This is a genomic window from Oceanisphaera psychrotolerans, assembly GCF_001870485.1.
Lineage (GTDB): Bacteria > Pseudomonadota > Gammaproteobacteria > Enterobacterales > Aeromonadaceae > Oceanimonas > Oceanimonas psychrotolerans.
Window position 1 is genome coordinate 1 of the sequence record NZ_MDKE01000016.1, and the last position, 57,671, is coordinate 57,671.

49 protein-coding genes and 7 pseudogenes (1 of these 56 running past the window's edge) are annotated in these 57,671 nt (G+C 58.7%); 9 read left to right on the forward strand and 47 right to left on the reverse strand.

Annotated features, from left to right (window positions below; all coding sequences use genetic code 11):
- Positions 1-207: 207 nt before the first annotated feature.
- Entirely contained in the window at positions 208-1,407 is a 1,200-nt protein-coding gene (locus BFR47_RS07170; RefSeq protein WP_071472431.1) for an NnrS family protein, read from the forward strand.
- 81 nt (positions 1,408-1,488) lie between these two features.
- On the opposite strand, the gene clpB is transcribed toward BFR47_RS07170, so the two are convergent.
- The 3 genes from clpB to rluD all read right to left on the reverse strand — a co-directional run bounded on the left by clpB (position 1,489) and on the right by rluD (position 5,881).
- Positions 1,489-4,062, reverse strand: a complete 2,574-nt coding sequence (gene clpB / locus BFR47_RS07175) for an ATP-dependent chaperone ClpB (protein WP_071472432.1) — start codon at positions 4,060-4,062, stop codon at positions 1,489-1,491.
- A gap of 110 nt (positions 4,063-4,172) precedes the next feature.
- Positions 4,173-4,910 (reverse strand): peptidoglycan editing factor PgeF, encoded by a 738-nt coding sequence (pgeF, locus tag BFR47_RS07180; RefSeq protein WP_071472433.1) that lies wholly within the window; start codon positions 4,908-4,910, stop codon positions 4,173-4,175.
- Complete coding sequence (gene rluD / locus BFR47_RS07185) at positions 4,901-5,881, reverse strand: 23S rRNA pseudouridine(1911/1915/1917) synthase RluD (protein WP_071472434.1); 981 nt, start codon at positions 5,879-5,881, stop codon at positions 4,901-4,903. Before rluD ends, pgeF begins: the two co-directional genes overlap by 10 nt.
- 113 nt (positions 5,882-5,994) lie before the next feature.
- Between rluD and BFR47_RS07190 the strand changes: the two genes are divergently transcribed.
- Complete coding sequence (locus BFR47_RS07190) at positions 5,995-6,741, forward strand: outer membrane protein assembly factor BamD (RefSeq protein WP_071472435.1); 747 nt, start codon at positions 5,995-5,997, stop codon at positions 6,739-6,741.
- A 62-nt stretch (positions 6,742-6,803) separates the two neighbouring features.
- Here BFR47_RS07190 and BFR47_RS07195 read toward each other — a convergent pair whose 3' ends face one another.
- From BFR47_RS07195 to BFR47_RS07210, 4 genes and pseudogenes are all read right to left on the reverse strand, one after another.
- Positions 6,804-7,547 carry a helical backbone metal receptor gene (locus tag BFR47_RS07195; RefSeq protein ID WP_083399052.1) on the reverse strand — a complete coding sequence of 248 codons (744 nt, stop codon included), beginning with the start codon at positions 7,545-7,547 and terminating at the stop codon, positions 6,804-6,806.
- A 102-nt stretch (positions 7,548-7,649) separates the two neighbouring features.
- Positions 7,650-9,233 (reverse strand): glutamate--cysteine ligase, encoded by a 1,584-nt coding sequence (gshA, locus tag BFR47_RS07200; protein ID WP_071472437.1) that lies wholly within the window; start codon positions 9,231-9,233, stop codon positions 7,650-7,652.
- A 74-nt stretch (positions 9,234-9,307) separates the two neighbouring features.
- Positions 9,308-12,113, reverse strand: a pseudogene (locus BFR47_RS07205) (M16 family metallopeptidase).
- A 31-nt stretch (positions 12,114-12,144) separates the two neighbouring features.
- Positions 12,145-13,077: an NADP-dependent oxidoreductase gene (locus BFR47_RS07210; RefSeq protein WP_071472438.1), complete on the reverse strand. Its 933-nt coding sequence runs from the start codon at positions 13,075-13,077 to the stop codon at positions 12,145-12,147.
- Positions 13,078-13,245: 168 nt separating this feature from the next.
- Here BFR47_RS07210 and BFR47_RS17765 point away from each other — a divergent pair, with 168 nt between their 5' ends.
- Entirely contained in the window at positions 13,246-13,413 is a 168-nt protein-coding gene (locus BFR47_RS17765) for a hypothetical protein (RefSeq protein WP_139215126.1), read from the forward strand.
- Positions 13,414-13,462: 49 nt separating this feature from the next.
- On the opposite strand, the pseudogene BFR47_RS07215 reads toward BFR47_RS17765, so the two are convergent.
- The 17 genes and pseudogenes from BFR47_RS07215 to BFR47_RS07290 form a co-directional block, all read right to left on the reverse strand.
- Positions 13,463-14,199 (reverse strand): annotated as a pseudogene (locus tag BFR47_RS07215) (ferredoxin--NADP reductase).
- Positions 14,200-14,294: 95 nt separating this feature from the next.
- Positions 14,295-14,744: a 50S ribosomal protein L9 gene (gene rplI, locus BFR47_RS07220; protein ID WP_071472439.1), complete on the reverse strand. Its 450-nt coding sequence runs from the start codon at positions 14,742-14,744 to the stop codon at positions 14,295-14,297.
- Positions 14,745-14,783: 39 nt separating this feature from the next.
- Positions 14,784-15,011 carry a 30S ribosomal protein S18 gene (rpsR, locus tag BFR47_RS07225; protein ID WP_071472440.1) on the reverse strand — a complete coding sequence of 76 codons (228 nt, stop codon included), beginning with the start codon at positions 15,009-15,011 and terminating at the stop codon, positions 14,784-14,786.
- A 27-nt stretch (positions 15,012-15,038) separates the two neighbouring features.
- The gene (gene rpsF, locus BFR47_RS07230) at positions 15,039-15,407 is read right to left on the reverse strand and encodes a 30S ribosomal protein S6 (RefSeq protein ID WP_071472441.1); all 369 of its coding nucleotides are present in this window, start codon (positions 15,405-15,407) and stop codon (positions 15,039-15,041) included.
- 260 nt (positions 15,408-15,667) lie between these two features.
- Positions 15,668-16,468 (reverse strand): DMT family transporter, encoded by an 801-nt coding sequence (locus BFR47_RS07235; RefSeq protein WP_245748843.1) that lies wholly within the window; start codon positions 16,466-16,468, stop codon positions 15,668-15,670.
- Positions 16,456-16,914 carry a GNAT family N-acetyltransferase gene (locus BFR47_RS07240; protein ID WP_071472442.1) on the reverse strand — a complete coding sequence of 153 codons (459 nt, stop codon included), beginning with the start codon at positions 16,912-16,914 and terminating at the stop codon, positions 16,456-16,458. Before BFR47_RS07240 ends, BFR47_RS07235 begins: the two co-directional genes overlap by 13 nt.
- Before the next feature lie 77 nt (positions 16,915-16,991).
- Positions 16,992-17,729: a 23S rRNA (guanosine(2251)-2'-O)-methyltransferase RlmB gene (gene rlmB / locus BFR47_RS07245; RefSeq protein ID WP_071472443.1), complete on the reverse strand. Its 738-nt coding sequence runs from the start codon at positions 17,727-17,729 to the stop codon at positions 16,992-16,994.
- A gap of 86 nt (positions 17,730-17,815) precedes the next feature.
- The gene (gene rnr / locus BFR47_RS07250) at positions 17,816-20,164 is read right to left on the reverse strand and encodes a ribonuclease R (RefSeq protein WP_071472444.1); all 2,349 of its coding nucleotides are present in this window, start codon (positions 20,162-20,164) and stop codon (positions 17,816-17,818) included.
- 131 nt (positions 20,165-20,295) lie between these two features.
- Positions 20,296-20,805 (reverse strand): S-ribosylhomocysteine lyase, encoded by a 510-nt coding sequence (gene luxS, locus BFR47_RS07255; RefSeq protein WP_071472445.1) that lies wholly within the window; start codon positions 20,803-20,805, stop codon positions 20,296-20,298.
- 140 nt (positions 20,806-20,945) lie between these two features.
- Positions 20,946-21,284, reverse strand: coding sequence for a nitrogen regulatory protein P-II (glnB, locus tag BFR47_RS07260; RefSeq protein ID WP_071472446.1), 339 nt, complete (start codon positions 21,282-21,284; stop codon positions 20,946-20,948).
- 10 nt (positions 21,285-21,294) lie between these two features.
- The gene (locus tag BFR47_RS07265) at positions 21,295-22,914 is read right to left on the reverse strand and encodes an NAD+ synthase (protein ID WP_071472447.1); all 1,620 of its coding nucleotides are present in this window, start codon (positions 22,912-22,914) and stop codon (positions 21,295-21,297) included.
- A 78-nt stretch (positions 22,915-22,992) separates the two neighbouring features.
- Positions 22,993-25,065, reverse strand: coding sequence for a type IV pilus modification PilV family protein (locus BFR47_RS07270; protein ID WP_071472448.1), 2,073 nt, complete (start codon positions 25,063-25,065; stop codon positions 22,993-22,995).
- Between the two features lie 11 nt (positions 25,066-25,076).
- Positions 25,077-25,361 (reverse strand): hypothetical protein, encoded by a 285-nt coding sequence (locus BFR47_RS07275; RefSeq protein WP_071472449.1) that lies wholly within the window; start codon positions 25,359-25,361, stop codon positions 25,077-25,079.
- Positions 25,362-25,465: 104 nt separating this feature from the next.
- Positions 25,466-26,224, reverse strand: a complete 759-nt coding sequence (locus BFR47_RS07280; RefSeq protein ID WP_071472450.1) for a PilX N-terminal domain-containing pilus assembly protein — start codon at positions 26,222-26,224, stop codon at positions 25,466-25,468.
- A 3-nt stretch (positions 26,225-26,227) separates the two neighbouring features.
- Complete coding sequence (locus BFR47_RS07285; RefSeq protein WP_245748844.1) at positions 26,228-26,782, reverse strand: type IV pilin; 555 nt, start codon at positions 26,780-26,782, stop codon at positions 26,228-26,230.
- Positions 26,758-26,889, reverse strand: a complete 132-nt coding sequence (locus BFR47_RS18630) for a prepilin-type N-terminal cleavage/methylation domain-containing protein (protein WP_245748845.1) — start codon at positions 26,887-26,889, stop codon at positions 26,758-26,760. Before BFR47_RS18630 ends, BFR47_RS07285 begins: the two co-directional genes overlap by 25 nt.
- Positions 26,883-27,380, reverse strand: coding sequence for a GspH/FimT family pseudopilin (locus BFR47_RS07290; RefSeq protein WP_071472451.1), 498 nt, complete (start codon positions 27,378-27,380; stop codon positions 26,883-26,885). The genes BFR47_RS18630 and BFR47_RS07290 overlap by 7 nt, the downstream gene beginning before the upstream one ends.
- 92 nt (positions 27,381-27,472) lie before the next feature.
- Here BFR47_RS07290 and BFR47_RS07295 point away from each other — a divergent pair, with 92 nt between their 5' ends.
- Positions 27,473-27,859, forward strand: a complete 387-nt coding sequence (locus BFR47_RS07295; RefSeq protein WP_071472452.1) for a type IV pilin protein — start codon at positions 27,473-27,475, stop codon at positions 27,857-27,859.
- A gap of 124 nt (positions 27,860-27,983) precedes the next feature.
- Here BFR47_RS07295 and ispH read toward each other — a convergent pair whose 3' ends face one another.
- From ispH to murJ, 6 genes and pseudogenes are all read right to left on the reverse strand, one after another.
- Entirely contained in the window at positions 27,984-28,928 is a 945-nt protein-coding gene (ispH, locus tag BFR47_RS07300; RefSeq protein WP_071472453.1) for a 4-hydroxy-3-methylbut-2-enyl diphosphate reductase, read from the reverse strand.
- Positions 28,929-28,938: 10 nt separating this feature from the next.
- Entirely contained in the window at positions 28,939-29,391 is a 453-nt protein-coding gene (gene fkpB, locus BFR47_RS07305) for an FKBP-type peptidyl-prolyl cis-trans isomerase (protein ID WP_071472454.1), read from the reverse strand.
- A pseudogene (lspA, locus tag BFR47_RS07310) lies at positions 29,388-29,878 on the reverse strand (signal peptidase II). Before lspA ends, fkpB begins: the two are co-directional and overlap by 4 nt.
- Positions 29,875-32,699 (reverse strand): annotated as a pseudogene (gene ileS, locus BFR47_RS07315) (isoleucine--tRNA ligase). Before ileS ends, lspA begins: the two co-directional pseudogenes overlap by 4 nt.
- A 5-nt stretch (positions 32,700-32,704) precedes the next feature.
- Complete coding sequence (gene ribF, locus BFR47_RS07320; protein ID WP_071472455.1) at positions 32,705-33,655, reverse strand: bifunctional riboflavin kinase/FAD synthetase; 951 nt, start codon at positions 33,653-33,655, stop codon at positions 32,705-32,707.
- A 66-nt stretch (positions 33,656-33,721) separates the two neighbouring features.
- The gene (murJ, locus tag BFR47_RS07325) at positions 33,722-35,278 is read right to left on the reverse strand and encodes a murein biosynthesis integral membrane protein MurJ (RefSeq protein WP_083399053.1); all 1,557 of its coding nucleotides are present in this window, start codon (positions 35,276-35,278) and stop codon (positions 33,722-33,724) included.
- Positions 35,279-35,475: 197 nt separating this feature from the next.
- On the opposite strand from murJ, the gene rpsT reads away from it, so the two are divergent.
- Entirely contained in the window at positions 35,476-35,736 is a 261-nt protein-coding gene (gene rpsT / locus BFR47_RS07330) for a 30S ribosomal protein S20 (RefSeq protein WP_071472457.1), read from the forward strand.
- A gap of 143 nt (positions 35,737-35,879) precedes the next feature.
- Here rpsT and BFR47_RS07335 read toward each other — a convergent pair whose 3' ends face one another.
- The 7 genes and pseudogenes from BFR47_RS07335 to rppH all read right to left on the reverse strand — a co-directional run bounded on the left by BFR47_RS07335 (position 35,880) and on the right by rppH (position 43,107).
- Positions 35,880-36,179 (reverse strand): ArsR/SmtB family transcription factor, encoded by a 300-nt coding sequence (locus BFR47_RS07335; RefSeq protein ID WP_071472458.1) that lies wholly within the window; start codon positions 36,177-36,179, stop codon positions 35,880-35,882.
- A 28-nt stretch (positions 36,180-36,207) separates the two neighbouring features.
- On the reverse strand, positions 36,208-37,152 hold the full coding sequence (gene nhaR / locus BFR47_RS07340; RefSeq protein ID WP_071472459.1) for a transcriptional activator NhaR: 945 nt from the start codon (positions 37,150-37,152) through the stop codon (positions 36,208-36,210).
- 107 nt (positions 37,153-37,259) lie between these two features.
- A complete protein-coding gene (gene nhaA / locus BFR47_RS07345) occupies positions 37,260-38,441 on the reverse strand; it encodes a Na+/H+ antiporter NhaA (protein ID WP_071472460.1) in 1,182 nt (393 codons plus the stop codon).
- A gap of 185 nt (positions 38,442-38,626) precedes the next feature.
- Positions 38,627-39,421 (reverse strand): thymidylate synthase, encoded by a 795-nt coding sequence (gene thyA / locus BFR47_RS07350; RefSeq protein ID WP_071472461.1) that lies wholly within the window; start codon positions 39,419-39,421, stop codon positions 38,627-38,629.
- Positions 39,418-40,236 (reverse strand): prolipoprotein diacylglyceryl transferase, encoded by an 819-nt coding sequence (gene lgt, locus BFR47_RS07355; RefSeq protein ID WP_071472462.1) that lies wholly within the window; start codon positions 40,234-40,236, stop codon positions 39,418-39,420. Before lgt ends, thyA begins: the two co-directional genes overlap by 4 nt.
- 75 nt (positions 40,237-40,311) lie before the next feature.
- Positions 40,312-42,569, reverse strand: a pseudogene (ptsP, locus tag BFR47_RS07360) (phosphoenolpyruvate--protein phosphotransferase).
- Positions 42,570-42,594: 25 nt separating this feature from the next.
- A complete protein-coding gene (rppH, locus tag BFR47_RS07365) occupies positions 42,595-43,107 on the reverse strand; it encodes an RNA pyrophosphohydrolase (protein ID WP_083399054.1) in 513 nt (170 codons plus the stop codon).
- Between the two features lie 674 nt (positions 43,108-43,781).
- On the opposite strand from rppH, the gene mutH reads away from it, so the two are divergent.
- Positions 43,782-44,459, forward strand: a complete 678-nt coding sequence (mutH, locus tag BFR47_RS07370; protein WP_083399055.1) for a DNA mismatch repair endonuclease MutH — start codon at positions 43,782-43,784, stop codon at positions 44,457-44,459.
- Between the two features lie 92 nt (positions 44,460-44,551).
- Here the strand turns inward: mutH and rplS are convergent, their stop codons facing one another.
- The 5 genes and pseudogenes from rplS to ffh all read right to left on the reverse strand — a co-directional run bounded on the left by rplS (position 44,552) and on the right by ffh (position 48,100).
- Positions 44,552-44,914, reverse strand: a complete 363-nt coding sequence (gene rplS / locus BFR47_RS07375; protein ID WP_071472463.1) for a 50S ribosomal protein L19 — start codon at positions 44,912-44,914, stop codon at positions 44,552-44,554.
- A gap of 32 nt (positions 44,915-44,946) precedes the next feature.
- Positions 44,947-45,695 (reverse strand): annotated as a pseudogene (gene trmD, locus BFR47_RS07380) (tRNA (guanosine(37)-N1)-methyltransferase TrmD).
- Between the two features lie 27 nt (positions 45,696-45,722).
- Positions 45,723-46,244, reverse strand: coding sequence for a ribosome maturation factor RimM (rimM, locus tag BFR47_RS07385; RefSeq protein WP_071472464.1), 522 nt, complete (start codon positions 46,242-46,244; stop codon positions 45,723-45,725).
- Positions 46,245-46,266: 22 nt separating this feature from the next.
- On the reverse strand, positions 46,267-46,518 hold the full coding sequence (rpsP, locus tag BFR47_RS07390; protein WP_071472465.1) for a 30S ribosomal protein S16: 252 nt from the start codon (positions 46,516-46,518) through the stop codon (positions 46,267-46,269).
- Positions 46,519-46,714: 196 nt separating this feature from the next.
- Positions 46,715-48,100, reverse strand: a complete 1,386-nt coding sequence (ffh, locus tag BFR47_RS07395; RefSeq protein WP_071472466.1) for a signal recognition particle protein — start codon at positions 48,098-48,100, stop codon at positions 46,715-46,717.
- Between the two features lie 145 nt (positions 48,101-48,245).
- Here ffh and BFR47_RS07400 point away from each other — a divergent pair, with 145 nt between their 5' ends.
- Positions 48,246-49,034 (forward strand): cytochrome C assembly family protein, encoded by a 789-nt coding sequence (locus BFR47_RS07400; protein ID WP_175514076.1) that lies wholly within the window; start codon positions 48,246-48,248, stop codon positions 49,032-49,034.
- Positions 49,035-49,099: 65 nt separating this feature from the next.
- The gene (locus BFR47_RS07405; protein ID WP_071472468.1) at positions 49,100-50,368 is read left to right on the forward strand and encodes an HlyC/CorC family transporter; all 1,269 of its coding nucleotides are present in this window, start codon (positions 49,100-49,102) and stop codon (positions 50,366-50,368) included.
- A gap of 17 nt (positions 50,369-50,385) precedes the next feature.
- Here the strand turns inward: BFR47_RS07405 and BFR47_RS07410 are convergent, their stop codons facing one another.
- From BFR47_RS07410 to rlmD, 5 genes are all read right to left on the reverse strand, one after another.
- Entirely contained in the window at positions 50,386-50,841 is a 456-nt protein-coding gene (locus BFR47_RS07410) for an Rrf2 family transcriptional regulator (protein WP_071472469.1), read from the reverse strand.
- A gap of 152 nt (positions 50,842-50,993) precedes the next feature.
- Positions 50,994-51,644 carry a tetratricopeptide repeat protein gene (locus BFR47_RS07415; RefSeq protein WP_245748846.1) on the reverse strand — a complete coding sequence of 217 codons (651 nt, stop codon included), beginning with the start codon at positions 51,642-51,644 and terminating at the stop codon, positions 50,994-50,996.
- Positions 51,645-51,698: 54 nt separating this feature from the next.
- Positions 51,699-52,499, reverse strand: coding sequence for a nucleoside triphosphate pyrophosphohydrolase (mazG, locus tag BFR47_RS07420; protein WP_071472470.1), 801 nt, complete (start codon positions 52,497-52,499; stop codon positions 51,699-51,701).
- Positions 52,500-52,510: 11 nt separating this feature from the next.
- Positions 52,511-54,724 (reverse strand): GTP diphosphokinase, encoded by a 2,214-nt coding sequence (gene relA / locus BFR47_RS07425; protein WP_071472471.1) that lies wholly within the window; start codon positions 54,722-54,724, stop codon positions 52,511-52,513.
- Between the two features lie 9 nt (positions 54,725-54,733).
- Positions 54,734-56,050, reverse strand: a complete 1,317-nt coding sequence (rlmD, locus tag BFR47_RS07430; RefSeq protein WP_071472472.1) for a 23S rRNA (uracil(1939)-C(5))-methyltransferase RlmD — start codon at positions 56,048-56,050, stop codon at positions 54,734-54,736.
- A gap of 81 nt (positions 56,051-56,131) precedes the next feature.
- On the opposite strand from rlmD, the pseudogene barA reads away from it, so the two are divergent.
- Positions 56,132-57,671 (forward strand): annotated as a pseudogene (gene barA, locus BFR47_RS07435) (two-component sensor histidine kinase BarA) (it continues 1,155 nt past the right edge of the window).

Below are 57,671 nucleotides of genomic sequence, written 5' to 3' on the forward strand. Positions count from 1 at the left end.
GGATGCGCATTATAGGGACCGCCCGATTTTGCGCAAGGGCTTTTTTGATAAAAAACAGCACCACACGCCCAACCGTTCACAAATTAAACCATCAGCTTTTTATTTAAACAAAAACGACTTTAATCCGCCTGCTTTGATCCTGATCCGGGTTTTATTCGCGCGCTACAATATAATGTGCATATTAAATACTAATATGGATAACCACAAATGCAGATACTGGACTCAGAAAAAGAAAGCAGGATATGGCCGCTGTTCCGGCTGGGGTTCCGGGTGTTCTTTCTGGGGGGGGCACTTTTTGCCTGCCTGGCCATGTTGTTATGGCTACTCACTCTCTCGGGCATCACCGTCTTGCCGGGCGTGAGCAATCCCATCTGGTGGCATGCTCATGAAATGCTGTTCGGTTTTACACTGGCCATCGTCGCCGGTTTTGTTCTTACCGCCATGCAGAACTGGACCGGTATCGCCGGCGTACGCGGCTGGCCACTGGCACTGGTTTCGGGACTTTGGCTACTCCCCCGCCTGTTGATGCCGCTGCGGGGAGAGCTTAATCCGTTGGTGATCATTCTCGACTTATTATGGCTGCCGCTGGTGGCTGGTATGCTGGCTCGGCCCGTGCTGCAAGTGAAGCAATGGCGCAACCTGTTCTTTGTCCCCTTGTTTATCCTGTTCACCCTGCTCAACGGGCTCAGTTATTACGCCGCCTTCAGCGGTAACTGGCTGCTGGCCGAGCGTGTCTTTGTGACGACCGCGCTGGCTCTGAGCGGTTTGATTGCCGTGATGGGGGGCAGGGTCATCCCCTTTTTTACCGCCCGTGCTACCGGCACCGACAAACCCGAGCCGCTGATGTGGCTGGAAAAGATCAGTCTGGGAGCGCTCTGGCTGGGTGTACTCGGCTGGCTGCTGCTGCCACGTAACTCCGCTTTAAATGGGCTGCTGGCGTTTGTGCTGCTGGTGGCCGCCGTCGCTCATTTCACTCGGCTGGCTCGCTGGAACAGCAAGCTGACACTGAATATCCCTTTGCTATGGGTGCTGCATCTGGGGTATCTGTTTGTGCCACTGGGGCTGCTGGCTCTGGCGGCGGCACTGTTTAATTGGGGCATCAGTGTCTCTCTGGCCAGTCACTGGCTGACTGCCGGCGCCATGGGTATCGTGATTCTGGGGATGATTGCCCGGGTATCATTGGGCCATTCCGGTCGTCCACTGGACATCGACCGCCCCGTCGTTCTTGCTTTTGTACTGCTGATACTGGCGGCACTGTTGCGCAGTCTGCTGCCCTTGCTGGCTCCGGGCATGACCAATATGGCCTACCATGTCAGTGCCCTGGCCTGGACATCGGCATTTGGCGTGTTCAGCTGGGTATACTGGCCGATATTGACCCGTCCGAGGATCGATGGTCGCCCGGGTTAACCGGTAGAGAAGATAAGTGAGGTGGGAGTGTAGCGTGTAAAACCCTCACTCCCCCTTATACCTCACTCCTTAGCGCTTAAGTCACTGATTGAGAATCAGCCCGTCGCTGTCGGCATCCAGCTCCAGCGGCTTGCCAGGCACCACCTTCCCGGACAGCATGGCTTGCGCCAGCGGGTTTTCGACCTTGTGTTGCACCGCCCGCTTCAAGGGACGGGCACCAAACAGCGGATCGAAGCCCGCATGGGCCAGCTTTTCCAGCAGCCGCTCGGTAATGGTCACCTCGAAGCCCTTGTCTTCGAGCCGCGCCACCAGGCCCTGCAACTGAATACGCGCGATGGACTTGATCTGCTCTTCGGCCAACGGATGGAAAACAACGATATCGTCGATGCGGTTGATGAACTCGGGACGGAACTGGTGCCCCAGCACCTCCATCAGCATCGCCTTCATCTCGTCATAACCCTTCTCGGTGCTGTGCTCCTGGATCAAGTCCGATCCAATGTTGGAGGTCATGATCACCACGGTATTACGGAAGTCCACTGTGCGTCCCTGACCGTCGGTAAGACGACCGTCGTCCAGCACCTGCAACAGGATGTTGAACACATCCGGATGCGCCTTTTCCACCTCGTCCAGCAGGATCACCGAATAAGGCTTGCGCCGCACCGCTTCGGTCAGATAGCCGCCCTCTTCATAGCCGACATAGCCGGGAGGGGCGCCCACCAGACGGGACACCGAGTGCTTCTCCATGAATTCCGACATATCGATGCGCACCATGGCATCGCGACTGTCGAACAGAAAATCGGCCAACGCCTTGCACAACTCGGTCTTGCCCACCCCGGTCGGGCCCATGAACAGGAAAGAACCCACCGGCCGGTTGGGATCGGACAATCCCGCCCGACTGCGGCGAATGGCATTGGACACCGCCTCGACCGCCTCGTTCTGGCCAATCACCTGCTCATGCAGGCTGTCTTCCATCCGCAACAGCTTGTCTTTCTCTCCTTCCAGCATCTTGGCGACGGGAATACCAGTCCAGCGCGACAGCACATCAGCAATCTCTTCCTCATTGACCCGGTTTTTCAGTAGATGCTGCTCCTGCATTTCGGCCTGAGCGGCCAGATCCAGCTGCTTTTCAAGCTCGGGAATACGACCGTATTGCAGCTCGGACATCCGCGCCAGATCGCCGGCCCGACGCGCCACCTCCATTTCCTGACGCACCTGATCCAGCTCGGCCTTGATGTGCTGAGTGCCGGCCAGGGCCGCCTTTTCCGAGGTCCAGACTTCTTCCAGCTCGGCGTATTCCCGCTCTTTTTCATCCAGTTCATCACGGATCAACTGCAACCGCTTGCGGCTGCCCTCGTCGTCTTCCTTCAGCAGCGCCTGCTCTTCCAGCTTGAGCTGGATGATGCGCCGCTCCAGCTTGTCCAGCGGCTCCGGCTTGGAGTCGATCTGTAACCGGATGCTGGACGCGGCCTCATCGATCAGATCGATGGCCTTGTCGGGTAACTGACGGTCGGCAATGTAACGGTGTGACAGCAGCGCCGCCGCCACGATGGCCGGATCGGTGATCTGCACATGGTGATGCAGTTCGTAGCGCTCTTTCAAGCCTCGCAGAATGGCGATGGTATCTTCCACCGTCGGTTCGTTGATCAGCACCTTCTGGAAGCGCCGCTCGAGGGCCGCGTCTTTTTCCACATACTGGCGGTATTCATCGAGGGTGGTGGCACCCACGCAGTGCAGCTCGCCCCGAGCCAAGGCCGGCTTGAGCATGTTACCGGCGTCCATGGCGCCCTCGCCCTTGCCGGCACCCACCATGGTGTGCAGCTCGTCGATAAAGAGGATAACCTGCCCCTCTTCCTTGGCCAGCTCGTTGAGCAATGCCTTGAGCCGCTCTTCAAACTCACCGCGATATTTGGCCCCGGCGATGAGCGCCCCCATATCGAGCGACAACACCCGCTTGTTCTTGAGCCCTTCCGGCACTTCGCCGTTGATGATCCGCTGAGCCAGTCCCTCGGCGATGGCGGTTTTACCGACGCCGGGTTCGCCGATCAGCACCGGGTTGTTCTTGGTACGGCGCTGCAACACCTGAATGGTGCGGCGAATTTCATCGTCCCGGCCGATCACCGGATCCAGCTTGCCCTGCTCGGCCCGCTCGGTCAGATCGATGGTGTACTTTTCCAGCGCCTGGCGGTTTTCTTCCGCGTTGGGGTCGTCCACCTTCTGGCCACCACGGACCTGATCTATGGCCTGGCTCATCTTGTCTTTGGTCAAACCAACCCGTTTGAGTGCCTCGCCCAGCTCACCCTTGTCGTCCAGCGCCGCCAGCAAGAACAGTTCCGACGAGATATAGGCATCCTTGCGCTGCTGTGCCAGCTTGTCGCACTGATTGAGCAGCCGCGCCAGCACCGGTGACACCTGAACATCCATGTCGCCGCCACTCACTTTCGGCAGTCGATCCAGAGACTTGTCCAGCTCCACCCGCAGGGTATTGCTGTCGACGCCGGCGGTGGTCAGCAAGGGGCGCAGAGTCCCCCCCTGCTGATTGAGCATGGAAACCAGCAGATGGACCGGTTCGATATAGGCATGATCACGTCCCAACGCCATCGACTGGGCATCTTGCAGGGCGAGTTGGAATTTACTGGTAAGACGATCAAGACGCATCAGGACTCTCCTCGAACATCCCGCCACCGGGCGGGAATACAAGATTGATTACTGATACTAAAGATGGGGGTTTATGGCGGGATTTCAACCAATCGATAAATAAGTTTTCGCTAATCCAACCAGACCAGCGTCGCCATGCGACCGGTTTCCCTGTCACGCCGATAAGAAAAAAATCGTTGTTCATCACTATAGGTGCAGAGTCCGCCGCCATAGAGGTGCTGTACCCCCGCCGCCGCCAGCCGGATCCGGGCCAGGTGATAGATGTTGGCCAGCCACTTTTCGCCATTCGCCTCGCCATGCACCACGAAAGCATCTGCCGCCAGCGGAGAATGCTCGATAAAGGTGTCCCGCACCTCGCGGCCCACTTCAAAAGCCGCGGGGCCGATGGCCGGTCCCATCCAGGCCAGCACCCTGGCCGGATCTACTGCCATCGCCCGCAGGGTCGCTTCCAGCACGCCGGACGCCAGCCCGCGCCAGCCGGCGTGAGCCGCCGCCACCACGGTACCGGCCTCATCACAGAACAACACCGGCAGGCAGTCGGCGGTCATCACGACACAGACCTGGCCCGGCGTACGCGTCACCACCGCATCGGCGGTCAGGTTACCGGTGTCATCCGGCAAAGTCAGTATCCGGGTGCCGTGCACCTGCTCCAGCCATACCGGCTCGTTCGGCAGGTTCAAACAGGCACCCAGCCGCTCACGATTGGCCTGCACCCACTGGGGCTTATCGCCCACGTGAGTGCCCAGGTTCAGGCTGTGGAACGGCGCCGGACTGACGCCGCCCGAGCGTGTGCTCTGGGCGGCACAAACATGGGCCGGCGCCGGCCAGTCGGGCAGGATCAGATCCATACCAGATCGTCCGGGTGCGCCGCCGTGTCGGCGCGCAGCAACTCGACCAATGCCACAAAATCATCGGGTATCGGGGCGTGCCATTCCATCATTTCACCGCTGATCGGATGTTCCAGTCGCAACATCACCGCGTGCAACGCCTGACGCTTGAAATTGCGCAAAAACGCCAGCAGTTCGGGCTCGGCACTGCGCGGGGGCTTGAGCCGGCCACCATAGACCGGATCCCCGACCAGAGGATGCTTGAGATGAGCCATGTGTACCCGGATCTGGTGAGTCCGGCCGCTCTCCAGCCGCAGCCGCAACCGGGTATGGGCACGGAATTTTTCCATGATCCGATAATGGGTCACCGCCGGTTTACCGGTAGGGACCACCGCCATCTGGATACGCTGAGTGGGATGACGGCCGATATTGGCATCCACGGTGCCACCGCCGGTCATATGCCCAATGGCAACCGCTTCATATTCCCGGGTGATTTCCCGCCCCTGCAGGGCGGTAACCAGGTGAGTCTGTGCCGGTACCGTCTTGGCCACCACCATCAAACCGGTGGTGTCTTTATCGAGCCGGTGCACTATGCCGGCACGGGGCACTTCGGCAATGCTCGGGCAATGATGCAGCAGGGCATTGAGCAGGGTACCGTCCGGGGTACCGGCTCCGGGATGCACCACCAGGCCGGCAGGCTTGTTGATCACCATGATGTCATCGTCTTCATAAACGATGTTCAGTTCAATGGCCTCGGGTTCGAACCGCACCTCGTCTTCCAGCTCGGCGTAGATCACTACCTGTTGCCCGGCCAGTACCTTTTCTCGCGGCTTGTTCACCACCTCACCGTCCAGCCGCACCTGATCCTGCTGGATCCAGCTTTTGATGCGCGTACGGGAATAATCGGGGAACATTTCCGCCAACGTCTGATCCAAACGCTGACCGTATTGATGATCGGCAATCACGCCGTTCAGTTCGATTTGCTGGCTCATAGAGACCACTGGTTACCAAATGATGTTTAATTGGGTATTCTAGCGGTTCTTGACGCTGAGCTTAATCAGTTTCCGCTGACTTGGTTCCCGAATCGCAAAAATGGACTCTCTACATGGCTAAACAACGAAGCCTATGGCTCACACTGACTCTCGCCCTGGCACTGGCCGCCACCGGCTGCTCCAGTACAAAAAAAGACGACGTACCGGACGAGCCACCCGAAGTTCTCTATCAGGATGCACAGGAACGCTTGCAGGCCGGTAATTTCATTCGCGCCGCCGAGTTGCTGGAGGCCATGGACTCTAGGTATCCGTTTGGAGCTTACTCCAACCAGGTACAGCTTGACCTTATCTATGCCTATTACAAGCAGGATGACGCCGCCCGGGCCCTGGCCAACATCGATCGCTTCATTCGCCTGAATCCCAATCACCCCAGCGTCGATTACGCCCAATACATGCGGGGCCTGACCAACATGGCCACCGATCATAACTTCTTTCAGGAACTGCTCAACGTCGACCGGGCCGACCGGGATCCGGCCTACGCCCGCCAGGCCTTTGCCGATTTTCGCCAGTTACTGCGCCAGTATCCGGACAGCGTTTACGCCGCCGATGCCCGTGCTCGCATGACGGCACTGAAAAACCGCCTAGCCAAATACGATCTGGCGGTAGCCCGGTTCTACATGAAACGTGGCGCCTGGCTGGCCGCCGCCAACCGTGCCAAATTCGTGGTGCAGTCCTACCCGGACACCGACACCCTGCAACCGGCACTGCAAATCATGGCCGAGGCATATAGCACCCTGGGGCTGACCGAAATGGCCAACAACGCCAAGGCCGTGCTGCGCGCCAACTTCCCCGCCGGTTAACCACCGGAAAAAGACAAAAGGCCCCGTCGGTGACAGGGCCTTTTTTTATGCTCTCGATCCTGTCACATCGATTCCAGGTAGCGCAGGGAGCGCACGCCGTACCAGCACATGGGCTCGCCGTCGATCAGGACCGCATCCAGTTCCAGCTCTGCGCTGGTCTGGGCCAGCTTGCCGGCGAAAGGGTAGGGCTCGCTGGAGCACAGCAGCACCGGGTTCTGCTCGCGAATCCATTCTTCCTCCAGGGCGGGGTAGCGTTCGTCGAAGGTAAGCACCTTGTCGGCAAAACCAAGATGCTCGAACACGGAATAAATAAAGGTGTCCCGGCCCACGCTCATGAACGGCTTGCGCCAGATAAGATAAAGCCACTTGCGTTGGTCATTCAGCACCGATGCAGAGGACGCAGTGTCACCGGGTAACAACGGCAACACCGCGGGAGCACAGGCTTTCTTTTCGGCCAGCACCGCCCGGTAGCGAGCACTCAACTCCAGCAAGGCGTCAGAGCCCAGCTGTTGCGACAACAACTCAAGCGCCTGCGGCATGTCGTGCACCGACTTCACCTCGGTGGCGAAATAGGGAGACGGGCAGGTTTGCGCCATTTCCAGGGTGTTTTCTTCTTTATCGAAAATCACCATGTCCGGCGCCAGTGCCGCAACCTTGCTCCACTGCACATCCTTGGTGCCGCCGACGACGGGTAGCGAAGCCACCTTGTTCGCCGGATGGATGCAATACCGGGTACGCCCCACCACATTAACGCCACACTCGATCAGGGTTTCGGTCCATGAGGGGACCATAGACACCACTCTCATCACGCGTCCTTGTTGTTAAAAACCGATTGGTTTTAAAAGCGGATGGAAATGAGGGGAAAGCTCACGCTTTCCCCTCATCCTTCTTACCGCTCACCCGCCGGCTTATTGGCCGAAGTAATTCTGCAGAAATTCGTCGAAGCCGATGGTATCGGACAGCTCTATCTTACGCTGGCGCGCATGGGAGCGAACCCCTTCTTCGTCGAAGTAGCTGTCATCCCAGTAGCGCGGAGGGCTTTGCTGTAGCTGCTGATGATAGTGCTTTGACAGGGCAAGGCCGAAGGGCAGTATGTCCTGATCGCTTGCTTTCAGCTCATTGAGCACCCGGGCCGACAGGGTCAGGCTCGGATCCTGAATCGCCGCCAGCTGTGCGGCGTGGGCCTGGCCATAGCAGCCCCGGCCACAGCAGGCATCCAGCAGCGCGGCGACGTCTTTCAACTCACCGAAATAGCGCTCACCCAGCGCCTTGAGGGTGAGGGTCTCGCCGCCAAACACTTCCAGCTCCAGGCCGGGTTTGCGCCCTTCCAGCACCACCTTGTTGAAATTGCGCCGGTTGAGGGCAATCTCGTCTTCGGTCAGCGGGGCCGAGGGCGTCAGCAGGCACCACAGCAGGAAGGTATCGAGGAACAGGATCTGATCCGCATCGATTCCCACCGCCGAGAACGGATTGACATCGACCGAGCGCACCTCGATATATTCGATGCCGCGGGTAGCCAGTGCTTCCGACGGTTTTTCTCCGCTTTCGGCGGTGCGCTTGGGCCGGATCGGCGCATAGAGCTCGTTTTCTATCTGCAGCACATTGTCGTTGAGCTGACGGTATTCCCCGTCCACCTTGACGCCGATGCGGGCAAACTCCGCCGCATGGGTGCCGATGGCACGGCGCAGCGATGACACGTATTCATCCAGGCTGTCGAGCGAGATATTGAGTCCGGCCTGGGCGCTGTTGGTGTAGCCCAGATCCGACAACCGCAGCGAGGTGGCATAGGGTAGATAAAGGGTACCCTTGCCGAGCCGTTCGAACGGCAACTGATGCTCGCGACCGGCGAGGAAAGATCCGCACAGCGCCGGCGAGGCGCCAAACAGATAGGGGATCAACCAGCCAAAACGATAGACATTGCGGATCAGCCCCAGATACTTGTCGGACACAAACCCCTGCAGGCAACCGCCGTTGCCCTCCAGCTGATGCCACTCGCTCCAGAAGCTGTCGGGCATGGAAAAATTGAAGTGCACCCCGGAAATCACCTGCATCCGGCTGCCATAGCGATGGTGCAACCCCTGCCGATACAGGGTTTTCATTCGCCCGACGTTGGAGCTGCCATACTGGGCCAGCGGTATCCGATCATCTTCCTTCAGCAGACAGGGCATGCTCAGCGGCCAGAGTTGTTCCTCACCCAGGTGACGCATGGTATAGCCGTGAATATCGCCGAGCTGCGCCAGCAATATCTCCACCGAGTCCGATACCGGGGTAATGAACTCCATCAACGACTCGGAAAAGTCGGTGGTGATGTTGGCATGGGTCAGGGCCGAGCCCAGCACCTTGGGATGGCCGGTCTGGGCCAGGTGACCATCCGGGGTGATGCGCAGGCTTTCACGCTCGATACCGCGGCGAATCCCCTTGATGGCGGGCAGGCGCGCCGGCGCTTGCCAGGCTTGAATTCGTTCGGCCAGTGTCAATGTTGTTTTGGTCATTATTGGTTACTCTTTGGCGCAGGATAACCGCTCGCCAGTGGCGACGGGGTTATCCCGCGAGAGGTCTGGCCTCATTACTCAATGGTAAAGTCGTGTACAGGAAGATGGAGCTGTGCCAGCGATTTTTCAAGCTTTTCCTTGTCGCCAACCACCACCACCACCATATCGCCTGGATCCAGCCACTGCTCGGCCAACTCGGTCAGCGCCTTGCTGTCGATATCGGCCACTATCTGCTGTTGCTCGTTGAGGTAATCCGGTGACAACTGCATCATCGCCAGCTGCAGCAAAAAGCCGGCCTTGTTGCCCAGGGTTTCGTAAGACAGGGCATCCTGCTGGGAGTAGCTGCTGCGCAAATAGCTCAGCTCCTCCTGGCTCGGGCCCTGTTCCCGAAACCGGCTGAACTCCGCCAGAATGTTCTCGATGGCCGGCACGGTGGCATCGCCACGCACATCGGTGGCCACCACGAACACCCCGGCGTCACGGTTGCCGGTGAAGTAGGAATGGGCGCCGTAGGTGAAACCCTTGTCTTCACGCAGGTTCTGGTTGATGCGGCTGTTGAAGTTGCCGCCCAGGTTGAAGTTCATCAGGTTGGCATGAAAGAAGGGCCCGGTGGCATCGAGCGGCAGGGCCCGCCGACCGATACGCAGCACAGATTGCACGGCACCGGGCACATCCACCACATAAATGCCCGCCTCCGCCGGTTGCGGGACGACTTTCACTTCCGGCACGGGAGACGTATCCCCCTGCCAGCGGGTCAGAAAACCGAACGCCGCCCTGGCCTGTTCGGGCGCCAGATCGCCGGCCACCAGCACATGGCCGTTGGCCGGGTTGTAATAGCGCCGGTAATAATCGCGCACCTGCTGCAGGGTGATGGCGCTGATTTGTTCGGCGCGGCCCTCGTCCGGCAAGCCCATGCGGGTGTTGCCGTACATCAGCTGGCGAAACGCATGCTGGGCCAGCCAGGCCGGCTGGTGCCGGTTCTGGGCCATGGACTCCAGCAGCCGCGACTTTACCTGCTCGAAGTCCTGCTCGCGCAGGCCCGGGTGAAACAGCAGCTCTTCCACCAGGGCCAGGGTTTGCGGCAGGGTTTCGGTCAGGCTGGTGATTTCAATCAGGTTGGTATAAAAGCCGCTGCGCACGCTGACACTGGCGCCGAGTCGTTCCAGCGCTTCGCTGAAGGCACCGGCGCTCAGCCGCTCCGAGCCCTGGTTCATCATCGCCGCCGTCAGGGTCGCCAGTCCGGTGTCATCCGTGCTCTCGGCCCGCTGGCCGCCGGGCAGCGCCAGGATTACCGACACCGCCGGTATTTCATCGTTGACCGTGCCCAGCAGCTGAATGTTGTCACCCAGGGTATCCTGCCACAGCGGCGGTACCCTGATCTGCACCGGCTCCGCCACCGGGGGCATCACACTGCGGTCGAAATCATCAACCACCTGGCGATCCGGCAATGACGCCATTTCCTGCCCGGTCGCCGGCAGTTGCCGCTCGGCCACTTCATGGTTGGGCTCGGCGGCCTGCCAGTCGTTTTTACCGGTCGGCACCACGCTCAGCGCCGCCACCGGCTTGTTCTGCAGATAACGCCGGTACACCGCCATTACCTGTTCGGGTGTCGTTTCGGCCAGCTGACGCCAGGCGTTGATGGAATAGAGCGGATCGTCTTTCAGCACCTGACCGAGTGACAATTGCCGGGCCTTGCCCTTGGTGCTGTCGAGGCCGAGGATCAAGTCGGCGCGCAGCTCGGTCACCGCCTTGTCGACATCACCGGCGGCAATGCCACGCTCGGCGATCTCTGCCACGATACGATCGATATCCTGCTTGAGTGGTGCCAGAGAGCCATCTTTCGACGGATTGCTGTAGACCCAGACGCTCAGGGTACAGGCCAGCTCGGCACAGTAATGGCTGGTGCCGGCGCTGACGGCCTTGCCGGTTTCCACCAGTTGCTGATACAACAAGGAGCTTTTGCCCCCGCCCAGCACATTGGCCAGCACATCCAGCGCCGCCTCGTCCTCATGCCCCAGCCAGACGGTGGGATAGGACAGATACAGCATCGGCATGCGAATACGGGAATCTACCAGGGTCTGATAACGACTCTGCTCCAGCCTGGCCGGTTGCGGCCGGGCCGAGGTGACTTCCGGTCCGGCCGGAATGGGCCCGAAGTATTTTTCCACCCAGGCCAGGGTCTGCTCGGTATCGAAATCACCGGAGATCACCAGGGTGGCATTATTGGGGCCATACCAGCGTTTGAAAAACGCCTTGAGATGGCCGACGTCGACGCGATCCAGATCCTCCACGTAACCGATGGGCTGCCAGCTGTAGGGATGATCACGCGGATAAAGCAGCTCGCCCATGCGCTCGCCCACCACGCCGTAGCTGGTTGTCGATGCGCTGACCACGTTCGTTCTTGACGGTATCACGCTGAATTTCGAACTTGCGCTGGCTTACCGCCTCCAGCAGAAACCCCATGCGATCCGCTTCCAGCCACAACATCTTTTCCAGGTGATTGGCGGGTACCGTCTCGAAGTAATTGGTCCTGTCCTGATTGGTGGTGCCGTTCATGGTGCCACCGGCCTCGTTGACCAGACGGAAATGCTCCTGATCACCCACATGTTTCGAGCCTTGAAACATCATGTGCTCGAAGAAATGGGCAAAGCCGGTCTGACCCGGCTCTTCCCGGGCCGAACCGACGTGATAGGTCATTTCCACATGCACCAGCGGATCGGACTTGTCCGCGTTGAGCAACACCGTCAGGCCATTATCCAGCCGGTACATCCGGTAGGGGATCACCAGGCCATCCTCGGCCGCTTCCACTTGCTCTACCAGCTGCGGAGCGGCAGGTGCCAGCAAGGGGCACAACAGCAATAACAGGGACCAATACTTCATGGGGTTTCCTTAGATCAACTCGCTACACCGGTTAGCCCTGCAGCAAAATCTTGCCACGGGTATGACCGGTTTCAATCTGACGATGGGCGGCCGCGCCCTCGGCCAGCGGATAAACCTGACTCACTTCCACCTTGAGGCGACGCTCGGCCACCGCCTGAACCAACTGCGCCAACTGCTGGTTATCCTGATGTTTGAGCATACCGGTGGCCTTCACGCCCAGGGGCTCGGCGGCGGCAATGACCTTATCGGCGGTAATGGTTGGCACCGTCACCACCCGACCACCGGATTTAACGTGAGACAGAAGTGCGCAGCCGGAAGTTCCGCCCACCAGATCAAAGAACAGATCCACCGGCGCCATGGCTTCCAGCCCGGCCTGGTCGCGATAGTCAATCACCTCATCGGCCCCCAGACTGCGCAGAAAGTCATGGTTGGCGGGCGACCCCAGCGCCACCACGGCGGCGCCCAGATCCTTGGCCAGTTGCACCGCCAGATGGCCCACCCCGCCGGCGGCGGCGGAGATCAGTACTCGTTCTCCGGCCTGCAGACCGCCATGCTCGGTCAAGCCCTGCCAAGCGGTCGTTCCGGCCAGCGCCAGGCCGGCGGCCATTTCATCGCTTACCCCGGCAGGCACCGGCAACAAGGCATCGGCCGCCACCACCAACTGCTCGCTGTAGCCACCACCGGTCAACAGGCCAAACACCCGATCCCCCGGTTGATGAATACTGACTTCGGCACCCACTTCCAGCACGGTACCCATCACTTCAAAACCCGGCGACCAGGGCAGTTTGTCCTTGATGGCCTGGGCGCCCCAGCCAAGACCGGCCCGGGTTTTGGCGTCGATCGGATTGACTCCGGCGTAATGCATCCGTACCCGGATTTGATCGGCGGCCAGCGCCGGGGCGTCGGTCTCGGTCAGTACCAGCTGACTCGCATCACCAAACGCCTTGATGACCAGTTGCTTCATGCTTCACTCCTTGTCCGTGATTAATAAGCGATGACCAGGTCCGCAACATAGCATGGCTTCAGCTGACCCTGAATGATAATTGGCTCAATGATGCACTCGTTGATACAGTGCATTGATAGATGAACATTATTTCACCTTCGTCATCGCTCAAATATAAGGTCTCTTGCCATGACCCGACTGTTCTTGTTACCGCTGCTGCCGGCCCTGTTCTGGTACTTGTTCTTGCTCTATAACCGCATTCCCATCAAACAGGGGGCCCGGGGGTTTTACTGGATAATCGGCCTCGGCTGGGGACTGGCCGCCTTTCTGAGTCTGATGATGGTGCTGACACGTTAACCCCCGGGATAAGGGACTCGTATTAGTTCCCAATCTCTATGCCCGGCAGTTACCAGTAGTTTTCCATCAGGATCTGACCGGGTTTGCGGCGCAGGTTTTTCTGCAGCCCCTTGTGTTTGAGTTCGATAATGGTGTCGCGCACCATTTGCGGATTGCCGCACAGCAACACCCGGCTGTGTTCCGGGGTTAAGGTCAGGCCCACCCGTTGCTCCAGGCTACCATCGGCAATGGCGTGGGTAATGCGACCCCGCTCGGTACCGGGCACCGTCTCCCGGGAAACAAACGGCACATAATGAAAACGGGGTTGGCCCTGTGTCAGCTCGGCTATCTGCTGGCGGTAGCCCAGCTCTTCGCCCAGACGCACTCCGTGTACCAGCACGACATGGTCAAACTGCTGCCAGCAGCTGCCTTCCGCCAACATGGATACGAAAGGCCCCACGCCGGTGCCGGTGGCCATCAGCCATAAATCCCGCCCCGGCGGCACTTCATCCAGGGTCAGAAAACCGGCGGCCGTGCGCTGTATCAGCAGTTCGTCACCCACTTCGAGTCCGGCCAGGTACGGCGTGAGCTGGCCTCGGGAATGGTCACCAGATAAAACTCGCAGTCCTGCCCCGGCGGGTTGACGTAGGAATAGGCCCGGGCCACTTTTTTGTCTGCGTCATGCCGGGCCAGCTTGGTGAACTGGCCGGCCTTGAACGGCGCGACATCGGCCTCCACCACCAGAGAAAACAGCGTGTCCGACCATTGTTTGCGGGCCTTGACCCTGCCGGTTATCCAGTCTGCCATCTAGCACTCTCCGTTAGGCTTTCTCCCACTGTAGCCTTATTGCAGGCAATAAAAAACCCGCGACAAGCGCGGGTTTTTTTAACGAGCAGCCTGATTTAGGCAGCAACGACCTGAATGGTAACGGTCGCTTTAACGTCGGCGTGCAGCTGCACACCCACTTCGTACTCGCCGGTGTTACGCAGAACACCTTCGTACATGCGTACTTCGCTCTTGGCAACGGCAACACCGGCAGCGGTGATGGCGTCGGCCACGTCACGGGCACCGATGGAGCCGAACAGCTTACCTTCGTCACCGGACTTGGAAGCGATAACCACGGCTTCCAGAGCAGACAGCTGGTCGGCACGAGCTTGTGCAGCAACCAGTTGCTCGGCCAGTTTGGCTTCCAGCTCGGCGCGGCGAGCTTCGAAAGTCGCTACGTTCTCTTTGGAGGCCAGAACCGCCTTGCCCTGAGGCAGCAGGTAGTTACGAGCGTAACCGGATTTAACGGTTACCTGGTCGCCCAGGCCGCCCAGTTTGGCGATTTTATCAAGCAGAATAACTTGCATTACCTTTCCTCTATCTAGATTGGCGAGTTAGGCCGCTGCTTACTTGTGCAGATCGGTGTAAGGCAGCAGGGCCAGGTAACGAGCGCGTTTGATCGCACGGGCCAGCTGGCGCTGATACTTAGCGCGGGTGCCGGTGATGCGGCTCGGTACAATTTTACCGGACTCGGTGACGTAGTTTTTCAGGGTTGCGATGTCTTTGTAATCGATCTCGGTAACACCATCAGCGGTGAAACGGCAGAACTTACGACGACGGAAAAAACGTGCCATGATTCTATTCCTCAGCTAAAACGTGGATTACTCGGCGGCTTCTGCACGAGCGTCGTCACGACGGGGTTGACGCTCTTCTCTGGCCTTGGCCATTTCAGAAGGCTCGGTGACGGCCTGCTTGGTGCGCATAATCATGTTACGCAGCACGGCATCGTTGAAGCGGAAGTTAGTTTCCAGCTCATCGATCACAGCCTGGTCAGCTTCTACGTTCATCAGAACATAGTGAGCTTTGTGCAGTTTGTTGATCGGGTAAGCCAGCTGGCGACGGCCCCAGTCTTCCAGACGGTGAATCTGACCGCCAGAAGTGGTGATGGCGCCGGTGTAGCGCTCGATCATACCGGGAACCTGTTCACTCTGATCAGGGTGAACCATAAATACGATTTCGTAATGACGCATGGATTGCTCCTTACGGGTTATAGCCTCTGCGCGGGCTCAGTCACACCAGCGGAGGCAAGGAACCAATAGGTTTTAAAGACTGATTTTAAGGTCGCGTAGTGTAAGGGATAAGCTGACGAGCGGCAAGCGAATTAAATACAGGGACTGGGGACTGGGGACTGGGGAGATTTTACCAATCCCTATTCCCTAATCCCCGCTTTTAACGCAGCCGCCGTTGCAGGCCGATGGCGATGATCACCACGGCGGCACCGAGGTAAACGTTAAGCGCCGGAAACTCGGCAAACAGCACCATGCCCATCAGGGTGACGAAGATAAGCCCCGAATATTCGCTGGCGGCAATCTTGCTGGCATCGGCCATGGCATAGGCCAGGATGCAGATGCCTGATAGATGATGCCGACCAGGCTGGCCCCCACCAGCAACAGCCACACCTCCCCCGCCACCGGCTGCCAGCCTGGCAAGGCAGGGCAAAGCTCACCGGTATGGCCAGCGCCTGGGTCAGAAACAGCGTCGCCAGTACCGAGCGTCCCTGGGGCAACCGGCGCACCAGCACGTTGCTTGCCGCCATGGAAAAGGCGGTCAGCAACGCGACCCAGCCGGCCCAGTGCCATTCGGCCGGATTGAGCACAATCAAGATACCGCCGAAGCCGAGCAGGCTGATGGCATAGGCCGGCAACCGCACCTGCTCCCGGCTCAGCAGCGCCGCCAGCGGCAGCGTCATCAGCGGAGCCGCATAAAACACCGCATTGGCGGTGGCCAGCGGCAGGTAGATCAGACTGACAAACACGCAGGCCGAGCCCATCAGCAGCAGATGGCCGCGCAACAAGTGAATCTTCCACTGAGCCCAGCCCTTTTTCTCGCGTGGCAGCCGCCACCAGAATGGCAGCAACAACGCCGAGGTCATCAGAAAACGCAGCGCCACGTATTGATAGGGGCTGACCTCGGTCTGGCCCAGCAATTTGACCAGCACGTCGCCGAAGGAGATCATCAGGTTGCCCAGTACCAGCAACAGTATCGCCAGCAGCTGCCGGTCGGCCGCCATGCGCCCCATTATGCGCTGCATGTCAGTTCCATGTGCTGGTGGGGTATGCCGTCTTCCAGATATTCGGCCCCTAGCGGGGCAAAGCCCAGGCTGCGATAAAACTCGCGCACCTGGATCTGGGCCCCCAGAAGAACCGGACAGCCGGGCCAGCGTGCCTGCACCTCGGCCAGCGCCCGTTGCATCAGCAGTCGCCCCATCCCCTGCCCGCGTGCCGAAGCGGCCACCGCCACCCGACCAATCCAGACCTGCTCCGGCGCCTGCACGCCGGGCCCCAGCAGACGGGCGGTGGCCAGCAACTGCCCTTGCTGCCAGAAGTTGAGATGCCGCACCCGCGGATCCGGATCCAGACCGTCCGCATCCTGATAGGGGCAGTTCTGCTCCACCACGAAGATGGCGCTACGCAGCGCCAGCATCCGATAAAGTTCCTCCGGGCTCAGCTCGGTAAAAGCAGCGACTTGCCAATGCATGAAAGACCTCGATGAAAACTGAAAAACGTGAGCAGCAAGCGGCAGGGGCAAGCGTGGCTCACACCGCCCCCGCGGACTTATTGCCCGCGCTGGCGTACCATTTCGAACAGGCAGACACCGGTGGCAACAGAGACGTTCAGGCTGGATACCGAACCCGCCATGGGGATGCTGATCAGCTCGTCACAATGTTCACGCGTCAGGCGACGCATGCCCTTGTCTTCGGCGCCCATCACCAGCGCCAGGGCGCCGGTGAGCTTGGCCTGATACAGGCTGTGATCCGCCTCGCCGGCGGTGCCGACCACCCAGACACCCTTGTCCTGCAGCAGGCGCAGGGTGCGCGACAGATTGGTCACCTGAAACAGCGGCACCACTTCGGCGGCACCACAGGCGACCTTGCGCACCACCGGACCCAGGCCGGCGGACTTGTCCTTGGGCACGATGACCCCATGCACACCGGCGGCATCGGCGGTACGCAGGCAGGCACCCAGATTGTGCGGGTCGGTCACACCATCCAGCACCAGCAGCAGGGGGCTGCTCTGCGCGGCCAGCAACTGGTCCAGATCCGCCTCGTTGAGTACCGGCTGAGCCTTGACCTTGGCCACCACCCCCTGGTGCTGCCCGCCCTTGGCCTTGTTGTCCAGGGCCTGGCGGTTGGCGGGCTGGGCCTTGACGCCCACCGCCAGCAAACGCGCCTGCAGCGAGTTCAGGCGCTCGTCTTCGCGCCCCTTGAGCAGCCACACTTCCAGCACCTGTTCCGGATGGGTGTCCAGCAGGGCATCGAGGGCATGGATGCCAAAAATCAGTTCAGTACTCATGAGTCATTCTCGGAAAATGGTATTGATAAAATAGGAAGGGTCGGCATAAAGCCAACCCTCCTCGTTAACCGACTGATTATCAGACGTTAACGGCGCTTTCTGCCGCCTTTGGGCTTGTTGCCGCCCTTGCCTTCCGCCGGCTTGGCGTCAGGCTTGGCGGCGCTCTTCGGCTTGGCGCTCCCTTTCGGCTTGGCACGCTGACGCGACTTCAGGTTCTTGGCACCCTTGCCGGTTTTGGCGCCGGCAGGCAGCGGTTCTTCCACGGTTTCGAAATCGATCTTGCGATCGTCCAGATTCACCGCCATCACCTTGACCTTGATCTTGTCGCCCAGACGATAGCGACGACGGAAGTTCTCGCCAATCAGGGTCTGACGCGCCGGATCGAACTGGTAGTAGTCATTCTGCAGGCTGGAAATATGTACCAGACCGTCGATATGGATCTCGTCCAGCCGCACGAAGAAACCGAAGCCGGTCACGTTGGCGATAGTACCGCCAAACTCGCTGCCCACATGATCGAGCATGTATTCGCACTTCAGCCAGTCGGCCACGTCGCGAGTGGCGTCATCGGCACGGCGCTCGGTAATGGAGCAATGCTCGCCCATGGGCGCGACGTCATCATACTGGTAAGGCACGCCACCGGTTTTATGACCGGCATCGCCCTGCAGCTTGCTCAGCTGGGCCTTGATGGCCCGGTGCAGTACCAGATCCGGATAACGACGGATCGGTGAAGTGAAGTGGGCATAGGACTTCAGCGCCAGGCCGAAGTGGCCCATGTTGTCGGCCTGATAGATCGCCTGTTTCATCGAGCGCAGCAGCATGGTCTGGATCAGCTCAGCATCGGGTCTGTCCTTGATCTGCTCGGCCAGCAGGGCGTAGTCCGCCGGCTCCGGCTCCAGCCCGCCTTTCAGCTCCAGCCCCAGTTCGCCGAGGAAGCTGCGGAAACCGGTCAGTTTCTCTTCGCCGGGCTTGTCGTGCACCCGGAACAAGGCGTGGGCGTCCTGTTTTTCGATAAAGCGGGCCGCGGCCACGTTGGCCATGATCATGCATTCTTCGATGATCTTGTGGGCGTCGTTACGCACCACCGGCACGATACGCTCGATCTTGCGCTGGGGGTTGAACACGAAGCGGGTTTCCTCGCTTTCGAATTCCACCGCACCGCGCTGATGGCGCGCTTCTTTCATCGCCTGATACAGCTGGTTCAGGTTTTCCAGGTGCGGCACCAGCGGAGCATAACGCTCGCGCAGGGTCTCGTCCCCTTGCAGCATGGCCGCCACCTTGTTGTAGGTGAGACGGGCATGAGAGTTCATCACCGCTTCGTAGAACTTGAAGCCGGACAGCTTGCCGGTGGCGGAAATGGTCATCTCGGCCACCATGCACAGCCGGTCTACCTGCGGGTTGAGCGAGCACAGGCCGTTGGACAATACCTCGGGCAGCATGGGGATCACCTGCTCGGGGAAATACACCGAATTGCCGCGCAAATAGCCTTCGTTGTCCAGTGCCGTACCCGGACGTACGTAGTAGGACACATCGGCAATGGCGACCCACAGCCGCCAGCCGCCGGAGCTCTTGGGCTGACAGTAAACGGCGTCATCAAAGTCGCGGGCGTCTTCGCCGTCGATGGTAACCAGCGGCAGATCACGCAGATCCTTGCGGCCCAGCTTGGCCTCTTCCGGCACCTGTTCGGTGAGCTTGGCAATCTCCTGCTTCACTTCTTCCGGCCACACATGGGGAATGCCGTGGGTACGCAGGGCGATGTCGATTTCCATGCCCGGGTCCATGGTTTCACCCAGCACCTCGACGACTTTACCCACACCGGTCATGCGCTTGGTGGGACGCTGGCTGATGGCAATGACCACCACCTGGCCCATGCGCGCACCCATGGTCTCGCCCTGGGGGATCAGAATATCCTGGGCGATACGGCTGTCGTCCGGCACCACGTAGCTGACCCCGTTTTCCACGAAGTAACGGCCCACCACTTCCAGATCGCGGGATTCCAGCAGACGTACCACCCGCGCCTCGCGTCGGCCCTTGGAGTCGAAACGCAACGGCTGCACCAGCGCATGGTCGCCGTGCATCAGGGCGTCCATTTCCCGCTGGGACAGGAACAGATCGTCGCCGCCGTCTTCCGGGCGCAAGAAACCGAAGCCTTCCCGGTGGCCGATGACCCGGCCCTTGATCAGGTTCAGTTTTTCGGGCAGGGCGTAACACTTGTTACGGGTGAATACCAGCTGGCCGTCCCGCTCCATGGCGCGCAGGCGGCGGCGCAGGGCTTCGGCCTGTTCTTCACCGTCCAGCGCCAGTTCGGCAAAAATCTCGTCCCGGGACGCCGGGGCCTGCTTGGTTTTGATCAATTCCAGAATGAATTCCCGGCTGGGAATGGGGTTTTCGTACTTTTCGGCTTCCCGCTTGAGGAAAGGGTCTTGTTGTTCTGACATAAAGTGGTCCATTTGAGCACTGTAATAAGGGAAGTATATCAATAAAGAAAGAATAACAAGTGACAAAGCGCCCGGTTAAGCCAGTGCTGCTTAAACCGGGCGCCGTTGTCACGAGGGGAAGCCGCTTGTCATTACAGAGATTTCAGCATCTCTTCCGGCAATGCCAGTGTCTGGTTGCTGTTCACACCGATGCCACGCTCGATGATGTTGCGCGCGATGGCCTTGGCCTCGTCCAGCGAGTGCATCACGAAGGTGCCGCACTGATATTCATTCAGCTCGGGGATCTGCGACTGGTTCTCGACCTTCAGCACATCTTCCATCGCCGCCAGCCAGGCCTTGGCCACCCGCTGCTCGTCCGGCGCCCCCACCAGGCTCATGTAGAAACCGGTACGGCACCCCATGGGGGAAATATCGATGATTTCGACGCCGTCGCCATTGAGGTGATTGCGCATGAAACCGGCGAACAGGTGCTCCAGGGTATGGATACCCTTTTCCGACAGGATTTCCTGGTTCGGCAGGCAGAAGCGCAGATCGAACACGGTAATGGTGTCGCTATGGGGCGTGGCCATGGTTTTGGCTACCCGCACCGCCGGTGCCTCCATTCGGGTATGGTCGACGGTAAAACTGTCCAGCAGTGGCATATGTTATTCCTTGAATCGATGTTAATAGGCAATTGTGGCAAAAAAGCCGCCCGGTGGAAACCAAAGGCTGGTGATTGGGGATTGGTGACCAGGGACTGGGGGAAACCCACTCCCTATTCCCTGGTTCCTATTCCCAGCCCTTAAACCGCTTCTTCGTTCTGTTCACCGGTACGAATGCGGATCACCTGACCCACATCGAACACGAAGATTTTACCATCGCCAATCTTGCCGGTACGCGCGGTGTTTTCGATGGCTTCGATACAGGCTTCAACCAGATCGTCCTGCACCACCAGCTCCAGCTTCACCTTGGGCAAAAAGTCCACCATATACTCGGCACCGCGATACAACTCGGTGTGACCTTTCTGACGACCAAATCCCTTTACTTCCGATACCGTCATGCCGGTAATGCCGCGCTCGGCCAGGGCTTCACGCACGTCGTCCAGCTTGAAGGGTTTGATGATGGCTTCAATTTTTTTCATCGGTGGCTCCTTACCAATTTATTTTGCCAAAACCCGAGGTAATGGGGTAACGCCGGTCTTTGCCGAAGTTGCGCGGGGTGATCCGCGGCCCCACCGCACTCTGACGGCGTTTGTATTCGTTGATATCTACCAGCTTGATCACCCGGCGTACATCGGCTTCATCGAAACCGGCCGCCAGCAAATCATCCAGCGACTGGTCCTGCTCCACATAGGCTTCGAGCATGGCATCCAGCACATCATACGGGGGCAGACTGTCCTGGTCGAGCTGATCCGGTGCCAATTCGGCCGAAGGCGGCCGGTCGATAACCCGCTGCGGTATCACGTAGCCCAGGGTGTTGCGATAACGGGACAGCTCGAACACCAGAGTCTTGGGCACATCCTTGATCGGCGCAAAGCCGCCGACCATGTCGCCGTACAGGGTACAGTAACCCACCGCCACTTCGCTCTTGTTACCGGTGGTCAGCACCAGCCGGCGACGCTTGTTGGACAGCGCCATCAGCAGCACCCCCCGGGAGCGCGCCTGCAGGTTTTCTTCGGTGGTGTCTTTTTCGGTGCCTTCGAACATCGGCGCCAGCTGGCCCATGAAGGCGTCGAACATCGGTTCGATGGACACGATGTCGAATTCCACTCCCAGGTGTTCGGCCTCTTCCTGGGCGTCTTCCACGCTGATGGAGGCGGTATAGCGGAACGGCATCATCACCGCCTGCACCTTGTCTTTCCCCAATGCATCGACGGCGATGGCCAGGGTCAGCGCCGAGTCGATACCGCCGGACAACCCCAGCACGGCGCCGCTGAAGCCGTTCTTGTTGACGTAATCCCGAGTGGCCAGCACCAGCGCCTGATAAATCTCGGCCAGCGGCTCGAGCGGCGCATGAACCTGCGCCTTCACCGGCGCCTTGTGCTCGATGCGCACCAGGGCCAGCTCGCTGTCAAAGGCCGCCAGATTCTGGGTCAGTTCGCCCTCGGCGTTGAACACCTTGGAGCGGCCGTCGAACACCAGCTCGTCCTGGCCGCCCACCTGATTGAGGTACACCAGCGGCAGGCCGTTGTCGCGGCTACGCTGAGCTAGCAGGCTCTGGCGGATCCAGGACTTGCCTCTGTGATAGGGCGAGGCATTGAGGCTGAGCAGCAGCTCAGCCCCCGCCGCCCTGGCCGCCGCCGCCGGGCCGGCTTCCCAGACATCTTCGCAGATCAGCAGGCCCAGTTGATGGCCCTTGAACTCGATCACACAGCTCTCGTCGCCGGCGCTGAAATAGCGCTTTTCGTCGAACACGCCGTAGTTGGGCAGCAGTTGCTTGAAGTAACGGCCCTGCAACTGGCCCCGATAGAAGAAGGAGGCGGCGTTATAAAGCTTGCCGTCCTGGCGCCAGGGGTGACCCACCACCAGGGCGGTGTTGGCGCTGGCCGCCGCCAGCTGTGCGAGGGCGGCATCAACCCGCAGGTAGAGATCGTCACGGAATAACAAGTCTTCCGGCGGATAGCCGGTGATGGCCAGCTCGGGAAACAGCACCAGCTCGGCGCCCTGTTGCTCGGCGTCGGTGGCGGCGGCCAGCATGGCCCGGGTATTGGCTTCGATGGCGCCGACGGTCAGATTCAACTGCGCCAGCGCCAGAGTCAGATGTGAGGACATGGATTGGTCTGTCGTTAAAATGGCAATAGCAGCATAGTAATGAAAGACAGGGGCCTTGTCAGGCCCCTGTGTGTTGAGTTAGTTGCACTTGCCCGGCAGGGAGGTGCCGCTCGGCCGGTTGATCACCGCCAGCACACAGCCACCGTCAACGGCTTTCTTCCCCCCCTGGGTGCTGTTGACCGACACCGTCCAGGGGCTGGCTGGAAGGACAAACTCATAACCGGTAGAACCGGTAGCCGTCAGCGTGGCTGCAGATCCATTGTTCGCGTAACAGTTGTAGAAAAGCGACAGGTTGCCTTTATTCTGGCCCTGCCCTGAAGTCTGGGTAGAACCACAGCTGGTGGAAGGCCCGTTAGACTGGGTAAAGCTCACCTGTACCTGGCTTAACTGGCTATCGTTGCAGGTCTGCTCGGTCACCGTAGAGGCAACCGTCTCATAGGTGATACATTGTATCTGCCCCGTTACACTGACCTTGCCGGCAACCGTTTGCACCGACACATTCAGCGAAGAGTTTTTGGCGTCTGTTGTCTCAAACGTAGACAGCGGCTTGAAAGAGGTGATGCCGCTGTTGCTGCGCCGGATGGTAGCGGTAATGGTGGCCGAAGTCCCCTCCTGGAGGGCATTGATCAAGCCCCGGCTGTAAGTCCCATAGTATTGCTGGCTGCTGTCCACTATGGTCTGCACCGGCTCGTTGGTCACACTGGTGTTGCTGCTGGCACTGCTATTCCAAGTCGCCAACAGGGTCAGGTTGACGTCATAAAAAGGCACAAATTTCAGCAAATTGGCGGGTGTGGCATCGGCATTGCCGCCCATGACTTTATCTTTCAGATACTGACGATATTCCGGCGACACGATATCCACATAGATGCCCCGCGCCATCAGCTGATCCGGACCCGGCGCAACATCTACCATATTGGTTGTCCCGGGCGCTATGCTGTTATTCGCCAGGTAAGCCGAAAAAGAGCTGGGGGTAGAATAAGTCTGATTATAATTACCCTCGGCCTTTACCTGGCCGCGAATATAATCGGTGACCACTTCTTTTACATAATTCTGATAGGCCGACAGCACTCCGCTATTGGCAAAGATGCTGGCATCGAAGATATTAAACGCCACCAGATTCCAGTCGTTCGCCATTTCATAGAAGCCATCGATACGTACCATGCGACAGGCTTCAACATATGACGACGTAGCCAACACCGGAACTCCTAAAACATAGGTGTAATGCCCATGAGGAGGAGTATTACTCCGCTTAATGGCATCATACCAGTGGCTGAACTTGTTATCCGGGCCATCGAAATGACTGGCACAGCAAGTGGTACACAAAGGATCCTGTTTCTGTTGCGGCACGCCGGTCAATTTGTTTGCAGTTTCCCCCTTGACCCAATATGAAAGCCCGGATATTACCGACCGCTTCGCTGGCAGGTCGGCGACCTTGCTGCTGCCGAGCGTACAGTTGCAGGAAACCGTTGCCATGTCCTGCACCTGGGATTTCTTGTTGCTGCTGTCATACGCATTGGTGTTGAACGCCACCCTGAGACTGTCTGTCCCCCCCTGCTGGGCCAGTTTGGGCAAGGGACGGCTGGTTTCCTGGGTAATGCCATCCCCCAGGGTGATGGGGATGACGTTGGGTACCGCCCCCGGGGTATGGGCTACCTTGGGGCCACCCAGGCCCAGACCCCATGGGCTATTGGCTCCATTATTGCTGCCAAAAGGGCCACTCTCGGCAGAAAGGCTGGGCGACACCACAGAGCTCAGGGTAAAGCTTTGTGGCGCTCCGGTATCGTTCCAGTCGACAGTCACCGCTATCTCTTTTTTGCCCGAAGCAACCCCGCTCGGTGGCGGCGTGACCCACTGGGTGTTGGCGGCATCCCATCCATAATCGTCCACCGTCCAGCCCAGATCGTAGGTCACCCCATCCAGCACCGTCGATTCGGTGCCACCGGCGATATCCTGATACCCCTGCTTGTCCCGAAAATACCTGAGCTCGTCCAGCCTGGATTCGGCCAGCCGCAGGGCTACCTCCCGGCTGCGCCCGTCCCGGCTGTATTCCAGATAATTCTTGTTCAGCTGCAGCAGCGACCCCGCCGTGACCGCCACCACGATAAAGGCGATCAACACCTCGATCAGGCCAAATCCTTGTTGCCGTTTCATCCTGCCTCCTGCTACCAGTCTTTCCAGCTACCGGGAATGATATCGAGAGATATAAAGGGATTGCTGCCGCCGGTGCCCAGGCTGCTATTAACACAACCGCTGATATCGCAAATAATCTCTTCGTCATAGATGAAGCCAAAGTCACCATTCATCGAAGTGACATTATCGTGGTTTGCCAGCAAGCTGCCATAAACCTGGGCACCGCCATTGGCACTGATGGAGAAGCTGGGGTTGTCTGGATCGGAATCATAAGAAAACAGCAGACCATAGAACTTGCTCTTGGCATTCATCACCACGCTGGCGTCCTTGACCAGCAGGATAACGGGTTTGGTAGGGGAACCTATGGTATCAAATTTACAAGTCCCCCCACCGTCCACGATAAAAAAGCCGGCGCTGCCGGTCAGTAGCGGATCAGAGCAACTACTGACAATGGCGGTTGCTTGGCAGTAATATGCTCCCAGGCGGCGGCGGAATCCGGCTCACCGAATACATAGTCGAACATATCGCTGGGGAAACCCGGATCATTGGCGACGATATCGGCACCGATAACAGAACTGGCCCCCTGCTTGTAGCTATAGGCATTACTGGTAGTACAACCGCCATTTTTATATTCATGCTGACCACAGGTTAATGCACTGCCGCCGATATTCACCGCGTCTTTACTCCATATGGAAACCGGCACCCCCGTGCCACTGCCATTGGGATTGGCTACTATGGTAATGTTGCCGTTCAAGGGGGCGGTACCGTTAATTATAATAGGAGCTGCCGGCCCCGAATTATCGGGGTTGAGGATACTCGTCTCGGCCACCTGCATACTGACGCGGGTCTCACCGCCACCAGGCAGGGTGGCCACCGACAGAATATCGGTCACGCCAGCAGTGGTCGCGTTGGAGGTCATGGTGACGCTGTAACTTGCCTGGGCCGCCGAGCTGTTTACGGTGCCCGAGGCACTCGAGGCCGTCGCGTCCACCTTGAGCATGGCAATGGCTTCGGCCACCCCCTTTTCGGCGGCGGCATACGCCACCCGGTACTCGATTTCGTTGAGCGCGATGCGCTTTTCCGACACCAGCGCCTTGCCGATAAACACCGACACCGATACCAGAATCGACACCAGCATCAGCGTCACGGTAAGGGTGGTAAATCCGCGTTCCCTGTTCATGGCCTAGTACCCGTCGTTGCGTAGTTTGATCTGCCGCTGCAGGCTCATGGCCAGTGCCGGCCTGGTGGCATGAGAGGCGGAAATCGCCAGTTCGATGGCGCGCATGCCGGTGGCACTGGCGCCAGAAGCCAGCGCAAAGCTCAGGCTGTCGATCAGCACTTCTTTTTCCGATACCAGCTTGTTGCCAGTGCCGCAGAGTGTACTCAGGGCGACGGTAGTGGGCTCGTTATAGTCCGTTGCCACCTTCAATTCTTTATTGGCCTTGTCATAGCTGTATACCCGCACCACGGCACCGCTGCCGGCAGCCGGATCCGGGTCCCAGTATTTGATGCGGATACAGTCAGGCTTGGTGGCGCCCGAAGAGGTATAAAGATCGGCCGAGGTTGAAAACACGTACTTGGGCGAGCTGGCACCGGATGCCGGCGTACCCGGTGCCATGTCTTGTGCCGCGCTGGGGTGATAGCCCGCCCGCTGAATATCCCGCACCATGATATCGGTGATACTTTGCACATCCTGATTGAGGCGCGACAGCATCAGGGTGGTGTTGCCGGACACCATGACGGAGGTAAACAGGGAAATGCGCCCGCCACCACCACCAGCCCGGCCACCAGCGAGACCAGCATTTCCACTACCGAAAAGCCGCCATTTTTATTCAGCTTCAGCATGCCGGCACTCCTATCAGCTGATCATCGGAACAGGTCCGTATGATGCTGTTGTTCCAGGTGATGATCTTCATTTCCTGGCTGCCATTGGACAGGGTGACATTGCCGGATGCCAGGGTGCCTCTTCTCGGTCTGAAAGTAAGAGAACCATAGCTGGCTGTCAGCGTCACCGCTGGATAGTTCTGGCTGTCGAGTTCCTCAATCACCTGGGTGACGGTGCCGGCGCAGTTCGCCGGGTCGACCAGATCATTAATCTGATACTTCCAGCTGGCGGTGCCCGACCCGCTGAAACAGACGGTGATGTCCTTGTTGCGCTTGATCGCCTCGCTGCGAGCCAGCTGCAAATCCGCATAGATGGCCATGCCGGCGCTGCGCACCGTGTACTGCTGACGCAGAATCTGAAAGCTGGGCACGGCAATGGACAGCAAGACCGCCATCACCACCAGGCCTATCAACAGTTCGATAAGAGTCAGCCCTGCCTGACGCTTTTTCATTGGCTTCCTCCCTGAACACAAAACTCTGCGACAAGCCTACCTGCAGAGGCTAAGCTTGGCCCATACCCGGCGTTTAGACAAGGACCATCTGGATGCAAAAGAGTACCGGTTTTACCCTGATAGAATTGATGATAGTGGTGGCCATCGTCGCGATTCTGGCAACCGTGGCCTACCCCGCCTTTAGCAGCTACCTAGTGAAAAGCAAACGGGTCGAGGCCATACAGACGCTGTACAGCATGCAATTGAAACAGGAAGACTGGCGTATCACCCATCCCACCTACACCAGTGCGGCAACGGATTTGATCAACCCCACCAGCAACGCCCATTACAGCTACAGCACCAGCCTGTCCGGCGGCAGCTATACGGTGACCGCCACCGCCAAGGGCAGCCAGCTTAACGACAAGGAAGGCGGTGTGTCCTGCAGCCCGCTGACCCTGAGCAGAAACAACAGCAAGACACCGGCCGTCTGCTGGCAGTGATCAGCGGGCCGCCATCCTGGACAAGCCCGTTCCGGCAAGAGACAGCATCGATGCCAAAACAACAAGGCCCCCGATAACGGGGGCCTTGTCAGCTCATCAAGTCCAATGCCGGCTCGGCGCGGTGTCAGGAAACCTGCTTCACCTTGAGTTCGGCCGGCACTTCAAACACGATGTTTTCTTCCCGCCCCGGGTGCTCGGTCACGGTGTTGCCGCCCAGCGACTGTAAGTGAGCAATCACTTCCTGCACCAGCACTTCCGGTGCCGAGGCGCCGGCGGTCACCCCGACCCGGCCCATGCCATCGAGCCAGCCGGCCTCGATCATTTCCACGCAGTCGATAAGGTAGGCTCTGGTGCCGATTTTTTCGGCCAGCTCGCGCAGCCGGTTGGAATTGGAGGAGTTCTTGGAACCCACCACCAGCATTACATCCACCTTGGCCGCCAGCTCGCGCACCGCATCCTGCCGGTTCTGGGTGGCGTAGCAGATGTCATCCTTGCGCGGTCCTTCGATGGTCGGGAAGCGGGCGCGCAGGGCATCGATCACGTCCGAGGTTTCATCCACGCTGAGGGTAGTCTGGGTGACGAAGGTCAGGTTATCCGGATGCTTCACCACCAGTTGCGCCACGTCTTCCGGGTTTTCCACCAGATACATGCCGCCGTCGGTGCTTTCGTACTGGCCCATGGTGCCTTCCACTTCCGGGTGGCCGGCATGACCGATAAGAATGGTCTCGATGCCCTTCTTGCTGGCACGGTGGACTTCCATGTGTACCTTGGTTACCAGCGGACAGGTGGCGTCAAATACCTTGAGGCCACGACGCTTGGCCTCGAGGCGTACCGCCTTGGACACCCCGTGGGCGGAGAAGATGACGATGTTGTCGTCCGGCACCTGGTCCAGCTCTTCCACGAACACCGCGCCCGCCTGCTTGAGCTTGTTGACCACATAACGGTTGTGCACCACTTCGTGGCGCACGTAAATCGGCGCCTCGAACTTTTCCAGCGCACTCTGCACTATGCTGATGGCCCGATCGACACCGGCACAAAAACCGCGAGGGTTGGCGAGTAAAATATCCATGCCAGGCTCCTTATGCTTCAACGGCCGGTTGATCGACGGCCAGAATGTCCACCTCGAACACGACCTTATGGCCGGCCAGAGGGTGGTTGAAGTCCACGGTCACCGAATCACCGGCCACGCCGCGCACAATACCGGGAATTTCGGCGCCGTTCGGCTGGGTAAAGGACAGTATGGCCCCTTCTTCCAGACTCAGATCGGCGGCAAAGCGGCTGCGCTCCATATAGTGGATGTTATCCGGGTTGACCGGCCCGAAGGCATCGTCCGGACCCAGTTCGAAACGGTGACTGCTGCCTTCGGTCAGGCCCAGCAGGCAGGCTTCGAAACTGGGGGTCAGGCTGCCGTCCCCCATCCTGAGTTTCGCCGGCTTGCCGTGCAGTTGGGTGCTGTCCGCCACCGAGCCGTCTTCCAGCTTGATGGTGAAGTGAAACAGTACGTCGCTCTGCGGGCCTATTGGCTTGCTCATTGGGGACTATCCTTCTTGAAACTGTCGATAATGATCATGGCGGCGCCGACAAAGATAAAACTGTCGGCCAGGTTGAATGCCGGCCAATGCCAGTTGCCGACGTAGAAATCCAGAAAATCCACCACATGGCCCAAAGCCAGCCGGTCGATGACGTTACCGATGGCCCCGCCGATGATCAGGCGTAGGCCACCGGCAGCCAGCGAGCGGATTTGGGCAACTTGTACATCCAGACGCTGAGCAGCACCGTCACCGCAAAGGCCAGGCCGGCAAAGAACCAGCGCTGCCAGCCGCCCTGGTCGGCGAGAAAACTGAACGCCGCCCCCGGGTTATAAACGTGTACCAGGTTGAAGAAGGGGGTGATCTCCACCCCCGGATAGCCATAGGCCAGGTTGGAGACGGTGAGCCATTTGCTCACCTGATCCACCACCATGGCCACGATGGCCAGCCACCACCAGCGCAACCCGCTTTCCCACAGAGATTTCATCATGCAAACCGGCGAACTTCGCCGTCTCCGGCCACGTTGGACACACAGCGACCACAGATGCCGTCGTGGCCTTGATGGGTGTTTACATCAGCACATGGTGCCAGCAACGGCTGCACTTCTCGGCGCCACTCTTGGCGACACTCACCTTGAGCCCCGCCACCTCGGTGTCGGCGGCATCACCGGCGTCGGCCAGCGGCTGTACGGTCACGCTGGAGGTCAGCATCACGAAACGCAGCTCATCACCCAGTTGCCTGAGCTTGGTCGCCAGAGCGTCTTCCACGAAGAGGGTGATATCGGCTTCCAGCGCGCCACCAATCACCTTGTCTTTGCGGGCGGCTTCCAGCGCCTTGTTCACCGCCTGACGAACCTTGAGCAACTCGGCCCAATAGCCATCGCTCAGTTGCTCGTCGTCGGCCAGTCCGAACAGACCGTCGTAGAACTCTTCGGTGAACACGAACGTCGACCGCTCGCCGGGCAGCAGCGCCCAGATCTCGTCGGCGGTAAAGCTCATGATCGGGGCCATCCAGCGTACCAGTGCTTCCACAATATGGTAGAGCGCGGTCTGGCAGGAGCGGCGTGCCAGGCTGTCGGCCTTGGCGGTGTACTGCCGGTCCTTGATCACGTCCAGATAGAAAGAGCCCATTTCGACCGAGCAGAACTGCATCAGCTTCTGGGTCACCAGATGGAAGTTGTATTCGTCGTAGGCGGTGGTGATTTCCTGCTGAATCGCCTGAGCCCGACCCACGGCCCAGCGGTCGATGACCACCATGTCGTCCGGTGCCACCATGTCGGTGGCCGGGTTGAAGCCATTCAGGTTGGCCATCAGGAAGCGGGCGGTGTTGCGGATGCGACGGTAGGCATCGGCGCTGCGCTTGAGGATCTCGTCGGATACCGTCATCTCGCCGGAATAGTCGGTGCTGGTGACCCACAGACGCAGGATATCGGCGCCCAGCTTGTTCATGACCTGCTGCGGGCTGACCACGTTGCCGATGGACTTGGACATCTTGCGGCCCTGACCGTCCACGGTAAAGCCGTGGGTCAGCACCTGCCGGTAAGGGGCGTGTCCCTTCATGGCGGTGGAGATCATCAGGGAGGACATGAACCAGCCACGATGCTGATCCGAGCCTTCCAGATACATGTCGGCCGGGTGGCCCTGAAACTCGGCACGCACGTCCACCACCGAAGAGTGGGTAGAACCGGAGTCGAACCACACATCCAGGGTATCCAGCACTTTTTCGTACTGGTCGGCTTCGTCGCCCAGCAGCTCGGCCGGATCCAGATCCCACCAGGCCTGAATGCCGGCCTGTTCCACCCGCTTGGCCACGGCTTCCATCAGCTCGGTGGCGCGGGGATGCAGGGCCTGGGTTTCCTTATGCACGAACAGGGCGATGGGCACACCCCAGGTGCGCTGGCGCGAGATACACCAGTCCGGGCGGTTTTCGACCATGGACTCGATACGGCTCTGGCCCCATTCGGGCACCCACTGTACCTTCTTGATCTCACTCAGCGCCTGAGCACGCAGCCCGGCCTGATCCATGCTAATAAACCACTGGGGGGTGGCACGGAAGATAATCGGGGTCTTGTGGCGCCAGCAATGCGGGTAGGAGTGGGTATAGGCTTCGTGATGCAGCAGGGCGCCACGCGCTTTCAGCACCTCCACCACCGCATCGTTGGCCTTGAACACATGCTGACCGGCAAACAACTCGGTATCGGGCAGGTAAACGCCGTTGCCACCAACCGGGTTGGCGACTTCCAGACCGTACTGCTGACCCACCACGAAGTCTTCCTGACCGTGGCCAGGGGCGGTATGCACGGCGCCGGTACCGGATTCGATGGTGACATGCTCACCCAGAATGGCGGGTACGTCGAAGTCGTAGAAGGGATGGCGGAAGCGCTTCAGCTCGAGCGCCGCGCCCTGACAGTAACCCAGGTTGTGGTAATGCTGGATACCGGCTCTGTCCATCACGTCCTTGACCAGATCGGCGGCCAGGATCAGGCGCTCGGGGTTGTCCCCTTCCACCTGTACCAGCGCGTAGCTCAGCTCCGCATGCAACGCCACGGCGCGGTTGGCGGGCAGGGTCCAGGGGGTGGTGGTCCAGATGGCCACCGACAGCGGGCCCTGGCCGGTATGGCCGTCGGCGCAGTCGAAGCTGGCCGCTACCGCGGCTTCGTCCACCGCGGTGAAACGCACGTCGATGGCCGGCGAGCGCTTGTCTTCGTATTCCACTTCGGCTTCTGCCAGCGCAGAGCCGCAATCGGTACACCAGTGCACCGGCTTGGAGCCCTTGTGCAGGTGGCCGTTGTCGATGATCTTGGCCAGCGAGCGAATGATGTTGGCTTCGGTATCGAAGTTCATGGTGAGGTAGGGGTTGTCCCAGTCACCCAGCACGCCCAGACGGATAAAGTCGGTTTTCTGCGCTTCGATCTGCTCTTTGGCATAGGCGCGGCAGGCTTCGCGGAACTCGGCGGCGGAGACCTTGACGCCGGGCTTGCCGACCTTGCCTTCCACCTTCAGTTCGATGGGCAGACCATGGCAATCCCAGCCCGGAATGTAGGGAGAGTCGTAACCAAGCAGCCCCTTGGACTTGACGATGACGTCTTTCAGGATCTTGTTGACCGAGTGACCGATGTGAATGCTGCCGTTGGCGTAGGGAGGGCCGTCGTGCAGAATAAACGGCTTGTTGCCGGCCTTGGCCTGACGCACGGCACCGTACAGATCCTGGTCAATCCAGCGCTTGAGCATCTCCGGCTCACGCTGAGCCAGGTTGCCGCGCATGGGAAACTCCGTTTCGGGCAAATTCAGGGTATTTTTATAGTCGCTCATGGATCCTACATTCCGTTCGGTTGTGATGACGCCAGCCCGAACCATTGGCGGGCTTCGGCGGCATCGCGTTGAATTTGCTCCTTTAACAGCTCAAAGGAAGCGAATTTTTGCTCGTTCCGCAATTTATGGCGGAGCTCTACCTCCACCTGTTTGCCGTACAGATCGCCTGAAAAATCAAACAGATGGACTTCTAACAGGGCGCGGGTACCGCTGACGGTGGGCTTGTCACCGATATTGGCTACCCCGGGATAACGGTGACCATTCATCAGCCACAGTTCCACCACATAAACGCCGGACACCGGGATCACCTGCCGCTTGAGCGCCACATTGGCCGTGGGAAAGCCGATGGTTCGCCCCAGCTTGGCACCATGCTCTACTCGTCCGCACAGGCTGAAGGGGCGCCCCAGCATGGCGGCGGCATCATCCAGCCGGTCTGCGGCCAAGGCTTCGCGGATCAGGGTGCTGCTGACTCGCTGGCTGTTCATGCGCCAGCTCTGGGTGCTGACCAGCTCGAAGTCGAAGGCTCGGCCGGCCCGGGTCAACAGTTCGAAGTCTCCGCCCCGGTTTCGGCCGAAACGAAAATCGTCACCCACCACCAGAAAGCGCACCCCCAGCCGGTCCACCAGCAGGCCACGGATAAACTCGTCCGGGCTCTGGGCGGCAAAGTCGGCATTGAAACGCACACACAGCAGGCGATCGATACCCAACCGGGCCAGCTGCTGGTATTTTTCCCGCAGCCGGGTCAACCGGGGTGGCGCTTCGCCACCGGTAAACAACTCCTGAGGCTGAGGCTCGAACACCATGACACAGGCCGGCACCTTGAGACGACGGGCCTGCTCGACCAGACGACCCAATACGGCCTGGTGCCCCAGGTGCACGCCATCAAAATTACCGATGGTCAGCACACAGCCGTGATGCCATGGTTTGATGTTGTGAATGCCGCGAATAAGCTCCATAGATTCCGATGCCGGCCTCTGTAAATCGGCGGATTATACCCCAGCCGGCCCTCAGGATCAGCCCTGCTACGCGGTTTTAAAGTGCTTTATCCGCACACCGGTCAGCAGCAGCAGGGCACCGTAACACAGGGCACCGGCACCGATATAGCCCAGCAGGTGCAAACTGCTGGTCAGCAGGCCCCACTCGGCCCACTGTGCCAGTGGCGGCGACAACAGCCACAGCAGCGCCGCCATGCCGATGCCGGCCAGCGCCACCTTGAGGGCAAACAGCAGGGTCTGTCGGCTGGGGTGATAGATATCACGCTGGCTCAACCCCCAGGCCAACAGGCCGGCGTTCAATATACCCGACATCGCGGTAGCCAGTGCCAGTCCCACATAGCCGAGCGGGAAGATAAGCAGCGCATTGAATACCATGTTGGCAACCATGGCGATAATGCCGAAGCGCACCGGGGTCTTGGTATCCTGACGGGCATAGTAACCCGGAGCCAGTACCTTGATCAGCATGAAGGCCTGCAGCCCCACACCATAGGCCACCAGGCTACGTCCCGCCGCCGCCACTTCGGTCATGCCGAACTCGCCACGCATGAACAGCACCCGCAGCATGGGCTCGCTGAGCACGATCAACCCCAGCATGGCGGGAAAGCCCATCAACAGCACCATGCGCACGCCCCAGTCCATGGTGGCGGCAAAGCCATCCCTGGCTTCCTCCACATGGCGGCTCGACAGCGCCGGCAGGATCACGGTAGCGATGGCGATACCGAACAGGCCGAGCGGAAATTCCAGCAGACGATCGGCATAATACAGGTAGCTGATGGAGCCGGTGGCCAGAAAGGAGGCCAGCATGGTATCGAACAGCAGGTTTACCTGGCTGACCGACACCCCGAACAGGGCCGGAATCATCAAGGTGCGGATCTTCACCACCCCGGGGTGATGCCAGGCCCAGCGCGGCCGCACCAGCAGGTGCAGTTTCGCCAGAAAGGGGAACTGAAACAGAAACTGGATCAAACCGCCGGCAAAGACCCCGATGGCCAGTCCCAGCTCGGGCTGTGCCAGCCGCGGTGACAACCAGAGTGCGGCGGCAATCAGTGCCACGTTGAGAAAAACCGGGGTAAAGGACGACACCGCAAACTTGCCGAAGGTATTGAGTATGGCCCCGGCCATGGCGGTAAAGCTGATAAACCACAGATAGGGAAAGGTGATCTTCAGCAACAGGGAGGCCAGCTCGAATTTGTAGGCCTCGGGCCCGTCATTCATCCATTCGATGAACCAGCCGGCCCCGAACAGGGCCGTGACCACGCCGGAGCCGACCATGCCGGCCAGGGTCACCAGGGTGACAATCAGCCCCAGGGTACCGGACACCGCCGCCAGCAGATCCTGAGTATCCTTGAAGCTGCGGTTCTGCTTGTATTCGGTCATCACCGGCACAAAGGCCTGATTGAAGGCGCCCTCGGCAAACAGCCGGCGCAGAAAGTTGGGAATACGATTGGCAAAAAAGAACACATCGGCCGCGGCTCCGGCCCCCATCAGGTTGGCGATCACCACGTCACGCACCAGCCCCAGCACCCGGGATACCAGGGTCATGGCGGACACAATCAGGCCAGATCGCAAAAGCGCCTTGCTCAAAATGAAAACCTCACGGTAAGAAAATTGCTGTCTGCAGGGGAATGCTGCTAGAATCCGGTCGACAGTTTAACCCCCTGCCCTGTGTCTGACCACAGGGCGGTGTTTATTTGCACAAATCAATTGACAATCTGCGGTGAAAAAGGCATATTCCTCGGCCTTTTATTAACACTCGCTAAGACAGTTTTAGGAGTTTTACCTTGGCTAATATCAAATCTGCTAAGAAACGCGCGATTCAAGCAGAGAAACGCCGTAAGCACAACGCAAGCCGTCGTTCCATGGTTCGCACCTACGTCAAAAAAGTAGTTGCTGCCATCGCTGCCGGTGACAAAGCGAACGCTCAAAAAGCCTTCGACGCCGCTCAGCCGCTGCTGGATCGCATGGCCACCAAGGGCCTGATCCACAAGAACAAGGCTGCTCGTCACAAGAGCCGCCTGAACGCCAAGATCAAGGCTCTGTAAAACAGAGACTTGTCCGCAGCGTCAAAAAAACCGGCTTAATGCCGGTTTTTTGTTGCCTGGGTTTTGTGGGTGAGCTGTTAAAGACAGACCTCCCCGCTTGCAGACAGCATCTGCTGTTTAAACTCCCCCCTCCCTCACACTGTTCACGCTTCCTGACAATACAGCTTGTGCAACAAGGCGATCACTTCCCGCACTTCCTCGCTTTTGAGCGAATAATAGACCGTTTGCGCTTCCTTGCGGGTGCCCACCAGCCCGTCGTTGCGCAAAATCGCCAGGTGCTGAGACAACGCCGACTGGCTCAGTCCGAGATGCTGATTCATTTCTCCGACCGACATTTCCTGCTCGAGCAGATGACACAGGATAAACAGCCTTCGTTCATTGGCCAGCGCCTTCAGCAGCTTGACCGCCTGAGCTGCATTCGCCGCCATGTCGTCCATATTCATTGCCATCATGATGTCCACGTTCAGGGGGTTAACTCAACTCACTGTCAAAGGTCACGGGCGGCGTGACCGCCGAAAAGTCGTCCAACCCGGAGAAGAGCGAGGTGAAGTCGCTTTCGCATAACCGTTTTACCGCCGGATGCTGGATCATCCGCTCGGCAAAAATAACGTAGTACTCTTCCTTCAGCTCCTCTACCCGGCCGATTTCTATCACCGGCTGATATTGCAGGATGGCATCCCGGTAGATGGCAGGCGCAACGAAGATACCCTGATTGAAAAAGCCGAATGCCTTCATCATCGCCGCATCGTCAAATTCGCCCAGTATCTGCGGTTTGAGTCCCTGCACTTCCAGCCAGTGGCGCAGCTGCCGGCCCATGGCGGTCCGTCGTCCCGGGATCAGCAGGCGTCGCTCTTCCAGACAGGCGGGGAAGGGGCGGGTCGGCAGCGGCTCGCGGCAGTAAAAGCCGATATCGCACTCCCCCAGCTTCTTGGACAGCAGCCCGGCATGCTGAGCCGAGTCCACCGGACAGTCCGACAGTATCATGTCCAGCTTGTGCTGGCTCAGCTGCTCAAGCAGCATTTCGTGGGTCGACTCATAGCAACGCAGATGAATGGAGCCGTCGTTGGGGATCACCGAGAGCAACACCCGACTCGCCAGCCGCTTGGACAGCGCATCGGCGATGCCGACGTCGAACACCAGATGATCTTCCTTGCGATAATTGACGATATCCAGCATCTCGTAAGACAGGCTGAACATCCGGTCTGCGTACTGGAAGACCAGCTGCCCCAGCTCGCTGGCCTCCAGCTGGCGGCCCTTGCGTTTGAACAGCTTGCCACCGAGACGCTGCTCCAGCTGACGGACCTGTCCGGTCACGGTTTGCGGCGTCAGAAACAGCGCCTCGGCCGCCTTGGTGACAGAGCCCTTCTTCTGCGTCATCCAGAAATAGTACAGGTGGTTGTAGTTAAGGTGTGACAAAGGCCATCTCCAATACATGTTGGCCCCATCATAATGAAAGCGGCCGGGTTTGAATACCCGGCCGCCGTGTTGAAGACCACTATCGTTGTGATGGCGATGCCTGTCGGCTACAGCTGCAGCGCCGGCTTGGGCAGGTTGCGGGGCAGAATATGATAGAGCATGGCATAGCCCAGCAGCGCCGCCAGCGTCGAGCCCATCAGGATACCGAGACGCGACAGATTCATCAGCTCCGCCTGGCCGTCAAACGCCAGCGAGGAAATAAAAATAGACATGGTGAAGCCGATACCACAGAGCACCGAGACGGCAAAAATCTGCCTGAAGCACACGCCGGCCGGCAGTTGTGCCACCCCCAGCCGTACCGCGGCCCAGCTGGCCAGAAAAATGCCCATGGGTTTGCCGATCAGCAAGCCGACGATGATCCCCATCGGTAAGGCCGACGACAGATCATCCACCGACAGCCCCTGCAGTGACACGCCAGCATTCACGAAGGAGAACAGCGGCAGTATCAGGAAGGCACACCAGGGGTGCAGGAAACGCTCCAGTTGTCTGGAGGGCGAGAATTTGCGGCCATAGAGCGGGATCAGGAAACCCAGTATCACCCCGGCCAGTGTCGCATGTACTCCGGACTTGAGTACCGCCACCCAGACTATCCAGCCCAGGATCAGATAAGGCACCAGACTGCAGACCTGAGCCCGGTTCAACCAGAACAAGCCGCCGATGCCGAGGATAGCCACCGACATGGCCGGTAGCGAAAGACCGTGATTGTAGAACAGGGCAATAATGATGATGGCACCCAGATCGTCGATGATTGCCAGCGCCAGCAGGAACACCTTGAGACTGAGCGGCACCCGCTTGCCGAGCAGCGCCATCACCCCCAGGGCGAAGGCAATATCGGTAGCGGTGGGAATGGCCCACCCATTTTGGTTCACGCCTTCACCGATGTTGAACAGCAGAAACCACAACGCCGGAAACAGCATGCCACCGAGAGCGGCCAGAGCAGGAAAAATGGCTTTTTCCCGGCTGGACAAGGCACCCGAGACCAGCTCGCGCTTCACTTCCAGACCGATGACCAGAAAGAAAACCGCCATCATGCCGTCGTTTACCCAGTGCGATAGCGACTTGTCCAGATCAAGGGTGCTGATCCGCAACTGGATCCGGGTACCGAGCAGTTCATGATAAAGCTCGGCCAACCCGGTATTGGCCATCACCATGGCGATCATCGCCGCGACAATAAGCAGAATGCCACCGGCAGATTCCATTGCCAAAAAACGCTTCAATACGTCTGACATACACTTGAAACTCCTTTTATCAAGAATACGTCCGAGTGTAATCAGCCCACCCAGAGGCGAGTAATCGATTGTATCGACTTAATACATCGAAAAAACCGATTCTTTACCGATAAATAGCCTTGTATATCCGTTAATCTGGCGAAATTTAACACCAAGTTGAAATAAATTTACAATTAAAACCCGGCTTAAACCGCCACCGGGGCCTTGATATGCGGATGTGCCTGATAGTTTTCCAGCACAAAATCCTCGAAGGCATAATCAAACAGGGAGTCGGGCTTGCGAGCCAGCTTCAGGGTCGGCAAGGGCAGCGGCTCTCGACTCAATTGTAGTCGAGCCTGTTCCAGATGATTGCTGTAAAGGTGCACATCGCCGCCGGTCCAGACAAAATCGCCGACCTCCAGCCCGGCCTGCTGGGCCATCATGTGGGTCAGCAGGGCATAGCTGGCGATATTGAAGGGCAGGCCGAGGAAGACGTCACAACTGCGCTGATAGAGCTGGCAGGACAACTTGCCGCCGGCGACATAAAACTGGAACAGGGCGTGACAGGGAGCCAGCGCCATCTGATCCAGCTCACCCACATTCCAGGCCGAAACGATGATACGCCGGCTGTCCGGGTTGGTCTTGAGGGTCTCCAGCGCCTGGCTGATCTGATCGATCACCCGGCCGTCCGCCCCTTGCCAGCTGCGCCACTGATGACCGTATACCGGCCCCAGATCGCCGTTGTCATCGGCCCATTCATCCCAGATCCGCACCCCGTGCTGCTTCAGGTAGCCGATATTGGTATCGCCGTTCAAAAACCACAGCAATTCGTGAATAATCGATTTCAGGTGGCACTTCTTGGTGGTGATCAGCGGAAAGCCCTCGGCCAGATTGAAGCGCATCTGATGACCGAACACCGACAGGGTGCCGGTGCCGGTTCTGTCTTCCTTGGGTGCACCTTGATCAAGGATATGCTGCATCAGATCGAGATAGGCCTTCATGCTGTTTTTTCTCCATTACCAAACCATCGGGGGCGACGACAGGCCGCCCATAACATCAGTGCACCGGCCAGCATCATCGGCATCGACAACAGCTGCCCCATGCTGAACAAATCGAGATAGAGTCCAAGCTGGGCATCCGGCTCCCGTACAAACTCCACCATGAACCGGAACAGGCCGTAACAGAGCAGAAACAGGCCGGAAACCACGCCACGGGGGGGACGCGCTCGCCAGGCCAGATTCAGGATGATCAGCAAGACCACCCCTTCGAGGGCAAACTGATACAGCTGGGAAGGATGACGCGGCAACATGCCCGCGGCCGGAAAGACAATGCCCCAAGGGACCTCGGTTGTCCGGCCCCAGAGCTCACCGTTGATGAAGTTGCCGATACGGCCGGCGCCGAGACCAAAGGGGATAAGGGGGGCGATAAAGTCCGATACCGCAAAGAAGGTTTTGTGCTGCTTGCGGGCAAACAGCCAGAGCGCGGTAATCACCCCGATCAGGCCGCCGTGAAACGACATGCCGCCGGTCCAGATCTTGATGAGGTAGAGCGGATCCGCGAGAAAGGTATCGAACTGATAGAAAAATACATAGCCGAGGCGACCGCCGAGGATCACCCCGAGAAAGCCGTAGAACAGCACATCGGATACCTGATCCCGGTTCCAGCCCGATCCCGGTTGTGCCGCACGGCGATTGGCCATCCACCAGGCGAAGACAAAGCCCAATAGGTACATAAGGCCATACCAGTGCACCGCCAGGGGACCGATTTGTATGGCGATGGGATCAAACCCGGGAAACACCCAGTGACTTTGAGACATGCACTTACCCCGTCAACGACAAAAGCGGGTATTGTGCTATCCGACAGGGAGAAATACCAGAGTTTAACTCTGTGCCTAACGTCCGCCGCGCAGCAGCCCGCCCAAGCCGCGTTCTTCCAGGTAGCGGGCAAACACCCCCTTGAAGGCTCCGGTATGCTGATGTCTCAGCGCTTCCTCCAGCAAGGCCTGCAGCTCGGTACTGCTGGACTGGCGCACTATGTATCTGGTGCGCATGAGATTGCTGTTATTCATGCTGAAACGACGATAGCCCATGGCCAGCAATACCAGCACCCCGATAGGATCACCGGCCAGCTCGCCGCAGATAGACACCGGTTTGCCGTAGCGACGAGCCGTATCGATAATCTGTTGCAGGGCTTTTAATACCGCCGGGTGCAGGGCATCGTAGATACCGGCTACCCGACCGTTATTACGATCCACCGCCAGCAGATACTGGGTCAGATCATTGGTGCCCACCGACCAGAAGTCCACCAGCGGCGACAACTCCGGCAACAGATAGAGCAGCGAAGGCACCTCTATCATCACCCCCAGACTGGGATAACGAACCACTCCCTGCTGGTCGACGGTTTCGGCAGACACCTCGCGCCAGGCCCTGTCCATCAATCGGCGCGCCACCCTGACCTCGTCCAGACTCCCTACCATCGGCAGCATGATGGACAGGTTGTCCAGGCCTTGGCTGGCACGTAGCATGGCCTTCAGTTGCACCAGAAAGATTTCGGGATGATCGAGGGTAAGACGGATGCCACGCCAGCCGAGGAAGGGGTTTTCTTCGACTATCGGAAAATAGGGCAACTGCTTGTCGCCGCCCACGTCCAGGGTACGCATGCACACCGGTTTGCCCACATAGCTGGTCAGTACCCGCCGGTAGCTGGTGACCTGTTCCTGCTCGGAGGGGAAGCGGTCGCGCATCATGAAGGGAATTTCGGTGCGGAACAGCCCCACCCCATCGGCGCAATCGTTCATGCCGATATCACTGTCGGCACTCAACCCCGCATTCAGCAACAACGATACCTTGACGCCATCCAGCGTAACAGAGGGCTCATTGCGTACCGTGGCAAAGAGCTCGTCCATCTGCTCTTCTTCGACGATCAGCTGACGATATTCGCGCACGATCGACGCCACCGGCTCCACCAGCAACTCGCCGCTGTAGCCATCGACAATCAGGGTCCGGTCTTCCAGCAGCTCGAAGGAATGATCGATCCCCATCACCGCCGGAATGCCCATGGCGCGGGCCAGGATGGCCGCGTGAGAGTTGATGGAACCTCGGGCGGAGACGATGCCCTTGAGCTTGCCCCGGGGGAATTCCGCAATCAGGGTGGCGCTGATTTCGTCCGCCACCAGGATAATGGGCTCCGCCAGGGTCAGTAAACCATCATCCTCATGGATAAGGCGAGTCAGCAGCCGCTGCCCCAGATCCCGTATATCCGCCGCCCGCTCCCGCAGATAAAGGTCGGACATGGAAGAAAACTGGGCTATCTGTTTTTCGCACACCCGCTTGACCGCACTGCCGGCAATCCAGCCTCGCTCGATCTGCTCCCGGATCAGGCCGATAAACACCGGATCCTTGAGAATATACTGATACACCTCGAACACCGCCACCGACTCGCTGGCCTGCGACTCCTTGAAGCGCAGCGCCATGCTGTTCAGTTCGTCTTCAACCTGCACCAGCACCTTGTCGAGACGCTCGTGCTGCAAAGCAGGATTATCGCCCTTGCGCTCGGTCACCTGGTGCAGTTCAACCCTCGGCCGCCACACCCAGCCGCGCGCAATGGCGATACCGGCGAGCCGGCCAGACCGCGCAGCATGCCACGCCCGTTGGGGGAGGTCAGATTGCCTTTGGCTTCGGCATGGGCAATAACGGTGGCCAGCTGAGAGGCCAGCGTGACAAGAAAGGACTCTTCTCCTTCTTCGAACAGCCGAATCTGTTTCTGCTGCACCACCAGCACGCCCAGGGTTTTACGCTGATGCATGATGGGGGCACCGAGAAAGGACTTGAAGGCGTCCTCGTGGGCTTCCGGCAGGTATTTGAACTTGGGGTGATGCTGGGCGTTGGCCAGGTTTATCAGCTCTTCCTTTTCACCGATAAGACCAACGATACCCTCTCCCATGGGGATGCTGGCCCGGCCCACCGCCGAGGCAGCCAGACCATCGGTGGCGGCAAGCAGGTAAGACTGCTGGCCCTCCTGGGATAAATAAATGGAGCAGCAATCCACCTGCATGGCATTGCGGGTTTTTCTGACCAGTTCAGACATGGCTTCATTCAGGTCGGAACTGGCCGTAACCTGCTGAACGATTTCCCGCAATTCCTTTAACACAGCCGCCTACTCCTTTGTCGATGCTTTACCGATACCGTTTTCGACCGTCTCGGCGGCCTTGCTCTGCCATCACAATGGGTGCAAATTCCCTCAGTACCCGTCGATATACTTCCCGTTTGAAAGACACCACCTGACGTACCGGATACCAATAGCTGACCCAGCGCCAGTCATCGAACTCCGGGTGCCCATGGCAACCAAACTCGATGTGTGATTCGTGATCCGACTCCAACCGCAGCAGAAACCATTTCTGTTTTTGACCGATGCAAACGGGATTGCTGTCCCACCGCACCAGACGCTTGGGTAACTTGTACTTCAGCCAGTGACGCGTCACTGCCAGCAGCGTCACATTTTCGGGCCTGAGCCCAATCTCTTCGTACAGCTCCCGGTACATGGACTGCTCCGGCGTTTCACCGTCATCCACCCCGCCCTGGGGGAACTGCCAGGAGTGTTGACCGTAGCGCCTGGCCCATAACACCTGGCCTTTGCGATTGCAGATCACTATGCCTACATTGGGACGAAAACCGTCGCCATCTATCACGCAATCACCAGACTAAAAAAATAACATAACGATGATTGTTCCATATTCCCCGATTTCCGGCAAATGATGCTGTCGGCCTGAGCCTGACGCTGAATGTTGAATAACTTCTCTTTTTGTCAATAGTTATAAACAGAAAAAGGATCCAACCCCGATCGTTTGCCCCCAAATAATGTGGATAAGCTTGTGACAAAGGCTGTATAGCTTGGGATCCATGTGCTCTGCATGATTTACAGCCAGCTTGATAGCCGTAAAAAAAATAACACCTTAACTTTTAAAATCATAAAGTTAAAATAAAAAAAAAGGATCGAGCTGGATCTTTTTACAGCCTGAACACAGAGACTGCCGTTGTTAATAAGTCAGACTGTTCAAAGATCAACCACCGCCTACTTATCCACAAAACCAAGGTAAACAGCGGGTTAACAGGAAGAAAAAAAGCTGATTTTTGCCGTTATACCCATCAGAAAATCGTTCTCGCATCGGTAAATACAGTTATCCAGAGTTTCTGTGGATAAGACTGTGCAACAGCATGTTTATACCCCGGTAAAACCGGTATATCATACCCGCTCTGAAGGGGAGCCCGGTTGCAGCTGACTAAAGCATTATGGATCAGCGAGTTATAAAAACTACGTCCCCTTCGCACATGCTTTGCCCCACGTCCGGAGAGTGCTCGTATTTTGAACAGCCCGATATCCCGCCCCGCTTCCATTCCGGCCCTGCAGCACCGGGCCGAACAGCTGGCCGGCCTGTCATTGAGTGAACTCGCCCATCAGCTGGGTATCCCGGTGCCTCCCCATCTGCGGCGAGACAAGGGCTGGGTGGGGCAACTGCTCGAACTGGCGCTGGGTGCCAGCGCAGGATCCAAGCCGGAGCAGGACTTTCCCGAACTGGGCGTGGAGCTGAAAACCATCCCTGTCGATGGGCGCGGCAAGCCGCTGGAAACCACCTTTGTCAGTGTGGCCCCGCTGACCGACATCGGTGGACTGCGGTGGGAGGATTCGAACGTGCGCAATAAACTGTCTCGGGTACTGTGGATACCGGTACTCGGAGAACGCAGCCTGGCACCCGGCGACAGGATCATCGGTCAGCCGCTGCTCTGGACGCCCAGCGCTCAGGAAGAACAATTGCTGCGCCAGGACTGGGAAGAAATCATGGAGCTGATCAGTCTGGGACAGATCCAGGACATTACAGCCCGTCATGGCCAGGTATTGCAACTGCGCCCCAAAGCCGCCAATAACCGGGCGCTGACCGAAGCGGTGGGCCGCCACGGGCAGCCCATCATGACGCTGCCCCGGGGGTTCTATCTTAAAACCGGGTTCACCGCCGCCCTGCTGACCCGGCACTTCATGCTCTAGCCGGTGCTTCGCCGTGAGGCCTGGAGCGTAAGGCGTAAAACATAAAAACAAAAAGGCCCGCATTCGCGGGCCTTTTGACACAACCGGTCGGCTTACTTGCTGCCGCGGGGAGTAAGACGCTCTTTGATACGAGCAGACTTACCAGCACGGTCACGCAGATAGTAAAGCTTGGCACGACGCACGGCGCCGCGACGCTTCACTTCCACGCTGCCGATCAGCGGGCTGTGAGTCTGGAAGGCACGCTCAACGCCTTCACCGTTGGAGATTTTACGCACGGTGAATGCAGAGTGCAGGCCGCGGTTACGCTTGGCGATAACAACGCCTTCGTAAGCCTGCAGACGCTCTTTGCCGCCTTCGGCAACGCGTACCATTACGCGCACGGTGTCACCCGGACCGAAGTCGGGGATATCGGTGCGCAATTGTTCGTCTTCAAGCTGCTTAATGATGTTGCTCATGATATTTCCTTACCTAGGGTAAACTGAAAACTCTACTGTTCTGCTTCACGATAATCGCGAACAAATTGGGCAAGAAGCTGCTCTTGCTCGTCAGTCAGAGCTAGGTTATTCAATAGTTCCGGCCTTCTTAACCAGGTCCGGCCCAATGACTGCTGCATTCTCCAGCTGGCCACGTCGGCGTGTTTGCCACTCAGCAACACTTTGGGAACGGCCATTCCCGCCAGTTGCTCGGGGCGTGTGTAGTGAGGATGATCCAGGAGTCCTTCACTGAAGGAGTCCTGCTCAGCACTCGCCATGTCACCGAGAACACCGGGCACCAGACGGGCCACCGCATCAATCAGCACCATGGCCGGCAATTCGCCGCCACTGAGCACATAATCCCCGACCGACCACTCTTCGTCGACATCGGCCTGGATCACACGCTCGTCCACACCTTCGTACCGCCCGGCCACCAGGATAAGTTTGTCCTGTCTGGCCAGTTCGGTGACGCCTTGCTGGTCCAGCTTGCGGCCCTGAGGAGACAGGTAAATCACCCTGGCTCCTTCGCCGGCCGCCTGCCGCGCCGCCGCGATGGCGTCGCGCAATGGCTGAACCATCATCAGCATGCCGGGCCCGCCCCCGTAGGTCTGTCATCGACAGTGCGGTGTTTGTCCCGGGCGAAATCCCGCGGATTCCAGCATTCAAACGTCAGCAGGCCATCTTTAACGGCCCTACCGGTTACTCCGTAGTCGGATACTGCCCGGAACATCTCCGGGAAGAGGCTAACCACCCCTATCCACATGATTTTCTCCGTGCGATTCGACTCGAATTAAAAATCCGGATCCCAATCAATTTCGATGATGCGGTCCTGAAGATTCACGGACTTTATCACCTGATCGTCCAAAAACGGGATCAACCGCTCTCGTTGACCAAATGCATCGTTGGCATTGGCTTTCACTACCAGCACGTCGTTCGAACCGGTTTCCATCAGATGCGACACCAGGCCAAAATCATAGCCTTTGATATTCTGCACCCGACAGCCGATCAGATCGCGCCAGTAGAATTCGTCACCCGGCAGCGCAGGAAACAATTCCGCACTGACCGCGATGTCGGCACCGGTCAGCAGTTGCGCCTGTTCGCGCTGGTCGATATCGGCCAGTTTGCAAATCAGACTCTTGTTGTGACGCTTCCATCCGGTAAACTGAATTTCGCGCCAGCTGCTGCCGTCTTTTATCAACCAGGGTTGATAATCGAAAATGCCTTCTGGCTGGTCGGTAAAGGAGTTGACCTTCAACCAACCTTTAATGCCGTAAACGGCGCCCAGTTGGCCTACTACTACAGGTTCGCTCACCTTAACTCCCTACCCGTAAGACTTAGGCCGCTGCTTTGGCTGCGTCTTTAATCAATTTGGCTACGCGCTCGGAAACGCTAGCACCCTGGGCTACCCAGTGGTTGACGCGCTCGAGGTCCAGACGCAGTTTTTCTGCCTGACCGGAAGCGATCGGGTTGAAGAAACCCACTTTCTCGATGAAACGACCATCGCGAGCATAGCGGCTGTCTGCAACTACTACCTGGTAGAACGGACGCTTCTTAGCGCCACCACGTTGTAAACGAATGGTTACCATATCGTCCTCTATATACTGAAACAAACAAGGTCCGCAGACAATGCGAACCCTGGCTAAAATAAGCCGCGCAATTGTACTCCGATCCGGCGAGAATGCAACCGAATTGGCCTTGCACGACGGTGTTCCCCCCCGGCGCCATGGCCCCGAGGGTGGCTCATTCTAACCCGGCTAGCGGACCAGAAGATACGTTTGAGGATCAGAAGGGGCCACGACGGCCGCCGCCGCCCATGCCACCCGGGCCCATCATGCCCTGCATCTGGCTCATCATCTTGCGCATGCCGCCCTTGCCGGACATTTTCTTCATCATCTTCTGCATCTGGGTGAACTGCTTGAGCAGCTTGTTCACTTCCTGCACTTCGGTACCCGAGCCCAGCGCGATACGGCGCTTGCGCGAGCCCTTGATCAAGTCCGGGTGGCGACGTTCTTTCGGAGTCATGGAGCAGATAATGGCTTCCATACGCACCGTCAGCTTGTCGTTGACCTGATCCTTGACGTTGTCCGGCAACTGGCTCATGCCCGGCAACTTGTCCATCAGGCTCATCATGCCCCCCATGCTGCGCATCTGTACCAGCTGGTCGCGGAAGTCTTCCAGATCGAAGCCCTTGCCTTTCTTGAGCTTCTGCGCCATTTCGGCGGCTTTGTTCTTGTCGACCGAACGCTCCATCTGATCGATCAGCGACAGCACATCGCCCATGCCCAGAATGCGCGAGGCAATGCGGTCCGGATGGAAGGGCTCCAGGGCATCCACTTTTTCGCCCATACCGATAAACTTGATCGGCTTGCCGGTGATGTGCCGCACCGACAACGCAGCACCGCCGCGGGCATCACCGTCGGCCTTGGTCAGGATGACCCCGGTCAGTGGCAGTGCTTCGCTGAATGCCTTGGCGGTATTGGCCGCGTCCTGGCCGGTCATGGCATCGACCACAAACAGGGTTTCAACCGGTGCAACCGCCTCGTGCAGCTGCTGGATCTCGGCCATCATGTCTTCATCGACATGCAAACGGCCGGCGGTGTCCACCAGCACCACGTCGAAGAATTTCTTGCGGCCGTAATCCACCGCGTTGCGGCCGATGTCGACCGGCTTCTGTTCGGCGTTGCTGGGGAAACACTCGACGTCCAGATCCGCCGCCAGGGTTTCGAGCTGTTTGATCGCCGCCGGGCGATAAACATCGGCACTGACCACCAGCACCTTCTTCTTGTGCCGCTCCTTGAGGAACTTGGCCAGTTTGCCGACCGAGGTGGTTTTACCCGCCCCCTGCAGACCCGCCATCAGGATCACCGCCGGCGGCGTGACCGCCAGGTTGAGCTCCTCGTTGGCCTCGCCCATCACCGACACCAGCTCGGCATTGACTATCTTGATGAAGGCCTGGCCCGGACTCAGGGATTTGGAAACCTCCTGGCCGACCGCGCGCTCTTTGACCCGGTTAACGAATTCACGCACCACCGGCAGCGCCACATCGGCCTCCAGCAGCGCCATGCGTACTTCACGCAGGGTCTCTTTGATGTTTTCTTCGGTCAGACGACCGCGACCACTGATGTTTTTCAGCGTACGCGACAGTCTTTCGGTGAGATTTTCAAACATGAGTAGGTCCGCTATTGGCGAAAATTACCACCAGTATACCCAAGTTACCGCCCGAACTTAAGCGACCGCAGGTAGCGATATCGCTTGGCTTAAGGGTATACTGGCCATTCTTCTTTATTTTACCGGTTAATGGCTTACGTTCATTATGGAATTGGTTGCTGTTTTGGCGATGGCATTTTATCTGTTGGCGGCCTTCGCCTGTGTACATAATCTGCTTAACCCCCAGAACACAGGGCCTCGTTACGGCCTGCTGGCCGCGATCTGTGCGCTATTGCTGCATGGCATCTGGCTGTACGACACCGTGGTGCAGGTTCCCGGTCAGAACCTGAGCATGCTCAATGTGGCCTCCATCATCAGCCTGATTATCTCGGCCCTGATGACGGTGCTGGTCATCCGCTTCAACGTCTTGTTGCTGATGCCACTGGTGTATGGCTTTGCCGGCCTGCTGCTGGCAGCAGATTCATTACTGCCCGGTTATTACAGCGTGCACCTGGAAACCCGCCCCGAGGTATTGCTGCACATCGGCCTGGGGCTGATGTCTTATTCGCTGCTGGCCATCGCCAGCCTGCTCGCCATTCTGCTGGGCTTTCTCGACCACCGCCTGAAAAAACACAAACTTTCCAACCTGCCGGCCATGCCCCCGCTGATGACCCTGGAGCGCTATCTGTTCCGGCTGATTTTTGTCGGGGTGGTGGTGCTGACGCTGTCCATTTCGAGTGGATTGTTCTTTCTGCAGGAGATGTTCAGCCCGGGCAAAGCCCATAAAGCCCTGCTCACCATCGTCGCCTGGTGCGTCTACGTGGTGCTGCTCTGGGGGCACCATCGCCTGGGCTGGCGCGGCCGCAAGGTTATCTGGGCCAGCGTGGCCGGCAGCATACTACTAACGCTCGCCTATTTCGGCAGTCGTTTCGTACGCGAGGTGCTGTTGAGCTAAGTAACTTGACAGCACCCGGACAAACACTTAGTAATTGGTAAGATTCACGACACAGGACGGTCTGCTTGGACGACATATCCACGGGTACCCTTTCCGGTATTCTGATAACCCTACTTTTCATCTCCGCGTTTTTTTCGAGCTCCGAAACCGGCATGATGTCGCTAAACCGCTACCGGTTGCGTCATCTGGCACAAAACCACCACAAGTCGGCCACCCGCGTTGAAAAGTTGCTGTCTCGTCCCGACCGCCTGATCGGCCTGATCCTGATCGGCAACAACCTGGTCAATATCCTCGCCTCCGCCATCGCCACCCTGATCGCCATTCGGCTGTTCGGTGACTACGGCGTGGCCATCGCCACCGTGGCCCTGACCGTGGTGGTGCTGATTTTCGCCGAAGTCACGCCCAAGACGCTGGCGGCGTTGTATCCGGAACGGGTCGCCTTTCCCGCCTCCTTCATTCTCAAACCGTTGATGGTGCTGCTGTACCCGGCGGTGTGGACCATCAACGCCATCTCCAATGGCCTGCTGGCGCTGTTTCGCATCAATCCCCATGGCGGAGAAGAAACCGCCATCAGCTCGGAAGAACTGCGCACCATCGTCAACGAGGCCGGGGCACTTATCCCCCGACGTCACCAGGATATGCTGGTGTCCATCCTCGATCTGGAAAAGGTGACGGTGGATGACATCATGGTGCCGCGTAACGAGATCTATGGTATCGACGTGACCCAGGACTGGAAAACCATCAGCCGCCGCCTGTTACAGAGTCCTCATACCAAGGTGTTGCTGTACCGGGACAATATCGACGATGCTCTGGGCTTTATCCACGCGCGGGATGCCCTGCGTCTGCTGGCCAAGGAAGAGTTCAGCAAGCCGACCCTGATGCGGGCGGTACGAGAGGTCTATTTCATTCCCGAAGCCACGCCGCTTAACGTGCAGTTGGTGAAGTTTCAGCGCAACAAGGAACGGATCGGGCTTATCGTCGATGAATACGGCGATATTCAGGGGCTGGTGACGCTGGACGACATTCTGGAAGAAATCGTCGGTGACTTTACCACCACCATCAGCCCGACCCTGAGCGATGAAATAAAGCCGCAGGATGACGGCTCCTACCTGATTGAAGGTTCCGCCAGCATCCGGGATATCAACAAGGAACTGGGCTGGCAACTGCCCAACGACGGCCCTCGCTCGCTCAATGGCTTGATTCTGGAATATCTGGAAGAGATCCCCCAGGCCAATATCGGTCTGCGCCTGGCGGGCTATCCGATTGAGATCCTGGAAGTGGAAAACAACATGGTCAAACTGGTGCGGGTGCTGCCACACTATTACCAGAGTTAAGTATCAGGGGCAGGTTTTCAGGATGGTGACTGGTCGGCCTGCAGCTCCAGCTGGCTGAAAATGATCATCAGCTCTTCCCGGTTGCCCACCATGTCCGCCAGGGTGTAGCCCTCCATCACCTGCAGAAAGGCTTCCATCGCCAGCTTGAGCGCATCCCTCAACCGACAGGCCGGCACCAGATGGCAGGCGGGGCTGCCACAGTCGATGCCATTCAGATTATTTTCCAGCGCGCGAATGACCTGTCCGATGTTGATATCACTCGGCGTTTGGGCCAGCCGAATACCCCCGTTCTTGCCGCGCACCGCATGAATATAACCTTCCCGCGCCAGCTGATTCACCACCTTGACCAGATGATTGCGCGATATATCGTACAGTCTCGACACCTGGGCCACACTGGTCAGCTCCCGCTCGGGCAGGGTGGCCAGGTACATCAGGGTTCTCAGGCCGAAATCGGTATAGGTGGTCAGCTTCATGCTGCGGATATCCTGAACAGGAATGAATATACATACATGATACACATTAGCGGCTCAAGGTGACATTAAATGTCGGAGATCTGCGGCGAGCCATACCGACGGAGAGAAACACCTCGGTTCGGCTCACAGATTCAGAGCTTCGGATCACCGATTCAGAACAATAGCCGGTGATTCAGCTCCGTGACCCTGTGTGCCGGCATTCGGGCCGCCAGCGCCGCACTCAGGCGCTGCGCTTCCCGGTGCTGGTTCGGGTCCGAGAGCACCATCTGCTTCAGCCACAGGTAAGCCTGGGGATAATCGAGCGGACTGCCGGCTCCTTCAAGCAACCAGCGGGCCCAGATAAACTGTGCCTTCTCCAGCCCCAGGCTGGCGGCTTCCTGCATCAGGGGGGCGGCTCTTTCCCGGTTTTGCTGTACCAGGGTTCCCTTGTAATAGTAACGACCCAGCTGTTCCAGTGCCGCCGGCAGGCCCTGTTCCGCCGCCTTCCACATCATCGCCACTCCCCGGCGTGATTGCCGGGGCACGCAGACGCCCCAGGCGAGCATATCACCCCACAGAAACTGATAGGAAGGCAGGCGCAACACCTCTGCCCGGGCTTCGATATCCTGTATCAGCTGACAATGATCCTGATCGCGCACCCGTTGCAGGTGGCGATTGGCATTGATCCACTCGATCAACTCATCTTCTTCATACAGCGGCACCGCCCGCAGCTCGGCCAGATTCGGCTCCGGGGTGGCAATCTCTTCCTCAGCCAGTATCGGCAGACTTAGGCACCACAGTAACAACCCGAACAGACTTTTCATCGATGCTCCTCCTGAACAGGGTATCGGCACGGGCGCCCAAAGATTAAGAGCGGGTTATTCGCCGGCCTTGACCTGTCGCCAGTAGCCGTCGAGTTCGTCCAGACTGCAATCCCGACTGTCTTTGCCATCGGCCTGCAGCGCCTGCTCGACCCCGCGATAACGACGCTCAAACTTGTCGTTGGCCCGGCGCAGTACCGTTTCCGGATCCAGCTTCAGATGCCGCACCAGGTTGACGCAGGCGAACAGCAGATCGCCCAGCTCATCCGCCACCCGCTCCGGATCCTGTTCGGGCCGATTCAGCTCAGCCATGACTTCATCCAGCTCTTCGTGGATCTTGTCCACCACCGGCGGCAACTCGCGCCAGTCGAAGCCGACCGCTGAGCAACGTTTCTGAATCTTGTTGGCCCGACTCAGGGCCGGCAGGTTACGGGGAATATCGTCCAGCGCACTGGTGGCGGTGGCATCTCTGGTGCGCCGCTCTTCCGCCTTGGTCTGCTCCCAGTTGGCCTTGATCTGCTCTTCGCTGTCCAGCTCGGCATTACCGAATACATGAGGATGACGCCGCACCAGTTTATGGCTGATGGCCTGCACCACGTCCCCGAAACTGAACAGAGACTGCTCTTCCCCCAGCCGGGAATAAAACACCACCTGGAACAGCAGGTCACCCAGCTCGCCCGGCAGTTCGGCAATATCCCCGCGCTCTATGGTATCGGCCACTTCATAGGCTTCTTCCAGGGTGTGGGGCACTATGCTGGCGAAGTCCTGCTTCAGATCCCAGGGACAGCCGTTCTCCGGATCCCGCAGCGCCGCCATGATCGCCAGCAGATCACCGAGTGAATAGTTATAGTGCTCCATCTATGCTCCCGTTACAGCCTTTTGGCTTCCAGTATGTCCGGTAACTGGCTAATCTTGGCCAGGGTCCGACTCAGAATGTCGATATTGTATACTTCCAGCTCCATGTCGATGGTCGCCGTCTGTTGTTTGCGATTGGAGCGGCTGTTGACCCCCATCACATTGATTTTTTCGTTGGCGAGAATAGTGGTGATATCCCGCAACAGGCCCGAACGATCGTTGGCGATGACGCGCAGCGTGAGATTGTAACCGCCGGAATAGTTTTCGCCCCATACCGCATCCACCATCCGCTCCGGGTGATGGCTGGTCAGCTCCTTCAGCTGTTCACAGTCGGAGCGGTGAATGGAAATACCCCGCCCCTGGGTGATAAAACCGACGATCTCGTCGCCGGGTATCGGCTGACAGCAGCGGGCGGTGCTGGTCATCAGATTGCCCACTCCCTGCACCACTATGTGGCCCTGCCCCTTGGTATCGGGGGTCTTTTTCGCCGCTTTCAGCTCCAGCTGACGCAACACGGCCTCATCCTGTTCGGCACTGGTGGGCTTCTTGTGCTGTCCCTGCAGGTAGTTGAGCAGCTGGTTGATACGCAGATCGCCGCCGCCGATACCGGCCAGCAAGTCGTCAAGATGGGTGACGTTGAACCGTTCCAGCGCGGCCTTGTCGATCTGGGAAAACGTCAGTCCCAGTCGAACCAGTTCTTTATCCAGTACTTCCCGCCCCGCGAGGATGTTCTTGTCCCGGTCCTGCTTCTTGAACCAGGTCGCCACCTTGGAGCGAGCACGACTGGTGCGCAGAAAACCCTGATTGGGGTTCATCCAGTCCCGGCTGGGATTGGGTTGCTTCTGGGTGATGATCTCCACCTGATCGCCGGTTTGCAGCTGATAGGTGAAAGGCACGATGCGGCCGTCGATCTTGGCGCCGATACAGCGATGTCCGATCTGGCTATGAATGTAATAGGCAAAATCGAGTGGCGTCGCTCCCAGCGGCATGTCGACCACTTCACCCTTGGGGGTAAAGACATAGACCCGGTCTTCAAACACCTGGCTGCGCAGCTCGTCCACCAGAGAGCCGCTTTCGGCCATGTCTTCCTGCCAGGCCAGCAGCTTTCTGAGCCAGGCAATCTTGTCTTCGAAGCCGCTCTGCTTGGTGGCGCCGGCGCCTTCCTTGTACTTCCAGTGAGCCGCCACCCCGAGCTCCGCATCCTGGTGCATCTGATCGGTACGGATCTGGATTTCGACCGTCTTGCCCTCGGGGCCGATCACCACGGTGTGGATGGACTGATAGCCGTTGGGCTTGGGATTGGCGACATAATCGTCGAATTCGCGGGGGATATGCCGCCATTGGGTGTGCACCACCCCCAGGGCGGCGTAACAGTCCTGCAGGTGCCGGGTAACGACCCGTACCGCCCGCACGTCGAACAGCTCGTCAAAGTCCAGGCTCTTCTTCTGCATCTTGCGCCAGATGCTGTAGATATGTTTGGGCCGGCCATAGACCTCTGCCTCGATATCGGACTCGGCCAGCGACCGACTCAGCCCGGCAACAAAATCGTCGATATAGGCTTCCCGCGCCAGCCGTTTCTCGTCCAGTAGTCGGGCGATGCGCTTGTAGGTCTCCGGGTGCAGATAACGGAACGACAGATCCTCCAGCTCCCATTTGAGCTGGCCGATACCCAGCCGGTTGGCCAGCGGCGCGTAGATATTGGCGATTTCCTTGGCCACCAGTACCCGGGTTTCTTCGTCGGCGTTTTTGACCTCGCGCAGGCAGGTGATACGCTCGGCCAGCTTGACTACCACGGCCCGCACATCTTCGACCATCGCCAGCAGCATGCGACGAACCCGGTCGACCTGCACTTCCGAGCTTTGGTCGCTGTGCACATGCTGCAACGAACGAATAGCCTCCATATCGGCCACCCCTTGCAGCAGGCGCGCAATATTGTCACCAAAGTCTTCCCGTACCCGCTCCGGATCCAGGTAGCCGGTTTCGAGGAAGGGGTACAGCAGTGCCGCCTCCAGGGTATCCAGATCCATGCTCAGGGTCAGCAGGATCCCGACCATCTCCACCCCTTGGGCCTGCAAACGATGTTCCGCCTCCACCGGGGCCTTCAGCCCCGAACAATACTCATAGGCCGCCTTCAGCCGCTCCTGCCCCTGCCGATCGAGTGGCAGGCTCGAGCTCCATTCAGCCAGGCTGAAGCTTTCTTTTAGATGAGTATTGCGCACTGAAACCATAAAGATCCCTTAAATGAGTTCAAACAAGGCCATCGCTTCGCAATGCACCGTATGGGGGAACATATCAATCAGGCCGAGGCGGCTAAGCCGATAGCCCGCCGCCAGCAGAGCCTGGCTGTCCCTGGCCAGGGTCACCGGATTGCAGGAAACATACAGCAGTCGCTCGGGCGAGAGTTGCCGCAGATAGGGAATCACCTGCTCGGCCCCGGCCCGGCCCGGATCGAGAATAACCCGCTCGAACCTTTCCTGTGCCCAGGGCTCACGGGTAAAGTCGGCGGCCAGATCGGCACGATAAAACCGGGCCAGTGGCACGGCATTATCTTCCGCATTGCCCCGCGCCTGCTCCACCATTTCCATCACCCCTTCCACCCCGGTCACCGGATGCCCGGCGGCGGCCAGCGGTAACGAGAAGTTGCCGACACCACAAAACAGGTCCAGCACCGGCTGGCCGGGGTCGGCCGCCAGCCAGTCCTGCGCCTGACGCACCATGCGCTCATTCAGCAAGCCGTTGATCTGGATGAAGTCGCCGGGCGTAAACGACAGCTTGATATTATCTGTCTGATAGTAAAGTGAAAAAGGAACATGTAAAGGGCGTCTTGCGCTATCGTCCTGCAAAAACAGCGCCAGACCCCGCGTCTGGGCGAAGGTCAGCAACTGCTCCAGATCCCGGGCCGGCAGCGTGCCGCCGTGACGCAGCAGCAACGCCACCCCTTCGGCCGCATCATACAGCTCGATATGCCCGAGCTGTTTCACCGCCTGCAGCCGATTCAGCAACTGACGCAAAGGCGCTATCAACGCCGACAAAACCGGGCGCAACACCCCGCAGTGTTCGATTTCGACCAGATCATGGGACTGGCCCCGCCGAAAGCCCAGCGATACCCCCTTGCCCTGACGACGAATCGCCAGCCGGGCCACCCGCCGGTATCCCTGATGCCCGGCATCATGCAGCCATTCCGGCTCGGGCAGTTCGTCGATGCCATGGCGGGAAAACAACTGGGCCACGCTGCGGGCCTTGAGCTCGCGCTGGCTGGTCACCGGCATATGCTGCAGCGAGCAGCCGCCGCAGTCGGTACTGTAGGCACAAAAGGGTTTCAGCCGCTCGGCCGAAGGCTTGAGCACCTTGAGCAGGCTGGCGGTTCGGTACTTGTTGTTCTGCACCATCAGCCGTACCCGCACCAGCTCTCCCTTGAGCGCGCCGGGAACAAACAGTGGCTTGCCCTGATACCGGGCCAGGCCTACACCATGAGCATTCAGCTCGACAATGGTCACCTCCAGCGGCGGCTGTGCCTGAGCTTTGGGCTTGTTTTCCTTGAAGAACTGAACCATAAAACGTGGAGCCCTCGAACCGGCTATGTCATCATAAGCATCTGTTGATTTGATGCGCGCATTGTCCCACATAAGCCCACTATGACCAAATACGGCCTGCGAGCCCGGATACTGGCTTACACCATAATCCCGACCCTGATCATCGGCATCCTGCTGGCCGGTTATTTTTCCGTAAGCCGTTATCAGCAACTGGAAGAATCACTGATCCGCCAGGGAGTCAATGTAATAGAGCCCCTGGCCCTGGCCAGTGAACTGGCCCTGACCAGCCGCAATCGGGAAGCGCTCAATCGCCTGCTCAGCAATATTCATCGCAACAACAGCCCGCTGGTCAAATCCATCGCCCTGTTCGACGTGGAAGGCCGGCTACTGGTCACGTCCAACTACCATCGCGATTTCGATACCATGCGCCTGCCGGAAAATATGCCCATTCCCCGGATCACGCTGGTGGAAACCGGCACGGACGGCATTATTCTGCGCAGCCCCGTGGTCACCGATGGCACCCATATGGACAGCGCCTGGGAAGAAGTCTCGGCCACTCCCATCGGCTATATTGCCATGCAGCTGACCAATGACTCGGCGATGCTGATACATTATCAGGACAGCTTCTTTGCCGGACTGATCGTTCTGCTCGGCGTCAGCCTCAGCGCCCTGTTCGGGATCAGGTTGATCAAGGGCGTATCCCAGCCGATCACCGACATGGTCAGCGCCGTGTACAAGATCCGTGAAGGCAGACTCGACACCCGGGTGAACGGTGAATTCACCGGCGAAATGGAGATGCTCAAGAACGGCATCAACGCCATGGCCAAGTCGCTGTCCGAATACCACGACGAAATGCAGCAGAATATCGATCAGGCCACCTCGGATCTACGCGAAACCCTGGAGCAGATCGAAATCCAGAATATCGAGCTGGATATGGCCAAGAAACGGGCCCAGGAAGCGGCCCGGGTCAAGACCGAGTTTCTGGCCAACATGTCTCACGAACTGCGTACGCCGCTGAACGGGGTCATCGGCTTTGCTCGTCAGCTGCAAAAAACCCGGCTCACCTCCAATCAGCTCGACTACCTCAAGACCATCGAAAAATCGGCACAGAACCTGCTCGGCATCATCAACGACATTCTGGACTTCTCCAAGCTGGAAGCCGGCAAGCTGAAGATGGAACAGATCCCCTTTTCGCTGCGCGATACGTTACAGGAAGTGATGACCCTGCTGGCGCCCAGTGCCCACGACAAGGGGCTGGAGCTGTCGCTGCGAGTGGATGCGGCGGTCCATGACTCCATGATCGGCGACCCGCTGCGACTGCAGCAGGTACTGACCAATCTGGTCGGCAATGCCATCAAGTTTACCGAGCAAGGCAACGTGGATGTACGGGTCGACGCTCGCCCCGCCGCTCAGCCGGACAAGACCGCCCTGCGCATTCATGTGCAGGATACCGGCATCGGCATCTCCGACAGCCAGCGCCGCCAGCTGTTCCAGGCCTTCAATCAGGCCGACTCCAGCATCTCCCGCCGCTATGGCGGTACCGGCCTGGGCCTGGTGATCACCCAGAAACTGGTGCATCAGATGGCCGGCGATATCGAACTCTATTCCGAGCTGGGCTCGGGCTCGGTGTTCAGCTTTACCC

What these genes read in the sequence shown, in the direction of transcription:
- BFR47_RS07170 (WP_071472431.1), top strand. Translation starts at nt 208, where the DNA reads ATGCAGATACTGGACTCAGAAAAAGAAAGCAGGATATGGCCGCTGTTC.
- clpB (WP_071472432.1), bottom strand. Translation starts at nt 4,062, where the DNA reads ATGCGTCTTGATCGTCTTACCAGTAAATTCCAACTCGCCCTGCAAGAT.
- pgeF (WP_071472433.1), bottom strand. Translation starts at nt 4,910, where the DNA reads ATGGATCTGATCCTGCCCGACTGGCCGGCGCCGGCCCATGTTTGTGCC.
- rluD (WP_071472434.1), bottom strand. Translation starts at nt 5,881, where the DNA reads ATGAGCCAGCAAATCGAACTGAACGGCGTGATTGCCGATCATCAATAC.
- BFR47_RS07190 (WP_071472435.1), top strand. Translation starts at nt 5,995, where the DNA reads ATGGCTAAACAACGAAGCCTATGGCTCACACTGACTCTCGCCCTGGCA.
- BFR47_RS07195 (WP_083399052.1), bottom strand. Translation starts at nt 7,547, where the DNA reads ATGAGAGTGGTGTCTATGGTCCCCTCATGGACCGAAACCCTGATCGAG.
- gshA (WP_071472437.1), bottom strand. Translation starts at nt 9,233, where the DNA reads ATGACCAAAACAACATTGACACTGGCCGAACGAATTCAAGCCTGGCAA.
- BFR47_RS07210 (WP_071472438.1), bottom strand. Translation starts at nt 13,077, where the DNA reads ATGAAGCAACTGGTCATCAAGGCGTTTGGTGATGCGAGTCAGCTGGTA.
- BFR47_RS17765 (WP_139215126.1), top strand. Translation starts at nt 13,246, where the DNA reads ATGACCCGACTGTTCTTGTTACCGCTGCTGCCGGCCCTGTTCTGGTAC.
- rplI (WP_071472439.1), bottom strand. Translation starts at nt 14,744, where the DNA reads ATGCAAGTTATTCTGCTTGATAAAATCGCCAAACTGGGCGGCCTGGGC.
- rpsR (WP_071472440.1), bottom strand. Translation starts at nt 15,011, where the DNA reads ATGGCACGTTTTTTCCGTCGTCGTAAGTTCTGCCGTTTCACCGCTGAT.
- rpsF (WP_071472441.1), bottom strand. Translation starts at nt 15,407, where the DNA reads ATGCGTCATTACGAAATCGTATTTATGGTTCACCCTGATCAGAGTGAA.
- BFR47_RS07235 (WP_245748843.1), bottom strand. Translation starts at nt 16,468, where the DNA reads ATGCAGCGCATAATGGGGCGCATGGCGGCCGACCGGCAGCTGCTGGCG.
- BFR47_RS07240 (WP_071472442.1), bottom strand. Translation starts at nt 16,914, where the DNA reads ATGCATTGGCAAGTCGCTGCTTTTACCGAGCTGAGCCCGGAGGAACTT.
- rlmB (WP_071472443.1), bottom strand. Translation starts at nt 17,729, where the DNA reads ATGAGTACTGAACTGATTTTTGGCATCCATGCCCTCGATGCCCTGCTG.
- rnr (WP_071472444.1), bottom strand. Translation starts at nt 20,164, where the DNA reads ATGTCAGAACAACAAGACCCTTTCCTCAAGCGGGAAGCCGAAAAGTAC.
- luxS (WP_071472445.1), bottom strand. Translation starts at nt 20,805, where the DNA reads ATGCCACTGCTGGACAGTTTTACCGTCGACCATACCCGAATGGAGGCA.
- glnB (WP_071472446.1), bottom strand. Translation starts at nt 21,284, where the DNA reads ATGAAAAAAATTGAAGCCATCATCAAACCCTTCAAGCTGGACGACGTG.
- BFR47_RS07265 (WP_071472447.1), bottom strand. Translation starts at nt 22,914, where the DNA reads ATGTCCTCACATCTGACTCTGGCGCTGGCGCAGTTGAATCTGACCGTC.
- BFR47_RS07270 (WP_071472448.1), bottom strand. Translation starts at nt 25,065, where the DNA reads ATGAAACGGCAACAAGGATTTGGCCTGATCGAGGTGTTGATCGCCTTT.
- BFR47_RS07280 (WP_071472450.1), bottom strand. Translation starts at nt 26,224, where the DNA reads ATGAACAGGGAACGCGGATTTACCACCCTTACCGTGACGCTGATGCTG.
- BFR47_RS07285 (WP_245748844.1), bottom strand. Translation starts at nt 26,782, where the DNA reads ATGGTGTCCGGCAACACCACCCTGATGCTGTCGCGCCTCAATCAGGAT.
- BFR47_RS18630 (WP_245748845.1), bottom strand. Translation starts at nt 26,889, where the DNA reads ATGCTGAAGCTGAATAAAAATGGCGGCTTTTCGGTAGTGGAAATGCTG.
- BFR47_RS07290 (WP_071472451.1), bottom strand. Translation starts at nt 27,380, where the DNA reads ATGAAAAAGCGTCAGGCAGGGCTGACTCTTATCGAACTGTTGATAGGC.
- BFR47_RS07295 (WP_071472452.1), top strand. Translation starts at nt 27,473, where the DNA reads ATGCAAAAGAGTACCGGTTTTACCCTGATAGAATTGATGATAGTGGTG.
- ispH (WP_071472453.1), bottom strand. Translation starts at nt 28,928, where the DNA reads ATGGATATTTTACTCGCCAACCCTCGCGGTTTTTGTGCCGGTGTCGAT.
- fkpB (WP_071472454.1), bottom strand. Translation starts at nt 29,391, where the DNA reads ATGAGCAAGCCAATAGGCCCGCAGAGCGACGTACTGTTTCACTTCACC.
- ribF (WP_071472455.1), bottom strand. Translation starts at nt 33,655, where the DNA reads ATGGAGCTTATTCGCGGCATTCACAACATCAAACCATGGCATCACGGC.
- BFR47_RS07335 (WP_071472458.1), bottom strand. Translation starts at nt 36,179, where the DNA reads ATGAATATGGACGACATGGCGGCGAATGCAGCTCAGGCGGTCAAGCTG.
- nhaA (WP_071472460.1), bottom strand. Translation starts at nt 38,441, where the DNA reads ATGTCAGACGTATTGAAGCGTTTTTTGGCAATGGAATCTGCCGGTGGC.
- thyA (WP_071472461.1), bottom strand. Translation starts at nt 39,421, where the DNA reads ATGAAGGCCTATCTCGATCTGATGCAGCATATCCTTGATCAAGGTGCA.
- lgt (WP_071472462.1), bottom strand. Translation starts at nt 40,236, where the DNA reads ATGTCTCAAAGTCACTGGGTGTTTCCCGGGTTTGATCCCATCGCCATA.
- rplS (WP_071472463.1), bottom strand. Translation starts at nt 44,914, where the DNA reads ATGAGCAACATCATTAAGCAGCTTGAAGACGAACAATTGCGCACCGAT.
- rpsP (WP_071472465.1), bottom strand. Translation starts at nt 46,518, where the DNA reads ATGGTAACCATTCGTTTACAACGTGGTGGCGCTAAGAAGCGTCCGTTC.
- ffh (WP_071472466.1), bottom strand. Translation starts at nt 48,100, where the DNA reads ATGTTTGAAAATCTCACCGAAAGACTGTCGCGTACGCTGAAAAACATC.
- BFR47_RS07400 (WP_175514076.1), top strand. Translation starts at nt 48,246, where the DNA reads ATGGAATTGGTTGCTGTTTTGGCGATGGCATTTTATCTGTTGGCGGCC.
- BFR47_RS07410 (WP_071472469.1), bottom strand. Translation starts at nt 50,841, where the DNA reads ATGAAGCTGACCACCTATACCGATTTCGGCCTGAGAACCCTGATGTAC.
- BFR47_RS07415 (WP_245748846.1), bottom strand. Translation starts at nt 51,644, where the DNA reads ATGAAAAGTCTGTTCGGGTTGTTACTGTGGTGCCTAAGTCTGCCGATA.
- mazG (WP_071472470.1), bottom strand. Translation starts at nt 52,499, where the DNA reads ATGGAGCACTATAACTATTCACTCGGTGATCTGCTGGCGATCATGGCG.
- relA (WP_071472471.1), bottom strand. Translation starts at nt 54,724, where the DNA reads ATGGTTTCAGTGCGCAATACTCATCTAAAAGAAAGCTTCAGCCTGGCT.
- rlmD (WP_071472472.1), bottom strand. Translation starts at nt 56,050, where the DNA reads ATGGTTCAGTTCTTCAAGGAAAACAAGCCCAAAGCTCAGGCACAGCCG.